At 52.1% G+C, this 56019-nt stretch carries 60 protein-coding genes, 3 tRNA genes and 1 pseudogene (2 of these 64 running past the window's edge); 34 read left to right on the top strand and 30 right to left on the bottom strand.

Annotated features, from left to right (window positions below; all coding sequences use genetic code 11):
* The 5 genes from BM025_RS07365 to BM025_RS07345 all read left to right on the top strand — a co-directional run.
* Positions 1–2411: the 3' portion of a pyruvate carboxylase gene (locus BM025_RS07365; protein ID WP_085849048.1), read on the top strand. Its footprint begins 1030 nt before the window's first position; the window shows 2411 of its 3441 coding nt (coding positions 1031–3441); its start codon lies off the left edge, out of view; the stop codon is at positions 2409–2411.
* Positions 2412–2502: 91 nt separating this feature from the next.
* Complete coding sequence (locus BM025_RS07360) at positions 2503–2895, top strand: VOC family protein (RefSeq protein ID WP_085849049.1); 393 nt, start codon at positions 2503–2505, stop codon at positions 2893–2895.
* Positions 2896–2974: 79 nt separating this feature from the next.
* Positions 2975–3367 carry an MAPEG family protein gene (locus tag BM025_RS07355; protein WP_085849050.1) on the top strand — a complete coding sequence of 131 codons (393 nt, stop codon included), beginning with the start codon at positions 2975–2977 and terminating at the stop codon, positions 3365–3367.
* Positions 3368–3475: 108 nt separating this feature from the next.
* Positions 3476–3550: transfer RNA gene (locus BM025_RS07350), tRNA-Gly, on the top strand.
* 102 nt (positions 3551–3652) lie between these two features.
* Positions 3653–3727: transfer RNA gene (locus BM025_RS07345), tRNA-Gly, on the top strand.
* A gap of 106 nt (positions 3728–3833) precedes the next feature.
* Here BM025_RS07345 and BM025_RS07340 read toward each other — a convergent pair.
* Positions 3834–4340: a hypothetical protein gene (locus BM025_RS07340; protein WP_085849051.1), complete on the bottom strand. Its 507-nt coding sequence runs from the start codon at positions 4338–4340 to the stop codon at positions 3834–3836.
* Between the two features lie 255 nt (positions 4341–4595).
* Here BM025_RS07340 and hisB point away from each other — a divergent pair, with 255 nt between their 5' ends.
* The 3 genes from hisB (at position 4596) to BM025_RS07325 (ending at position 6843) form a co-directional block, all read left to right on the top strand.
* Entirely contained in the window at positions 4596–5183 is a 588-nt protein-coding gene (hisB, locus tag BM025_RS07335; protein WP_085849052.1) for an imidazoleglycerol-phosphate dehydratase HisB, read from the top strand.
* A gap of 104 nt (positions 5184–5287) precedes the next feature.
* The gene (hisH, locus tag BM025_RS07330) at positions 5288–5926 is read left to right on the top strand and encodes an imidazole glycerol phosphate synthase subunit HisH (protein WP_085849053.1); all 639 of its coding nucleotides are present in this window, start codon (positions 5288–5290) and stop codon (positions 5924–5926) included.
* 5 nt (positions 5927–5931) lie between these two features.
* On the top strand, positions 5932–6843 hold the full coding sequence (locus BM025_RS07325; protein WP_085849054.1) for a glutaminase: 912 nt from the start codon (positions 5932–5934) through the stop codon (positions 6841–6843).
* 1 nt (position 6844) lies between these two features.
* On the opposite strand, the gene BM025_RS07320 is transcribed toward BM025_RS07325, so the two are convergent.
* A complete protein-coding gene (locus BM025_RS07320) occupies positions 6845–7243 on the bottom strand; it encodes a DUF2147 domain-containing protein (RefSeq protein ID WP_085849055.1) in 399 nt (132 codons plus the stop codon).
* A gap of 154 nt (positions 7244–7397) precedes the next feature.
* Between BM025_RS07320 and hisA the strand changes: the two genes are divergently transcribed.
* From hisA to BM025_RS07300, 4 genes are all read left to right on the top strand, one after another.
* Positions 7398–8120, top strand: a complete 723-nt coding sequence (gene hisA, locus BM025_RS07315; RefSeq protein WP_085849056.1) for a 1-(5-phosphoribosyl)-5-[(5-phosphoribosylamino)methylideneamino]imidazole-4-carboxamide isomerase — start codon at positions 7398–7400, stop codon at positions 8118–8120.
* A gap of 103 nt (positions 8121–8223) precedes the next feature.
* Complete coding sequence (locus tag BM025_RS07310) at positions 8224–8712, top strand: DUF2867 domain-containing protein (RefSeq protein ID WP_085849057.1); 489 nt, start codon at positions 8224–8226, stop codon at positions 8710–8712.
* A 36-nt stretch (positions 8713–8748) separates the two neighbouring features.
* A complete protein-coding gene (gene hisF, locus BM025_RS07305; RefSeq protein WP_085849058.1) occupies positions 8749–9546 on the top strand; it encodes an imidazole glycerol phosphate synthase subunit HisF in 798 nt (265 codons plus the stop codon).
* Between the two features lie 24 nt (positions 9547–9570).
* On the top strand, positions 9571–9885 hold the full coding sequence (locus tag BM025_RS07300) for a phosphoribosyl-ATP diphosphatase (RefSeq protein WP_085849059.1): 315 nt from the start codon (positions 9571–9573) through the stop codon (positions 9883–9885).
* 8 nt (positions 9886–9893) lie between these two features.
* Here the strand turns inward: BM025_RS07300 and BM025_RS07295 are convergent, their stop codons facing one another.
* The 3 genes from BM025_RS07295 to rlmB all read right to left on the bottom strand — a co-directional run bounded on the left by BM025_RS07295 (position 9894) and on the right by rlmB (position 11941).
* Positions 9894–10343 carry a CoA-binding protein gene (locus BM025_RS07295; protein ID WP_085849209.1) on the bottom strand — a complete coding sequence of 150 codons (450 nt, stop codon included), beginning with the start codon at positions 10341–10343 and terminating at the stop codon, positions 9894–9896.
* Positions 10344–10610: 267 nt separating this feature from the next.
* Positions 10611–11081, bottom strand: a complete 471-nt coding sequence (locus BM025_RS07290) for a YHS domain-containing (seleno)protein (RefSeq protein WP_085849060.1) — start codon at positions 11079–11081, stop codon at positions 10611–10613.
* Between the two features lie 80 nt (positions 11082–11161).
* A complete protein-coding gene (gene rlmB, locus BM025_RS07285) occupies positions 11162–11941 on the bottom strand; it encodes a 23S rRNA (guanosine(2251)-2'-O)-methyltransferase RlmB (protein WP_085849210.1) in 780 nt (259 codons plus the stop codon).
* A 133-nt stretch (positions 11942–12074) separates the two neighbouring features.
* Here rlmB and BM025_RS19150 point away from each other — a divergent pair.
* Positions 12075–12158, top strand: a tRNA-Tyr gene (locus BM025_RS19150).
* Positions 12159–13278: 1120 nt separating this feature from the next.
* Here BM025_RS19150 and BM025_RS19745 read toward each other — a convergent pair.
* The 4 genes and pseudogenes from BM025_RS19745 to BM025_RS19740 form a co-directional block, all read right to left on the bottom strand.
* Positions 13279–13485, bottom strand: a complete 207-nt coding sequence (locus tag BM025_RS19745; RefSeq protein ID WP_085849061.1) for a DUF6525 family protein — start codon at positions 13483–13485, stop codon at positions 13279–13281.
* 89 nt (positions 13486–13574) lie between these two features.
* Positions 13575–14795: a GTP-binding protein gene (locus BM025_RS07275; RefSeq protein WP_085849062.1), complete on the bottom strand. Its 1221-nt coding sequence runs from the start codon at positions 14793–14795 to the stop codon at positions 13575–13577.
* Between the two features lie 108 nt (positions 14796–14903).
* Positions 14904–15545, bottom strand: coding sequence for a metal-binding protein ZinT (locus BM025_RS07270; RefSeq protein WP_085849063.1), 642 nt, complete (start codon positions 15543–15545; stop codon positions 14904–14906).
* 366 nt (positions 15546–15911) lie between these two features.
* Positions 15912–16204: pseudogene (locus BM025_RS19740) on the bottom strand (transposase); the annotation flags it as partial.
* Between the two features lie 267 nt (positions 16205–16471).
* On the opposite strand from BM025_RS19740, the gene BM025_RS07260 reads away from it, so the two are divergent.
* Positions 16472–17284, top strand: a complete 813-nt coding sequence (locus BM025_RS07260; protein ID WP_085849064.1) for an SDR family NAD(P)-dependent oxidoreductase — start codon at positions 16472–16474, stop codon at positions 17282–17284.
* 348 nt (positions 17285–17632) lie between these two features.
* Here BM025_RS07260 and BM025_RS07255 read toward each other — a convergent pair whose 3' ends face one another.
* On the bottom strand, positions 17633–18595 hold the full coding sequence (locus BM025_RS07255; RefSeq protein ID WP_085849065.1) for an AraC family transcriptional regulator: 963 nt from the start codon (positions 18593–18595) through the stop codon (positions 17633–17635).
* A gap of 162 nt (positions 18596–18757) precedes the next feature.
* On the opposite strand from BM025_RS07255, the gene BM025_RS07250 reads away from it, so the two are divergent.
* A complete protein-coding gene (locus BM025_RS07250) occupies positions 18758–19144 on the top strand; it encodes a DUF4345 domain-containing protein (protein ID WP_170842144.1) in 387 nt (128 codons plus the stop codon).
* A gap of 107 nt (positions 19145–19251) precedes the next feature.
* Here the strand turns inward: BM025_RS07250 and BM025_RS07245 are convergent, their stop codons facing one another.
* Genes BM025_RS07245 through BM025_RS07215 form a run of 7 tightly spaced genes read right to left on the bottom strand, consistent with a single transcriptional unit; the run spans position 19252 to position 27518 of the window.
* Positions 19252–20349: a glycoside hydrolase family 88/105 protein gene (locus BM025_RS07245; RefSeq protein ID WP_085849067.1), complete on the bottom strand. Its 1098-nt coding sequence runs from the start codon at positions 20347–20349 to the stop codon at positions 19252–19254.
* Positions 20343–21857: a polygalacturonase PglA gene (gene pglA, locus BM025_RS07240; RefSeq protein ID WP_085849068.1), complete on the bottom strand. Its 1515-nt coding sequence runs from the start codon at positions 21855–21857 to the stop codon at positions 20343–20345. Before pglA ends, BM025_RS07245 begins: the two co-directional genes overlap by 7 nt.
* Positions 21858–21916: 59 nt before the next feature.
* Positions 21917–23176 (bottom strand): ABC transporter substrate-binding protein, encoded by a 1260-nt coding sequence (locus tag BM025_RS07235; RefSeq protein WP_085849069.1) that lies wholly within the window; start codon positions 23174–23176, stop codon positions 21917–21919.
* Positions 23177–23208: 32 nt separating this feature from the next.
* Positions 23209–24327, bottom strand: a complete 1119-nt coding sequence (locus BM025_RS07230; RefSeq protein WP_085849070.1) for an ABC transporter ATP-binding protein — start codon at positions 24325–24327, stop codon at positions 23209–23211.
* Positions 24327–25232, bottom strand: coding sequence for a carbohydrate ABC transporter permease (locus BM025_RS07225; protein WP_085849071.1), 906 nt, complete (start codon positions 25230–25232; stop codon positions 24327–24329). Before BM025_RS07225 ends, BM025_RS07230 begins: the two co-directional genes overlap by 1 nt.
* Positions 25233–25236: 4 nt before the next feature.
* A complete protein-coding gene (locus BM025_RS07220) occupies positions 25237–26121 on the bottom strand; it encodes a carbohydrate ABC transporter permease (RefSeq protein ID WP_085849072.1) in 885 nt (294 codons plus the stop codon).
* The gene (locus BM025_RS07215; protein WP_085849073.1) at positions 26121–27518 is read right to left on the bottom strand and encodes a family 4 glycosyl hydrolase; all 1398 of its coding nucleotides are present in this window, start codon (positions 27516–27518) and stop codon (positions 26121–26123) included. The genes BM025_RS07220 and BM025_RS07215 overlap by 1 nt, the downstream gene beginning before the upstream one ends.
* A gap of 140 nt (positions 27519–27658) precedes the next feature.
* On the opposite strand from BM025_RS07215, the gene BM025_RS19660 reads away from it, so the two are divergent.
* Positions 27659–28543 carry a helix-turn-helix domain-containing protein gene (locus BM025_RS19660; RefSeq protein ID WP_090875297.1) on the top strand — a complete coding sequence of 295 codons (885 nt, stop codon included), beginning with the start codon at positions 27659–27661 and terminating at the stop codon, positions 28541–28543.
* Positions 28544–28572: 29 nt separating this feature from the next.
* Here the strand turns inward: BM025_RS19660 and BM025_RS19485 are convergent, their stop codons facing one another.
* Positions 28573–28806: a UxaA family hydrolase gene (locus tag BM025_RS19485; RefSeq protein WP_306455986.1), complete on the bottom strand. Its 234-nt coding sequence runs from the start codon at positions 28804–28806 to the stop codon at positions 28573–28575.
* Here BM025_RS19485 and BM025_RS19655 point away from each other — a divergent pair.
* Together BM025_RS19655 and rpsU are read left to right on the top strand one after the other, a co-directional pair.
* Positions 28742–28909, top strand: a complete 168-nt coding sequence (locus BM025_RS19655) for a hypothetical protein (protein WP_306455988.1) — start codon at positions 28742–28744, stop codon at positions 28907–28909. The genes BM025_RS19485 and BM025_RS19655 overlap by 65 nt on opposite strands.
* A gap of 193 nt (positions 28910–29102) precedes the next feature.
* Entirely contained in the window at positions 29103–29303 is a 201-nt protein-coding gene (gene rpsU / locus BM025_RS07200; protein WP_085849074.1) for a 30S ribosomal protein S21, read from the top strand.
* Between the two features lie 596 nt (positions 29304–29899).
* On the opposite strand, the gene BM025_RS07195 is transcribed toward rpsU, so the two are convergent.
* Positions 29900–30124 carry a hypothetical protein gene (locus tag BM025_RS07195; RefSeq protein WP_085849075.1) on the bottom strand — a complete coding sequence of 75 codons (225 nt, stop codon included), beginning with the start codon at positions 30122–30124 and terminating at the stop codon, positions 29900–29902.
* Here BM025_RS07195 and BM025_RS19145 point away from each other — a divergent pair.
* From BM025_RS19145 to BM025_RS19475, 4 genes are all read left to right on the top strand, one after another.
* Positions 30123–30284, top strand: a complete 162-nt coding sequence (locus tag BM025_RS19145; protein WP_170842143.1) for a hypothetical protein — start codon at positions 30123–30125, stop codon at positions 30282–30284. The two genes, BM025_RS07195 and BM025_RS19145, sit on opposite strands and share 2 nt — an antisense overlap.
* A gap of 75 nt (positions 30285–30359) precedes the next feature.
* Positions 30360–30482: a hypothetical protein gene (locus tag BM025_RS19610; protein WP_280139340.1), complete on the top strand. Its 123-nt coding sequence runs from the start codon at positions 30360–30362 to the stop codon at positions 30480–30482.
* Positions 30483–30667: 185 nt separating this feature from the next.
* Positions 30668–31258, top strand: a complete 591-nt coding sequence (locus tag BM025_RS19480; RefSeq protein ID WP_244515536.1) for a hypothetical protein — start codon at positions 30668–30670, stop codon at positions 31256–31258.
* A 47-nt stretch (positions 31259–31305) separates the two neighbouring features.
* The gene (locus BM025_RS19475; RefSeq protein WP_244515531.1) at positions 31306–31776 is read left to right on the top strand and encodes a tyrosine-type recombinase/integrase; all 471 of its coding nucleotides are present in this window, start codon (positions 31306–31308) and stop codon (positions 31774–31776) included.
* 269 nt (positions 31777–32045) lie between these two features.
* On the opposite strand, the gene BM025_RS19140 is transcribed toward BM025_RS19475, so the two are convergent.
* A complete protein-coding gene (locus BM025_RS19140; protein WP_170842142.1) occupies positions 32046–32201 on the bottom strand; it encodes a hypothetical protein in 156 nt (51 codons plus the stop codon).
* Between the two features lie 140 nt (positions 32202–32341).
* Between BM025_RS19140 and BM025_RS07185 the strand changes: the two genes are divergently transcribed.
* The 3 genes from BM025_RS07185 (at position 32342) to BM025_RS07175 (ending at position 38779) form a co-directional block, all read left to right on the top strand.
* Positions 32342–33346: a hypothetical protein gene (locus BM025_RS07185; RefSeq protein WP_085849076.1), complete on the top strand. Its 1005-nt coding sequence runs from the start codon at positions 32342–32344 to the stop codon at positions 33344–33346.
* 202 nt (positions 33347–33548) lie between these two features.
* Positions 33549–36755 carry a hypothetical protein gene (locus BM025_RS07180; RefSeq protein ID WP_139204553.1) on the top strand — a complete coding sequence of 1069 codons (3207 nt, stop codon included), beginning with the start codon at positions 33549–33551 and terminating at the stop codon, positions 36753–36755.
* Between the two features lie 131 nt (positions 36756–36886).
* Positions 36887–38779, top strand: coding sequence for a monovalent cation:proton antiporter-2 (CPA2) family protein (locus BM025_RS07175; RefSeq protein WP_085849078.1), 1893 nt, complete (start codon positions 36887–36889; stop codon positions 38777–38779).
* A gap of 53 nt (positions 38780–38832) precedes the next feature.
* Here the strand turns inward: BM025_RS07175 and cobT are convergent, their stop codons facing one another.
* Complete coding sequence (gene cobT, locus BM025_RS07170; protein ID WP_085849079.1) at positions 38833–39837, bottom strand: nicotinate-nucleotide--dimethylbenzimidazole phosphoribosyltransferase; 1005 nt, start codon at positions 39835–39837, stop codon at positions 38833–38835.
* A 94-nt stretch (positions 39838–39931) separates the two neighbouring features.
* Between cobT and cobS the strand changes: the two genes are divergently transcribed.
* Positions 39932–40684 carry an adenosylcobinamide-GDP ribazoletransferase gene (gene cobS, locus BM025_RS07165; protein WP_085849080.1) on the top strand — a complete coding sequence of 251 codons (753 nt, stop codon included), beginning with the start codon at positions 39932–39934 and terminating at the stop codon, positions 40682–40684.
* A 76-nt stretch (positions 40685–40760) separates the two neighbouring features.
* Here cobS and BM025_RS07160 read toward each other — a convergent pair whose 3' ends face one another.
* From BM025_RS07160 to BM025_RS07140, 5 genes are all read right to left on the bottom strand, one after another.
* The gene (locus BM025_RS07160) at positions 40761–41279 is read right to left on the bottom strand and encodes a CarD family transcriptional regulator (RefSeq protein ID WP_085849081.1); all 519 of its coding nucleotides are present in this window, start codon (positions 41277–41279) and stop codon (positions 40761–40763) included.
* Positions 41280–41698: 419 nt separating this feature from the next.
* Positions 41699–42037, bottom strand: a complete 339-nt coding sequence (fdxA, locus tag BM025_RS07155; protein ID WP_085849082.1) for a ferredoxin FdxA — start codon at positions 42035–42037, stop codon at positions 41699–41701.
* 68 nt (positions 42038–42105) lie between these two features.
* Positions 42106–42486: an RNA-binding S4 domain-containing protein gene (locus BM025_RS07150; protein WP_085849083.1), complete on the bottom strand. Its 381-nt coding sequence runs from the start codon at positions 42484–42486 to the stop codon at positions 42106–42108.
* A gap of 1 nt (position 42487) precedes the next feature.
* Entirely contained in the window at positions 42488–45334 is a 2847-nt protein-coding gene (locus tag BM025_RS07145) for a helicase-related protein (protein WP_085849084.1), read from the bottom strand.
* 31 nt (positions 45335–45365) lie between these two features.
* Positions 45366–45923 carry a tetratricopeptide repeat protein gene (locus BM025_RS07140; RefSeq protein WP_085849085.1) on the bottom strand — a complete coding sequence of 186 codons (558 nt, stop codon included), beginning with the start codon at positions 45921–45923 and terminating at the stop codon, positions 45366–45368.
* Positions 45924–46020: 97 nt separating this feature from the next.
* On the opposite strand from BM025_RS07140, the gene BM025_RS07135 reads away from it, so the two are divergent.
* The 3 genes from BM025_RS07135 to BM025_RS07125 all read left to right on the top strand — a co-directional run bounded on the left by BM025_RS07135 (position 46021) and on the right by BM025_RS07125 (position 49327).
* Positions 46021–46311 carry an SCP2 sterol-binding domain-containing protein gene (locus tag BM025_RS07135; RefSeq protein WP_085849086.1) on the top strand — a complete coding sequence of 97 codons (291 nt, stop codon included), beginning with the start codon at positions 46021–46023 and terminating at the stop codon, positions 46309–46311.
* 84 nt (positions 46312–46395) lie between these two features.
* Positions 46396–47349 carry an alpha/beta fold hydrolase gene (locus BM025_RS07130; protein ID WP_085849087.1) on the top strand — a complete coding sequence of 318 codons (954 nt, stop codon included), beginning with the start codon at positions 46396–46398 and terminating at the stop codon, positions 47347–47349.
* A 115-nt stretch (positions 47350–47464) separates the two neighbouring features.
* Entirely contained in the window at positions 47465–49327 is a 1863-nt protein-coding gene (locus tag BM025_RS07125) for a M3 family oligoendopeptidase (protein WP_085849088.1), read from the top strand.
* 61 nt (positions 49328–49388) lie between these two features.
* Here the strand turns inward: BM025_RS07125 and BM025_RS07120 are convergent, their stop codons facing one another.
* From BM025_RS07120 to BM025_RS07105, 4 genes are all read right to left on the bottom strand, one after another.
* Positions 49389–49706, bottom strand: coding sequence for a DUF4389 domain-containing protein (locus tag BM025_RS07120; protein ID WP_085849089.1), 318 nt, complete (start codon positions 49704–49706; stop codon positions 49389–49391).
* 23 nt (positions 49707–49729) lie between these two features.
* Positions 49730–50713, bottom strand: a complete 984-nt coding sequence (locus BM025_RS07115; protein WP_085849090.1) for a Gfo/Idh/MocA family protein — start codon at positions 50711–50713, stop codon at positions 49730–49732.
* Positions 50714–50889: 176 nt separating this feature from the next.
* Positions 50890–51786, bottom strand: coding sequence for an RNA polymerase sigma factor RpoH (rpoH, locus tag BM025_RS07110; protein WP_085849091.1), 897 nt, complete (start codon positions 51784–51786; stop codon positions 50890–50892).
* Positions 51787–52018: 232 nt separating this feature from the next.
* Entirely contained in the window at positions 52019–53056 is a 1038-nt protein-coding gene (locus tag BM025_RS07105; RefSeq protein WP_085849092.1) for an RluA family pseudouridine synthase, read from the bottom strand.
* Between BM025_RS07105 and BM025_RS07100 the strand changes: the two genes are divergently transcribed.
* From BM025_RS07100 to BM025_RS07080, 5 genes are all read left to right on the top strand, one after another.
* Positions 53055–53393: a DUF6476 family protein gene (locus BM025_RS07100; protein ID WP_085849093.1), complete on the top strand. Its 339-nt coding sequence runs from the start codon at positions 53055–53057 to the stop codon at positions 53391–53393. The genes BM025_RS07105 and BM025_RS07100 overlap by 2 nt on opposite strands.
* A gap of 357 nt (positions 53394–53750) precedes the next feature.
* Complete coding sequence (locus tag BM025_RS07095; RefSeq protein WP_085849212.1) at positions 53751–54449, top strand: class I SAM-dependent methyltransferase; 699 nt, start codon at positions 53751–53753, stop codon at positions 54447–54449.
* 7 nt (positions 54450–54456) lie between these two features.
* A complete protein-coding gene (locus tag BM025_RS07090) occupies positions 54457–54846 on the top strand; it encodes a GtrA family protein (protein WP_170842141.1) in 390 nt (129 codons plus the stop codon).
* On the top strand, positions 54827–55840 hold the full coding sequence (locus tag BM025_RS07085; protein ID WP_085849095.1) for a glycosyltransferase family 2 protein: 1014 nt from the start codon (positions 54827–54829) through the stop codon (positions 55838–55840). The genes BM025_RS07090 and BM025_RS07085 overlap by 20 nt, the downstream gene beginning before the upstream one ends.
* Positions 55837–56019 carry the beginning of a hypothetical protein gene (locus tag BM025_RS07080; RefSeq protein ID WP_211753573.1) on the top strand. It continues 1374 nt past the right edge of the window, so only the first 183 of its 1557 coding nucleotides appear in the window; its start codon is at positions 55837–55839; its stop codon lies beyond the right edge, outside the window. Before BM025_RS07085 ends, BM025_RS07080 begins: the two co-directional genes overlap by 4 nt.

Raw genomic sequence — 56019 nt, 5'->3', positions numbered from 1 at the left:
TCCAGTGTCGCGTCACCACCGAGGACCCCACCAACAACTTCATCCCTGATTATGGTCGCATCACCACCTACCGGTCTGCAACAGGCATGGGCATTCGTTTGGACGGCGGCACGGCCTATTCCGGCGCTGTCATCACGCGCTATTACGACAGCTTGTTGACCAAAGTGACCGCATGGGCACGCACTCCAGAAGCGGCGATTGCCCGCATGGACCGCGCGCTGCGCGAGTTCCGTATTCGAGGCGTGTCCACCAATATTGCTTTCGTCGAAAACCTGCTCAAACATCCGACATTTGTGTCCAACGAGTATTCCACCAAATTCATCGACGACACGCCCGAGCTGTTTGATTTCAAACCACGCCGCGACCGTGCGACGAAAATCTTGACCTATCTCGCGGATATCTCAGTAAACGGGCACCCAGAAACTGCGGGGCGTCCAAAACCTGCAGCAGATGCGCGCACACCGATTGCGCCACAGCCGCGCACCAATACGCCCAAGGCAGGCACACGTCAGATTTTGGAAGAAAAAGGCCCGCAAGGTGTGGCCGATTGGATGCTGGCACAAAAGCAACTTTTAATCACAGACACCACAATGCGCGATGGTCACCAATCGTTGCTGGCCACACGCATGCGCTCGATCGATATGATCAACGCGGCACCCGCTTATTCTGCCAATCTCCCACAACTGTTTTCAGTCGAATGTTGGGGCGGGGCGACATTTGATGTCGCGTATCGTTTCTTGCAAGAATGCCCATGGCAGCGCCTGCGTGATATCCGCGCGCACATGCCAAATATCATGACGCAAATGCTGCTTCGCGCGTCAAACGGCGTTGGTTACACCAACTATCCTGACAATGTTGTGCAATCTTTCGTCAAACAAGCCGCAGAGACTGGCGTTGATGTGTTCCGCGTATTTGACAGCCTGAACTGGGTTGAAAACATGCGCGTCGCGATGGATGCGGTGATCGACAGTGGGAAAGTTTGCGAAGGCACGATTTGCTACACAGGCGATCTTTTGGATCCAACACGCCCTAAATATGATCTCAAATACTACGTCCAAATGGGCAAGGATTTGAAAGCCGCAGGGGCGCATATTTTGGGTCTCAAAGACATGGCAGGTTTACTCAAACCCGCGCAAGCGACCATGTTGATCAAGGCACTCAAAGAAGAAGTTGGCCTACCAATCCATTTCCACACGCACGACACATCAGGCATTGCGGCCGCGACCATTTTGGCCGCAGCAGATGCAGGCGTTGACGCGGTTGACGTCGCGATGGACGCGCTATCTGGCGGCACATCCCAGCCATGCTTGGGCTCAATCGTTGAGGCCACGCGCTTTTCCGAGCGCAACACGGGGCTGGATATCGGTGCAATCCGCGAGATGTCGATCTACTGGGAAGCAGTGCGTCACCAATATGCTGCCTTTGAAAGCGGCCTAGAAGCACCCGCCTCAGAAGTGTATCTGCACGAAATGCCCGGCGGTCAGTTCACCAATCTCAAAGCCCAAGCCCGCTCGCTTGGCCTAGAGGAACGCTGGCATGAGGTGGCACAAGCCTATGCAGATGTGAACATGATGTTCGGCGATATCGTCAAAGTGACACCGTCGTCCAAGGTTGTCGGCGACATGGCTTTGATGATGGTATCCCAAGGCATCACACGGGCGCAGGTCGAAGACCCTGCAACAGAAGTGTCTTTCCCTGATTCCGTGATCGATATGATGCGCGGCAACTTGGGTCAGCCCCCTGCTGGGTTCCCTCAGACCATTTTGAACAAGGTGCTCGGCGACGAGAAACCCAATTTGGAACGCCCGGGCAAACACCTAAAACCTGTTGATCTAGAAGCCACGCGTGCCGAGGCTGCTGAAAAACTAGGTATCGAGATCGATGACGAAGATCTCAACGGCTACCTGATGTATCCCAAAGTGTTCTCAGACTACATGGGTCGCCACGAAACCTACGGCCCAGTGCGCGCTCTGCCGACACGGAATTTCTTTTACGGAATGGAACCGAATGAGCAAATTTCAGTGTCCATCGACGCAGGTGTGACACTTGAAGTACGCTGTTCTGCACTGTCCGAGCCAAATGAAGAAGGCGAGGTCAAAGTGTTCTTTGAACTCAACGGCCAACCGCGCACAGTACGCGTCAAAGATCGCTCTGCAGCCGCCACAGTCATTGCCCGCCCCAAAGCGGAACTGGGCAACGCGGCACATGTGGGGGCACCAATGCCTGGCGTTGTGGCGACAGTTGCCATCATCGCCGGTCAGTCTGTGCTTAAAGGCGATGTGCTTTTGACCATTGAGGCGATGAAAATGGAAACCTCGATCACCGCGGATCACGATGGCATTGTGAAAGCTGTGCACATCACTCCTGGCGCGCAGATCGACGCCAAAGATCTGCTGGTGGAATTCGAATAATCCGTCACGTCACATCTTGACCAAATCAGCCCCGCGCAGTCCTTTACTTGCGCGGGGCTTTTCTTTGCAGCCCTATTCTTAAGGAAACATAATGTCTCTTTCTCACCTGTCTTTGTTGGCCATTCTTGTCCCTGATTATGACGCAGGGATCGCCTTTTTTTGCGACATGCTTGGATTTGATCTGTTAGAAAACACCGATATGGGCGCAGGCAAACGTTGGGTGCGCGTTGCACCCAAAGGGGCGCAGACCGAATTTTTACTAGCCCGCGCTGTTGGCGATCAAGCACAAGCCATCGGTGCACAGGGCGGCGGGCGCGTGTGGTTATTTTTGCGTTCCGATGATTTCGATGCCGATTACACCGCGTTGAAAGCCAAGGGCGTTCACTTTGAAGAATCGCCACGTGACGAGCCTTATTGCAAGGTCGTCGTGTTTCGCGACCCCTTTGGAAATCGCTGGGATTTGTTGGGGCCTGCCAAGCTTTAGCTGCAGTCAAATTTAAAATGAACCAAAAGACAGCAAGCCACGTACCCCTTGGTCCCCCTGTGAATAGAAAGAGCTATCTATGTTGCCACTGACGTCAATCTTCGCCAGCCTCGCCGCGCTGATCTATATTTACCTGACAATCCGCGTGATCGCGATTCGTCGCAGCAAACAAATTTCATTGGGCACTGGCGGCATCCCACAGCTTGAAACGCGGATGCGCCAACACGGCAACTTTAACGAATACGCGCCAATCACTTTGCTGCTTTTGGCCATGGCCGAACTGCAAGGGGCCGCAAGCGTGTTGATTTGTGGCCTTGGCATCGCATTCTTGATCAGTCGGGTGGCACACGCCTTTGGCCTTGGATTGATGCGCCAGCCCATCGGATTAAAATTGCGCACTTTAGGTGTGTTGTTATGCTTTGCAGTGCTGATTGTCTTGGTCATCACATTGCTATCATTGGCCTTATTTTAAAGGTGCAAAGGCTGGGGCGCTTGGGTGGTGCGAAAAAAAATAAACCCAAGCGCAATTTTACCCTTGCAGCCCCAATGCCCACGTCCTATATCCGCCCTCACCAACGAAGCGGGTGTAGCTCAGGGGTAGAGCATAACCTTGCCAAGGTTAGGGTCGAGCGTTCGAATCGCTTCACCCGCTCCAATTGGTTCTTCTCACACCCATGAGAAGATTTGGGTTACCCACCCAGACGCTGAGAGCAGCGAAAAGCACAAACGATAGGGCCAATGTTCCGGTCCGAAGGAAGCGGGTGTAGCTCAGGGGTAGAGCATAACCTTGCCAAGGTTAGGGTCGAGCGTTCGAATCGCTTCACCCGCTCCAAACACAAAGAACACGGAAAACAGGTCGCCTTTGGGCGGCCTTTTTTCATGCCTAAATGACATTTAAATCCCCAAAAGATGCAGACCAAAATACGACGACTCAAGCGCTAAACATGCGGCTCTAACATAAGGGACGCATTGCGTGACCGGTTGTAATGCGCTTCAAGGGCGGCCAACTGTGAGCCCCCTTCAAACCGTGCTCTGGCACGACGTTCTGTTTCATCTGTCGCCTGTTGCTGGACGACAGGCAGAGAGGAAGCTTTGGTCAATTCTTCACAGATGGTCACCAGATCGGCAACGGGGGTTTCTTTCCCCAAGATACAACGCAAATTGGTAAGGCGCGCGTACATGTCTGTTTGGACGTCGGGGGCACTGTCTGACATCAAAACCGATACCATATGAGGCTGATGAAACTGTGCGACCAGCGCGGTCGACAGACAGCTTTCTCCACCCACCAGAAAATCAAACAAAAGCAAATCAAAACGGTCTTCACGCACCTGTTGCTCTGCACTTTCACAGCAGCGCGCACGGCGCACATGATGGCCACGCGACCCAAAAGCCACTTGCCAGCTTGCTGTGATTTGTATGTCTGTGTGCAATATGAGCAGTCTCATGGCGTCACCGTTTACAATTCATCGACTCTATTTAATTTACAATTAATTAAGTTTTTCTTAATTTTGAAAAATTAGATGCAAATCGTACGGTCTTTTATGCGCATCGTTCACAAGTATGTAAGGCGTTTTCAAACGCCCCGCGTCGAAGCGCTTTTACCACCATTTCCCCGATGCTATGCCCGCACAGATCAACAGCGCTTGGCCTAAGCGCAATTGACGCCTATAAACGCCACAACACCATAGATTGAGGCCAACATGCGCACAGCAAGCATCACCCGCGACACCGCGGAAACCAAAATCAACGTCGAGATCAATCTCGATGGCACAGGCATCTACGACAACCAAACTGGCGTTGGTTTTTTTGACCACATGCTGGATCAGTTGTCGCGCCACTCTTTGATCGACATGACTGTTCGCGCAGATGGCGATTTGCACATCGATGACCATCACACTGTCGAAGACGTGGGCATCGCGATTGGGCAGGCTTTGACTGCAGCTGTCGGCGATAAAAAAGGCATGAACCGCTACGGGCACTTTGCTTTGGCGATGGACGACACCCAAGTGGCCACCGCGCTTGATCTGTCTGCGCGGCCATTTTTCGTTTGGACTGTTGATTTTCCTTCCGCAAAAATCGGCACGTTTGACACCGAACTTGTGCGCGAGTTTTTCCAAGCTCTGTCCACGCATGGCGGCATCACGCTGCACATCGACAAAGTGCACGGTATCAACAGCCACCACATTGCCGAGGCCGCGTTTAAATCTGTAGCCAAAGCTTTGCGTATGGCTGTGGAAATTGACCCGCGCATGGTTGGGGTTTTGCCATCGACCAAAGGCAAGCTTTAAATCACATCAGATGCGCAAGCGGCAGGCCGCCCTGCCCTTGCGCCATTTTCCTTAGCGCGCCCTTATTCTTAGCGTCCTTTTACCTATTTTGACTTGAGAACAGCATGCTCACAGCACTTGTAGACTACGACAGCGGCAATCTTCATTCCGCGCAAAAAGCGTTTGAACGCATGGCACGCGAAGCGGGCGCGGGTGAGGTGATCGTCACCTCTGATCCCGATGTGGTGGCAAAAGCCGACCGCATCGTGTTGCCCGGCGATGGTGCCTTTCCAGCCTGCAAAGCGCATCTGTTTGACCACACCGGCCTGTTCGAGGCGATTGAACAACAAGTCACTCACAATGCGCGACCCTTCATGGGCATTTGCATCGGTATGCAGATGATGGCCACCACAGGGCACGAATACACTGACACCTCTGGTTTTGATTGGATCGGCGGTGATGTGGTGCATATCGACCCAGCGGACAAAACTCTTAAAGTACCACATATGGGCTGGAATGATTTGATCATCGACAACCCGCACCCTGTTTTGGATGGCATTCAAACTGGCGATCACGCCTATTTCGTGCATTCCTATCATGTGCGCGTGGCCAACCCTGCGCACCGTTTGGCACATGTGGATTATGCTGGCGATATCACGGCGATCATCGGGCGTGACACAATGATCGGCTGTCAGTTTCACCCTGAAAAAAGCCAAGCCGCGGGTCTGCGCATCATTGCCAATTTCTTGGCGTGGAAACCCTGACCCCCATGCAGGATATTCTAGACCACATCACAGCAACGATTGGTCAAAACCCAGATAGGGGCAAAACCGCTCGCTATATTCCTGATTTGGCCAATGTAGATCTAGATCAATTCGGTATCGCGGTCTGTCTGGCGGATGGGCGTGAATTTCAATCTGGCGATGCCGCAACGCCGTTTTCGATTCAGTCGATTTCCAAAGTCTTTGCTGTTGCTTTGGCTTTAGGAAAAGTGGGCGACAGCCTGTGGCAACGTGTGGGTCGCGAACCCTCTGGCTTGGCCTTTGACAGCATCATGTTGCTCGAACGCGAACAAGGCCGCCCCCGCAATCCGTTTATCAACGCAGGTGCGATTGTCACCACTGACACCTATCTCGAAGGTTCCACCCCAAAAGAGGCGCTTGGCGGATTGCTGCGGTTTGTGCGCGATGCGGCGGGCGATGGAAACATTCATATAAACAGCGCGGTGGCCCGTGGCGAAATGCAGACAGCAGATCGCAACTTTGCGCTGGCCCATTACATGCGCTCGCACGGCAATCTCACCCAAGACCCACAACACACGATGGGCACCTATTGCCATCAATGCGCCATCGATATGAATTGCATACAACTGGCCCGCGCAGGGCGATTTTTGCTGGGTGGAATTGAGGGGCTTGGACCGCGTCTTGTTCACAAAACCCGTGCACGCCGCATTCAGGCGCTCATGATGACCTGTGGCCATTACGATGGGTCTGGTGACTTTGCATTCCGCGTTGGTCTGCCTGGAAAATCTGGTGTCGGTGGCGGCATTTTGGTCATTGCACCAGGCAAAGCCTCCATCGCAGTGTGGTCCCCGGGGCTGAACGCTTACGGCAATTCAAAACTGGGCACTGAAGCAATGGAAGCTCTGGCTGATGCGACCGATTGGTCCGTTTTCAGCTAGGTTATTTCACCCGTGCCCATGTTTGTTTTTTACAGATAGGCCCAACACAACCTGACACTTTCAAAACATCCCCAGACAGGGCCATTTTGGAATTGAATGTCTTTTCTGTGGACGGTTGATAAATCTTACCGCCTTTGTATTTTCCGCTGCCGGATGAGACCATGTCCCACACCAGCTTCAAACCAATATTTGGCGATTTATATTCGCCACTATCCTTAAAGGTACGTGTGATATGACCACAAATTTGATCTGCACAAGGTGCCACTTTGACATGGGCATAGGCGCCATCATCAACCTGAGTTTGCCAAATACCCATCACTGGATCTGAAGCAAACGCAGGTGTGGCCACCCCGCCGATCAACCCAAAAGCAAGCCCTGCGGCCAATGTAAGTGTTTTCATGAATGGTTCCTCCCTATTCTCGGGACAATCCTGTGCGCGCATCCCCTCTTGAGGCAAGTCTGACGTTGGGGCAAAAGCCATTTACAGCACGCCTTTGCATTTTCCGCCCGTTCATGCAAAAGGAAGCCAACGTTTTCCAACAAGGGCTGACACCATGATCCTCTACCCCGCAATCGACCTTAAAGACGGTAATGCCGTGCGCCTGTACAAAGGCGAAATGGATCAAGCCACCGTGTTCAACGACAATCCAGCCGCCCAAGCGCTAGAATTTGTGAACGCCGGCTGTGAATGGTTGCATTTGGTTGATCTGAACGGGGCCTTTGCGGGCGAGCCTGTCAATGCCGCCCCTGTCGAAGAGATTTTGAAGCAATGCAAAGTGCCTGCTCAACTTGGTGGTGGCATCCGTGACATGGCGACGATTGAACGCTGGCTAGACAAAGGTTTGCAACGCGTGATCCTTGGTACTGTGGCTGTGGAAAACCCTGACCTTGTGCGCGAAGCCGCGCGGGCTTTCCCCGGTCATGTGGCTGTCGGCATTGATGCGCGCAACGGCATGGTCGCGACCAAAGGCTGGGCGAATGAGACCACGATTAACGTGACTGATTTGGCAAAATCATTCGAGGACGCAGGTGTCGCCGCAATCATCTACACCGACATCAACCGTGACGGCGCGATGCAGGGCCCAAATGTCGAAGCGACAGCGGCTCTCGGCAACGCCGTTTCAATCCCCGTGATCGCCTCTGGCGGCGTGTCATCGCTCGACGATCTACGCGCGCTCAAAAATTGCGGTGCGCCGCTCAATGGTGCCATTTCAGGCCGCGCTCTCTACGATGGCGCGATTGATTTGGGCGAGGCCTTGAAGGTTCTCAAGGGCTAATCTCAACCTTACGCGACAAAATGACATGCGACACCGTTCCCAATAGGGGACGGTGTTTTTTCATATAATCTGACCGCAGACGCACACATATATGAGTTTCATTATGCCCAAAGTTATCAAAACTTCGCTGCCAAAATCATCACACCTTTGGTCTATGGTTCAAAAGGGCGATTTCATTGACGGCTATGCGACCAAATCCGATCTGTCACCAGCCGAGGCCGCCAAAATTGGACTATCGATGCCCAACTGGGCCAATGCGCTTTTGGCACTGCGCAACACAATCGTAAGCCCATTGGGGTTAAAAACGGACATGAATGCGACTGAGTCTGATGCCATTTTTCCGGTCACCTATCAAAGTCATGATGAAATCATCCTTGGCACAGACGACAGTCACCTCAACTTTCGCATCGCGATGAAACGCGAGAGTGATATGATCCATATGGCCACTTGGGTGCATCGCAACAATGCCTTGGGTCGCGCCTATTTGACCGTCATTATGCCCTTTCACATCCTGATCGTACGCGACTGTATGAAACGGATTGCGACCCACAAACCAGATGCGCCAATTGCATCGCCCGCCGTAGCCAAGTAAAGACAGGGCAACGCCGCATAAATTCGGATTTGCCCCATGCTGAAAACCCGCATCATCCCCTGTCTTGACGTCGCCGAAGGGCGCACTGTCAAAGGTGTCAATTTCGTTGATCTGATCGACGCAGGCGATCCTGTGGAACAGGCGCGCGCTTATGATCTCGCGGGCGCAGATGAGCTGTGTTTTCTCGACATCAAAGCCACTCATGAAAATCGCGGCACCATGTTTGATCTGGCAACGCGCACGGCAGAGCAATGCTTTATGCCGCTCACAATCGGTGGCGGTGTGCGCACACCAAACGATGTGCGGGATTTATTGCTGGCGGGTGCTGATAAAGTGTCGTTCAACTCTGCTGCTGTCGCGGACCCTGATGTGATTGCGCGCTCAGCGGATCGATTTGGATCGCAGTGTATTGTCTGTGCGATTGATGCAAAGACGGTTGAGTGGGACGAAAATGGAGACCCCGCGAAGTGGTCTATTTTCACCCATGGCGGGCGCAAAGCCGCGCTTGATAAAAATGGTAATCCCATTGATGCGGTAGAATTCGCAAAACTCATCGCGGCCAAAGGCGCTGGTGAAATTCTGCTGACCTCGATGGATCGCGACGGCACCCGCGCTGGGTTCAATCTAAAAATGACCCGCGCTATTGCTGACGCTGTGAACGTGCCGGTTATTGCCTCTGGCGGTGTTGGAAATCTCGATCACTTGGTCGAAGGCGTCACCGAGGGCCATGCCTCAGCCGTGCTTGCTGCCAGCATTTTCCACTTTGGCGATTACACCATTGGGGAAGCCAAGGAATACATGGCCTCCAAAGGCATTCCAATGCGGCTCAATTGAGCGGCTCAGTTTAGGATTGATGAAATGACACACGCCATAGACCGCCTTGCCGCGACAATCGAAGAGCGCAAATCAGCCGATGCTGACAGTTCTTGGACCGCCAAACTTTTGGCCAAAGGTGCAGACAAATGCGCCGAAAAATTTGGCGAAGAAAGCGTTGAGGCCATCATCGCCTGTGCCAAAAACGACCGCGAGAATTTAAAATACGAGGCAGCAGACGTGATTTATCACCTTGGCGTTATGCTGGCGGCCCGCGACATTACACTTGGCGAAGTTATGGACGAATTGGATCGTCGTGCGGGCGTTTCTGGCATCGATGAAAAAGCGTCACGCAACTAAAGCGGATATTAAACCGAGCTGACTTTCCCGATTCCAAGCCGCGGAATTTCAATCGCAGGGCAGCGGTCCATCACGACCTCAGCGCCCTGCGCACGTCCCAAGGCTGCGGCTTTGTCATTGACGATTTCAAGCTGCATCCAGATGGTTTTAAGCCCCCGCAGGTGCTCTAACGCTTGTTCCACCACGGGCAGAACATCTTCTGATTTTCGGAAAATATCTACCATATCAACAGGTTCATCAATATCGCTTAGGCTGGCCACACAGGTTTGACCAAACAGTTCCTTGCCCGCCTGCCCCGGATTGACGGGAATGACTTTGTACCCTTGCGCCGTCAAAAAATTGCCAACGCGGTGCGACGCACGCTCTGGGCGTGACGATGCACCAACCAGTGCAATCACACGTGTCGAGGTCAAAATTCGTACGATATCGGGGTCACTCAGACGGTCAATTTTGCTCATAGATTTAAGATAGTATCGTTTTTTGAAAAAACATCCACGCCGCATCAGATCAGCCAAATTGCGCTGACCCAACAATCCAGTTTGCGGCATAAAAAAGCCCGAGCCGGGGAAGGGCTCGGGCGAAGTGTGGAACGAGGGACAATAAAAGATCTGCGCGTGTTCCAGTGCGCGTCTCCTGATAGAGATAGGGTTGAAAGCGGAGTTTAAAAGAGAGATCAGATAAATGTGAACAGAGCGTGATGACGTGTACACATTTAGATGGCTCTTTTAGTGTGTGCTTAGGCTTGGCCAGTTTGCTTCTGCCAACGCAATGTTCGCTTCCATATCTTCAAGCCAAATTGTGCGCACGTTGAGCGAGAAGTTCAGATACAATTTGCCGTCATGGATGGTCCAAGCTTCGGGGTCGCCCGGTGCCAATGCCCCTTTGGACGCCGCATATGCGCAATATCCACCAAACTGCGGCGCATACGCTTTCGGGTCAGCCATAAAGGCTGCTTTGTTTTCAGACGAGGCAAAATGCCATGTCTCGCCGCCCCACTCAAATGCATACGCTGGGTCGCCCTGAACAGGTGCGCTTTGCGTAAAGTATGCAACGGGGTCTGTGCCGCCAATGGCCAAACCATCTTTGGTGTGAATGGTCATTTTGACCATATCTTGCGCGATGCCAGCAAGTGGAGACAAGACAAGTCCCGTTAGAGGAGCAAGACCGAATGCGAGAATTGAGCGACGTGAAATCATGAAGTATCCTTTCGTTTCATCGAAAAGATGTCTGCAGAAGGGCCAACTGACCAGCCCCTCCACGCAAGCGTGACCATTCGTTACCGCTTGGACGCTGAATACAACGCCACAGCAGCCGCGTTTGACACATTCAACGAGCCAAAGTCACGTTTGTAGGGGATCTTGACCAAAACATCACAGGTCTCTTTGGTTTTTTGACGCAGGCCCGGTCCTTCGGCTCCCATGATCAAAGCCACAGGTCTGTCAGACAAATCAGCCAGCGCGGCGTCCAGTTCAACCTCAGCCTCGCCATCAAGTCCCAAACAAATGAAACCCATTTCTTGCAGCTTTGTCATCGTGTCAGACAGGTTGCGCACCCGTAAATAGGGCTGACGTTCCAATGCGCCGGACGCTGTTTTCGCCAAAGCGCCCGTTTCAGGGGCCGCGTGACGCGCTGTCGCGATCACAGCTTCGGCTCCGAACACTTCAGCAGAGCGCAAAATCGCGCCCACATTGTGCGGATCAGTCACTTGATCGAGCAACACAACAGTTGGTGCACCCTCACCCGCGGCCAAACAGACCTCTTCGATCGAGCCCCATGACAAAGGTTTGACTTCTAAAGCGGCACCTTGGTGAACGGATTGCGCATCAATCGGCACATCAAATTTACGCGGCTCCACGATTTCGGGGTCCATGCCCGAAAGTTCGATATCGCTGGCCAACTTGTCGAAAGCGTTTTTGGTCACAACAAGCTTGATCTTTTCACGATCAGGGTTGCGCAAAGCATCGCGCACCGCATGCAAACCAAACAGCCAAACCGTCGTCGCGGCAGCTTTACGTTTGTCTTGTTCTTTTTCGACGACCCATTTGGGTTTTTTCATGACCAGATATCCCATTTTAACGTGCGCCCCTTCCTTGCCTTGCTGTTTGTTCAGATACAAGCAATTTTCCTGTTGACGCCCCCGCAGTCCACTTGTATCCACCCCGCACACAACGATGCAAATGCATCCGAGTGGGCGACGGGCTGCAAGGTGCGGCAGCGGATTGTAACTCCGCCGGGGAGACCCACGCCTGGTTCGATTCCAGGGTCGCCCACCATTTAACTAAATATTCATTGAAATTCAATGAATTGGTGTCCCGCAGCGTCGAAAACCGCTCTTAATGATATCAATAGGTTAGCACCAAGGTGTCCCGCATATTTCATATTCTGAGACGTTATAGAATAGCCTTATATGAAGGTCATTTAGGTTCAATTACGCAAAAAGCTAAAACCGCCCTCACAGACACCTCAGCAACCTATCAAATATCAAAAATTGTGCCCTTGTGAAAACAAATTTGAAAGTTAGCGCATATTAGGCTGTTGCTCTATAGGACCAGCCTAATTTTCTGGTCCGGTCAAGATTTAGCGCCACCTCAAGTGCCAGTTTAAGACACCTAGCGCTCGAAAGCGACAAGGCTTTTCCAACGTCCAGTTTTCGCGTCGATCAACAATAAGCACGAGAATCCCGTCTTCATGCTCGTTGCCGAGCGAAGCTGCGAAAGGCCAGTATCCCGTCTGAAGATTTTTTTGCTGTTTTGGATGCCTTCGTTGTGACTGACAGCATGAGCGTCGGCGGGCCGCGCGCAACAGCAGACACCCCTTTTGTCCGCGCGGCTTCCTCAGATGGCTGACGGAGCCGTTGACGCCGTGCATGTTTTAGAGCGCGGTCATCTTATAGGGATCGTCACACGCACCGATTCTTATTAGCGCTTTGGCGCGGAAAAGTCTGGATAAATGACTTATAGAATGTTGAGGCATTCTAGGGTTGTTCAATCAGAACTTAGCAAAACCATTTGCTCGCCTCATGTTAAAAAAACTCCTTTTTAGCATATGCGAGAACACCTAGCTTGGTATTCTATAACTCCGTTCAAAACCTCATCAGTCGTTTAAGGTGTTTAGTTTTATGGTGTTAGCAGGCATTCATGGTCAATGCAGGATCCTGCACTTTGAACTCGAAGCAGATCCTAGCTGCACCTCTCACAGGATCGTCAAGTTTAAGGTCCGCTTCTGCTTTGGTCGAATTGAGACTTCTCACCCACCGCGAAAAGGTCTGCAATCCATGGGTCGCCTACAAGCGCTGCCAAAACTAGACTTTGGTGCAGTTCGCAGTGAGCGGCGAAAATGAGATGGCTCACGTGTGTTTTGCTTTGCACCCAACGTCCGTGTTGTAGAGTTCCTTTACTCAAATCCCCAAATTTTTTTGGCTTCCTTTTTGAGTTTTTTTGCCTCTAACTCGCTCATGTATAGGTAGACGGCCTCCCTGTCATTTTCGTACGTTTTCATAGCGGATCGCCATACTCGAAATACCGAACGTGGCGACCATGGCAGTGCGGCTTGTGAAAGCCATCCCCGCAAATCCGATGGCAGCCGGTCATAGTCTGCCATCGGATTTCCAGATCGCTTTCTGCGACGCAAGCTCGTACGTGTATTGCTTTTATATCGCGCAAAGGGATCTTTCTTGTGAGCTATGTGATTTACGTCGCGTCGGGGGCACGACGCCATTTGGGAAATGGATCTGCTAAATGGGTCCACGCCTCGGGGGTGAAGCTGTGTGCATCCTCGACAAGGGCGGCATCCAGTGCGGCAATGATCCCGTCTTTTTCCAGCCCTGCACCGATAAAGACCAACTCTTGACGGCGATCCCCAAATGGTTCTTGCCAGTGTCGCTCAAGATAAGCAGTTGCCTGCGGGGTATCGGGGCGCCGATCTAGGGGTACGGTGGCCCACCAAATGCCCAAGGGTTTGATGCTTGTCATCGCGCCAGCCAGTGAGAACTCAGCAAGCCAATCGGGTTGCGTGGCAACCCAAAAATGCCCTTTGGCACGAAGGACGCCGGGGAGAGGCCCGTTGAGCGCTGCGTGCAGTTTTTGCGGATCAAACGGCTTGCGTGCGCGATAAACGAAAGATGAAATTCCATATTCTTCTGTTTCGGGAATATGATCGGCAAAGCCATAGAGTTCTTTGGCCCACAATGGATTTTTTTGTGCCTTTTCAAAATCAAACAGACCGGTGTTGAAAATTCGGTCATGGGGCACTTTGCCGTAATCTGCCTCGATAATCTGTGCATCAGGGTTCAGCGCCACAACGATCTTACGCGCGGCATCAAGTTGTTCGTGACTGGCATCCGTTGCCTTATTGAGCACGACCACATCGGCAAATTCGATCTGTTCCACCAGCAAATTGACCAAACTGCGATCATCGTTTTCGCTCATGACTTCGCCGCGATCTTTCAAAAAATCATGGCTGGCGTAGTCTTTGAGTAAATTTACAGTGTCCACAACCGTGACCATCGTATCAAGGCGGGCCACATCTGACAGGCTCACGTCGTTCTCATCGCGAAAGTCAAACGTGGCGGCAACAGGCAGTGGCTCTGATATGCCTGTCGATTCAATCAGCAAATAATCGAACCGGCCTTCGGCTGCGAGCCGTGTCACCTCTTGCAGCAAGTCATCGCGTAAAGTGCAGCAGATACATCCGTTGGTCATCTCTACGAGCTTTTCTTCTGTATGGCTCAAACCTGCGCCGCCCTCTCGAATGATGTCTGCATCGATATTCACTTCGGACATGTCGTTCACAATGACCGCAACGCGGCGGCCATCTCTGTTGCGCAGAACTTCGTTGAGAAGAGTGGTTTTACCCGCACCGAGAAAGCCGGAAAGGACAGTAACTGGGAGACGTGTATCTTGGAGTGTCATGGTCTGTGGCCTAGCTTTTGAATGTTCGTTTGGATCAAAACAACGCGCCAGAGAAGGCCCCGTGCGTTGTTCGCTCGAAGAACGAGGTCTCCGAGTTTTGTGCGTGACTTAATGCGCCATCATCTCGTGTGCGATGTCTCCACCACTCATTTGAGCTGGGAAATAAGTTGGCCAGTTGGTCACTTCCTTCAGCAAAGCATCACGGTCGTTGCCCCAGTAAAGGTGGTAGTGGTCTGCCTTTGTTGGAACAATCTTGTGGTCGCTAAATTGAATGGATGTCGGCGCTTCAGCGTCGCCACCTGATTTTTTGAACAGAAAGCGCACACCTTGATTGCCAGATTCATATGTCAGGATTTCGTAACCGTCGCCTTCGTACTCACCTTGGATAGGCGTACCATTGCGAAAGAACGTCACAGTCGTGTCATCGATCAAAATACGCTCTACGTCGGTTTTATAGCCAGTTTGGTAATACGCTTGGTATTCTTCGGCGGTCTTTTCGCCACTTTCAGTCTTGTGCACCATGACTGCATCTAAAGTGCCATCTTGTAGGTAAGGATAGATCGACTGCCAATCCGCCGCCCAATCGGACAAGGCGCGCGCTTGAACTTCGGATGCATCGATAAGAGCAACCTTTTCAGCTTGATGAGTATGGGTGTGTGCTGTTTTTGTCTGAGCCGTCGCCGGTATTGAGAAAGCGACCAGTGCGCCAATTGCGAGGATGCCTGCGTGTTTGAGTGCTGTGTGTTGCATAAGATGTCTCCAGTTCTTACCAGTATTGATATATTATAACATAACAACAAATGGGCTACATGGATCAAATACATTTTGCAAGGTTTGTTAATAGTGGGTGGTGAGACTTAGCTTGGTTGTGAGTGGTCTGGGCAGCAAATGTCCTGTGTGGATGGCTCTTGCATAGCAAGGCATATTTGATCCGATTTGTGCATTAGTCAGAAGCAGTCATGTGTTCCCATTGCCGGCTGGGTATTGCGAACCAAGTACCTTACAGCTCAGTGGGCAATTGCGCCCGGGACTTTCGACGGGGTGTCTTGGTTTTGGCGGCAGACTTATGCACCATCATCTCGCGGGTCTTGGCTCAACTCGTTGCGGCTAATCCTTTCAGGCTGTGTGAGGCGTATATCGTTCGTTGCAGGTCAGAACTGCCCAGACGATCCGAGCGGTCTTGTTGGCCATAGCGACAGTCGCCAAGCGCGCGGGTTTTCGCTCTAGCCGCGATATCAGCCACTTACTTGCCCGCTCCGGATGCGACTTGGTCTGTTGGACAAGCGACGTCATACCAACAACGAGCAATGATCGTGGGTATTGATCTCTCATTTTGTGATGCGCTCAAGCTTCTCTTTGCCACCGTTGGATTTGTTCGCAGGCGTCAGACCCAACCAAGCAGCACACTCACTCGGAAGCAGCTTCTCTAATAATCTAAGACAGGAATTCCCTAAAGCAGTCGCTCGTCGTCGGCGCAGCATCGGTCATGTTGGGCTCAAACCTGACTTTGGCTGCATCTTATTCCAAAGACCGCCTTGCGGAAATCCCACTCCGTCGCTGCACGGGTATTATGTCTGACAATTCTCTCTTCTATTGGTCGCGGAAGACACGCGGTATTTGTTCCAACGAAACTTATACGGTAGCGTAGATGAGTTGGAATTTTTCAGGAAACCAGAATGAGCAACATAACTCCAAAAATCGACTTTCAGAAAGAGCTTTCGGGCCTGTTTGACTTAAAAGGCAAAGTCGCGTTTGTGCCTGGGGGGTATGGCGGTATCGGCGAAGCTATCGCGTGGGGGCTTGCGCTCTCTGGAGCCAAAATTATGATCGCTGGCCGTGACCTTGAAAAGTCTGAAAAGTTGGCGGCTCAACTTTCGAACGCGGGGCACGATGCCAGGGGGATTGCTGTTGATGCAACATCCGTTGCAGATATTGAACGGGCGGTTCAGGACACGATGGACGCCTTTGGCCAGATCGACATCTTGATGAATTGCGTAGGCACCCAAAAGGAACAGCTCCTGCTTGATGTAACAGAAGAAGCCTTTGATGAAGTTTATCAGGTGAATTTGAAGTCAGCGATGTTTCTGGCGCAAAGCGTCGCCAAACGGCAAATTGCGGGCGACAATGGTGGCAAACAAGTTCACCTGCTATCAGTTCGTTCTCAATTTGGACTGCGTGATCGGGGCTATTCTGCTTATTGCAGTACCAAAGGCGGGATGGTTATGTTGATCAAACAGCATGCCATGGAGCTGGCACCAAAAGGCATAACAGTTAACGGCATTGCACCGACCTTTGTCTATACCGAGATGATCAAACACGTCATGGAAAACGATGAGTTTCGCCAAGGTCTGTTGGACCGTATTCCACTTGGCAGGATCGCCGATCCCAAAGATGTCGTCGGGCCTGCGCTATTTTTCTGTGCGCCTGCATCGGGTTTTGTTACCGGGCAAACGATGTACGTCGATGGTGGCATAACGTCCAGTCAGTAAGTTCCCTGAGCGCTTTGCAGATGAGGTGATGCGTGCGAACCCGACATTCGTGAACCGTGCAGCGTTTGTCATCATGGGCTCGAAACGGACATTCTCTACATTCGCACATCAAACAAAGCTTGGTTGTAACCCCGAGTGTCTGCTTTCTACAAGTTGCACGATTGAATTTGAGGGCGCGGCGAAGGTCCGGTTTTCGCCCAAAGTGTTGAGCAACACGAACGGCCATTTGCGGCCTTTGGAGAAGATCGTTGATGCTGCTGGAGTTTCCCGAAAGCGGTCACTGGGGACGTAGTGCAGCATTTTGATTAGTCGGATGGCCAAAGTGCGAGACGAAGCCAAAATTATAATCTATCTCGCTCGCATAGCACTTCGCTTCAGGCCGGGGGCAATTCCATGGACCCGTTTGAAGGCACGCCCGAAGGCGGGTTCTGAGCTATAGCCAACGCGTTCGGCAATCATTGCGACCGTGAGATCAGTTTCTTCAAGCAGAGACGTCGCGGCGGACATGCGCCAATTGGTCAGATAAGTCATAGCACTTTGCCCGACCAGCTTTGTGAAACGAGCCGAAAACACCGAACGCGACAGAGCCGCTTCTTTGGCAATAGAGGCCACCGACCACGGCATCTCGGGGTTGCGGTGTATTGCGGCGAGCGCGCGCCCAATCTGTGGATCACGCAGCGCGGCAAGCCAGCCTTGGCGAGCTTCAGGAGCTGAGTCAAGCCAAGCGCGGATCGCCTGAATAATGAGAATGTCGGCCAGCCGAGTTAGCACCGTTTCGCCGCCAGGTCGTAAGTTCGCAGCTTCGCGCGTCACGTAGCGCAGCGTGCTTTCCATCCAACCATCGGTCTCTTGATCCCAGCCTTGGTAAAATATTGTTTCGGGCAAATGTGTAAGAAACTGTCGGGCAATCTGGCTGTCAAACTGGACCACGCAATAGGTGGCACGGGTTTGATCGCCCGTACCGCCGTGCTGCAAAATCTCGTAGCGTTCAGTGATAGGTGTGACAGGCAGTGAGTTGAGCGGAACGACCTTGGTTCCCGGGGCATCGCGCATCTTGTGCGGCACACCGTGCGGGATGAGTGTGAGGCTACCCGGCTCGAGCCATCGCGCGACCGTGTTTCCGACCTCGAACCATACACGCCCCGAGGTCACCACCAAGAAGCCCATCAAACCGTCAAGATGAGGGATTTCAATTCCCCAAGGTGCACGAAGCTCCGCCCGGCAATAGAGCGTGCCCTGCATCCGCAAGGCGTGAAGCGTGTCACTTAAAGGATCAAGCCCTAAGGGCAGTGTGGTTGTAGGATCAGTCATACCCGCACAGTAGCATCATAAATCCAATTCGCCAGTAATACAGGACGAATGGATATGAAAACAGGATGAAACGTAATTCAAAATATGTGCTTCAGGGGTAAGTTGCACCTATCAGCACACACAGGCACCCAAATTGGAAAACGAACAATGACCCTAACGAATATGACCAAGACCACCCTAGCTTTGGCCGGTTTCATCGCTTTGATGATCGGCGCGGCCGTTCTTTTTGCACCGGTTCCGTTTTATGCCCTAAGCGGCGTCACTTTGCCTGATGACGTCAACCTTGTTAGCGATATTCGCGCTTTTGGGGGCGGACTTTTGGGGGCTGGCCTCTTCGTTACCCTCAGCCTGTTTCGCCGATCCTTAAGGTTGCCGTCCCTGATTGCCGCAGCAACCGTATACGCAGGCTTCGGACTTGCCCGCTTGTGGGGGATCACCGTGGATGGGCTACCTGAAGCAACGTATCTGTGGGTTCTGGCCATCGAATTGATCGTAGCAGCGATGTGCGCCATTCTTGTATTCAAATCATCGGGTTCGGCGGGACCATAACCATGCCTTCAAAGACTGGCGGCACGAAATCTTTCACGCGGCTGTGCAGTGCAGCTTCGGCGATTCAGGCTTGAATTATGCGACCCACCGATAAAAGCGGTCTGGCGTCACTGCCCTGCAATTGCCACTGCTGCCATGTTTTCCTTGGCCATGCGTGCCGCCGCAGCCATCATCAATGGACCAACACCCTTTGGATCATCGGACACAATATCTTCCGAGATATAGTATTCCGCCGTCCCATCCCTAAACCTGCCTTTATACATGCCAAGCCCAGCCACATGGCACATCTGTGCCATCTCGCGACCACCGTTGTTGGTTTCGACAACCGAGCGGTCAATCAAATCAGACAATAGACCCTCCGAAGAGCCACCCCAAAAGCCCAGCGCTTCGCCTTGAATAAGAGAGTAGCAGAACATCGCCGAGGCGGAACTTTCCGTCCAATTCCCGTTCAAGCCCGGTTGATCCATGACCTGTAGCCACATCCCATCCGGCTGACGCCACCGTAGGATTTCATCAAACAGCGCATCTGCGCGGTCTTTGAGTTGCGCGAAACGGTCAGGGCCTACTAGCTCTGCGATATCGACAAGCGCCATGGCCAACCAGCCCACTGCACGCGACCAATGCGCCTGTGTGTGACCGGTTTCATCATGTGACCAACTCTGTTTGCGCGCCTCATCATAAGCGTGGGCATATAGTTTTGTTGCGGGATCAAATGTTTTGTCCAACGCCACAGAGACTTGCATCAATGCATCCTCAACTAAGGCGTCGTTTCCGGTAAGCAAACCATATTCGATCTGGAACGGAGGGCCCATGTAGAGTCCATCCAACCAAATCTGCCAAGGATAACGGTTCTTGTGCCAATAGACGTTGGATTTTGTGCGTGGCTGCGTTTCTAACTGGCGGATCAGTAGAGCCGCTGTGTCCATATAGGCCGGATCCCCAGTCACACGGTACAAGAACAAAAGCGCGCGGCCGGCCATGATATCGTCGATGTTGTAATCATTCGCATCATAATCCAGTAGTGCGGGACCCTCCAAAATCTGCGGCGCGATCAACCGTTGAACATGCTCCAACCAACGGTTTTCTCCGGTGCTATAGTAAAGACGTTCACACCCGCGATAAATCAACCCATCTTCATAACACCATGCCCCGCCTTTATAGGGTTTGTGGTTCGTCACATAGCTATCGAAGTAGTCCATCAACATAATTGTGTTTCTTTCTTTTCGGCTAAAACAGTGATGACTCCGTTGACCTCTGCAAAATCAGCGATGACACCCGCATGCCGGACAGGATTCATACCGCAGGTCATAAGGGGGACGTCAGCAATCGCGCCCGCGTCATAAGACACCACGAAGTTCTGTATGCTGACATCTGTGATTGGCGCTTCTGGCAAACCCAGCAAGGCGACTGCGGCCAGTGCCACGCCGTCTGCGGTTACGTTGATTATCTCGATGTCGGTGATCTGTGGCGTGGTGATATCAACCGGTGCCAGCGCTCGCGACTGCACCCAATCATCCTTGCCATCGGGATCGCAAAAATAGAACGCATTAGCCGCGAAAGGAGTAGCAACGCCGTGCATTGCAACTTCGCGAACACGCAAGCCGCCAATAACCCCGCCACGCCCACGTCGGGTTTTCAGGCGCACGCCACGGTCTGTCTTGTTAAACTCGCAGTTCTCTACTGTGACGTCGCGAATATCGCCCGACATTTCCGAGCCAAGCACAACAGCGCCGTGTCCGCGTTCCATTAAGCAATGAGAAATTGCGATGTCGCGGCAAGCCTTTAGATGCGCATCCTGTCCAGCGGACCGTTTGCCCGCCTTGATGGCGATGCAGTCATCCCCGACAGAAAAGGCAACACCGACAATTTTCACCCCTTCGCAGCTTTCGGGGTTCAGCCCGTCGGTGTTCGGGCTGTCCGAAGGGTTTTCTATTTTGATCGAGGCTGCCGTGAAATCGCGACAGCAATAAGGGTGCACAGTCCAAGACGGTGAATTGCGTACCGTGACTCCGCTCAACGTTACACCGTCGGAATGGACGATTTGCACTGTTCTTGGCCTGCGGGCACCATCACGGGTTTCTTTCGGCCAGCTCCACCAATCGCCACGATCTCCGCCGCCATCAATGATCCCCCGCCCCGTTATCGCAAGTTCGTGGCAATCAATTGCGGTAACCAGCGACGCATAGCACCGTTCTGGCAGGCCTTCCCAAGTGGCGATCACTCGGCCTGTGTCATCGTGTTCGAGCAATTGCGGCCAACCTTCACGATTTGCAATCGCTGCAAGTTCTGCGCCTTCATCCAGCAGAAGTGTCATTTCGGAGTTTAGAAAAACCGGCCCCGTCAAAAAACGGCCTGCGGGCAGGCGCAGGGTGCCTCCTTTGGGCACGGCGGAAATAGCTTTCGCTAAGGCTACCGCGTTGTTGGAGCTATCAGGCGAGACCCCATAATCACAAGCATCCACCAAACCGGCGCAGTCAGCCGTAAGAATATCAATCTGGCCGATCGGTGTGCTCAGAACATAGGATTGCGACGGTTCAAGTCCATCCAAGAACAACGACACGGTTTGTGTTGTTCCGCTTGCTACTTGATCTCCGCCACGCAAACGCAACGTCCAATCAATCGCGGTTGTCAGCGTGAAATAGGCACCCATTGGCGCGATCAAAACCGCGGCCGTTTGGGACGTCACACATAAAAGGCGAAGTGAGGAGGGCATAAGTATTTCCAAAACTAAGGTAATGGGGCCACAGTAAACGTGCGGCCCCAACTCTTCAGTTACTTGATGTCTTCTAGCGCTTCTTGGATCGCGAAGATCATCTCTTCTGCTGCAGTTTCAGCGTCGATTTCTCCGTAAGCAAACATTTCAAGGTTATCCACCATAGCAGATCGCACAGACGGGAATTCCATCATTGGATGGATCGCTGGACCTTCGGCGTTGATGACCTTGGCCTGAGCTTCGATCTGGACGTCTTGGATCGCGTCGGCGGACAGCAATTGCTCACGCGCGGTTGCTGACGCTGGAATGCCACGAGCTGTGCCCATTGCGGCAACGCCCTCGGGTTCATTCAGCAAGCAGTTTAAGACTTCCGCTGCCGCTTCTTGCTTCTCGGAGTTTGCGGAAATTGAGAACACCATGGACGCCTTACGGTAAATACCCGTGGTCCGCTGACCGTCTTGAGTCAAGAGGTCGACATACTCAACTTCCTGACCATCTGCGAGCGGGTCAGAAATTTTGAAGTATGTGGAATCCCACTGGTAGGTTCCCGCGATCTGGCCGTTGGACCATTCAGGATTCTCGTGCAGTGGCACGTTGCCATCGGCTGCGCGATCTCTCCAGCTTTCGATGACGTTGTTGTCGACCAAAGTCTGGTAGAAGTTGATCGCGTTGACCAAATCATCTTGGGTCCAAGCGATCTCATTGGTGTCTGGATCAATCAGCGCTTTGCCGGTCGCCTGTGTACCGTAGAGGGTCATCAACAGAGCCGCATCAAGACCGCCGGCCTCAAACGGGTAATACCCTTCACCCAGTTTTTCCGCAAAGACCGGTCCGGCCGCGATAAGGTCATCCCATGTTTGTGGCAGATCAAGACCCGCCGCCGCATAGGTTGTCGTGTTGAATACAAACAGACGGCCCGTAGTGGAAATCGGCAAGCCGTTCAGCGCGCCATTCATGGACCCTGCTTCGACTTGCGCTGCATCCCAGTTGGACAGGTCGATTGTGTCTGCATGGTTGTTGAGATCCGCAAGTCCGGTGCCGTCAGCGGAGTAGAACGATAGCCACGGCCAATTGACCTGCATCAGGTCAGCCTCGGTACCACCGGCAATCTGCGTCGTCAGCTTCTCAAAATGGCCGCCCCAACCCGTGAATTCAGGGCTGATTGTGTGACCATACTTGGCGCCGCAAACCTCCAAGGCTGCCTGTGTTGCCGCGTGACGGCTATCGCCACCCCACCAGCTCATTCGTAAGTCTTCTGCCACGGCTGCTGTGGCCATCGCCGTCGTGCATAGTGCAAGGCTTAGGGTAGTAAGTTTCATTGTATTCCTCCCTTTTGAAACTTGGACTTGGGTCACGCGAGCGAGATATTGGCGCCCGTGTGGATGTCAAAAACATGCATCTTCGAAGTGCGCGGACGAAGGCCAACGCGATCCCCACGTTGCAAGTTCTTGTCGAATTGATCTGATGGAACGACGCAGACGAATGTTTCGCCGCCAACGTCCGCATGCAGGTTGACCTCATGCCCCATGAATTCGAGGTTCACGATTTTTCCGGTCAATGCATCATCGGCATCCGCCGCAACGATCTCGAGGTGCTGCGGGCGGATGCCCATAGTCACGCGCCCCCCGCTGCTTTCCAACCGCGCCTCAAGGTCTTTGCCAACGCTAATCGACTGACCATCCAAGGTCAGCGATTGCCCGCCCTTACCGCCCGCCAAAGCCGCTGGAACCAAATTCATCTCTGGCATGCCGATAAAGCCCGCGACGAATGCGTTGGCGGGGCGATCATATAGTGTGGTCGGATCGGCCACCTGCATGATATGCCCGTCTTTCATCACGCAAATCCGGTCGCCCATGGTCATGGCCTCAACCTGATCGTGGGTCACATAGACCACCGTCGCCGGGCGCGCTTCGTCGCGAAGGCGCTTATGCAGGTCAGTGATCCGAACGCGCATAGAGGCCCGCAATTTCGCGTCCAGATTGGACAGAGGTTCGTCAAACAGGAACACTTCTGGCTGCTTGATCAACGCACGACCCAAAGCCACGCGCTGCGCCTGCCCCCCTGAAAGCTGTTTGGGCAGACGATCCAGAAGCTCTTCGATTTCCAAAACGCCGGACACGTCCTGTGTGGCGCTTTCAATCTGCTCTTTTGGTTGCCGTTTCAGACGCAGTCCAAACGATAGATTGCGACGCACCTGCATGTGCGGATAAAGCGCGTAGTTCTGGAACACCATGGCAATGCCACGCTTTCCCGGCACCAGATCATTGACGACCCTATCTCCGATAAGGACTTCGCCGCCGGTGATTGTCTCAAGGCCCGCAATCATGCGCAGCGTCGTGGATTTGGCACAGCCTGAAGGCCCGACCAGCACCATGAATTCACCTTCTTTCACATGCAGGTCAATGCCATGCACCGCCTTGAAACCATTGCCATATGACTTTTCGACAGATCTGAGTTGTAGTTCAGCCATTAACCTTTCACGCCTCCGGTAGATATGCCTTCGATGAAGGACTTTTGAGCGATGAAGAACACGACAAGTGATGGCGTTAGCGCCAAGACGGTCATCGCAAGGATGGAATTCCAGTTGAAGGCTTCGGTGGCATCAATCGACAACTTCAGTGCAAGGCTGACAGGGTATTTTTCAACCGTGGAAATATAGATCAGCGGCCCGAGGAAATCGTTCATCGTCCACATGAATTGGAACAGGCAAACAGAGACCAGCGCCGGCATCAAAATCGGCACAACGATAAAGATCAGCGTCTGGGCTGTGTTTGCCCCATCCACCCGAGCGGCTTCTTCCATTTCCCTTGGGATCGCCCGAAGAAACTGGATCATCATGAAGACAAAAAACGCATCCCCCGCGAGCCAGGCCGGTGCGATGAGTGGCAGGTAGGTATCAAGCCACCCCAGTTCGCGGAACAAAAGATACTGCGGAATCCGTGTTACAACGTCCGGGAGAAGCAGCGTCGCAATCAGAATCGCAAACAGGATTTTCTTTCCGGGAAACTCGAACCGCGCAAAACCGTAGGCGACCAACGTGCACGAAATGGCTGTGCCGATGACCTTGGGAATGACGATCTGCATCGAGTTGAAAAAGAACGTCGCAAAAGTGTAGGGCGTCGATGTTTTCCACCCATCAATATACCCCTGAACGGTTGCGTCTTTTGGCCAGAACCAAGCGCTTGAGAACATCTCGGCGTTTGATTTGAAAGACGCGCCGACCAGCCAGAGCAATGGATAAATCATGACAAATCCGACAACGGTCAGCAGCGTATACCGCAACACCGCGTTCCAACGGGATCGGCGTTGCAGTTTGATCTGAAGCGCTGTTGGCGGTTCGGTGCTTTCGGACAAGGGTTGAATAAGATCACTCATCGGTTCAATCCCTCTTGTCGCCAGCATAGTAGACCCACTTTTTCGATGACCAGAAGGCGATCAAAGTGAGCACCATGATGATGGTGAACAACACCCACGCGATGGCAGAGGCATACCCCATGTCAAAATTCTTGAAGGCTTCGTCATAAATGTAGAGTGGCAAAAGATAGGTATTCTTCAGCGGTCCACCCTCGGTGATGATGTAGGGGCCGTTGAACTCCTGAAATGCCTGAACCGTTTGCATGATCAGGTTAAAGAAGATCACAGGCGTGATCAGCGGCAGGGTGATATAGCGGAAAATATGCCAGTTTCGCGCGCCATCAATCGACGCCGCCTCATAGAGCGATTTGTCCATGGATTGCAGCGCCGCAAGAAAGATCACCATTGCAGAACCGAACTGCCAACACCGCAAGATCGTGATGGTCACAAGCGCATTGTCAGGGTCACCAAACCAGTTGACTGGCTCTCCGCCAAAAGCGGTGATGATCATGTTAATCAGCCCAGCTTGCGCAAATATATAGCGCCACAAAACCGCGATCGCGATCGATCCGCCAAGGATTGACGGCACATAATATGCGGTTCGAAACAAGTTGATCCCACGCAGCTTGTCATTCAGCACCACCGCAATAAACAACGCAAAGGTCAGTTTGATCGGCACGGTCATAAAGACATATGTCAGGGTCACAGACAGTGATTTGTTGAACGTACGATCCCGCGTAAACAGCTTTTCGTAGTTGTCCGTTCCCACCCATTCCGGTGAGCTCAGCAAATTGTAGTCCGTAAAGCTGAGATAGAATGATGCGACAAACGGGAAAGCTGTAAACAACAGCAATCCAACTGCGTATGGTGCCACATACCAAAGACCAAGAAATTTACTATCACCGCCCATTAGACTGTCCCTCTCAAAGTTTCTGGGATCAGACTAGCGGTCGCGGCGACCATTCGGTCGAAAATTTCTCGTGCGTCTCCATCTTTTATCGCAGCCAGCAGCGGGTCTGCGCGGAAAAGCGGGAAAATCGCATCTCGATCTCCATGCAGCACAGCCTTTACCATTTGTGATTGCCTGTTGGCGTGTCCGTTGACGATCACCTCCAACCCATCGGGCAGTTGTCCGGCAGGTTGCGGCACAATTCCGGCTTGATTGAACGTGGCATTGGTTTCCACAATCGCCCCAAGCGGCACGCCATCCAACTGACCGCGGTTGGGCAGATTAGCATTGCTCGTGAACTCACCACCGCCCATCAAGGCAACGATTTGATCAATCATCGCCTCATCTGACCGCCTAGCGGTCACAGGGAAATCACCCGTGCGCGTCTTCTCGGCTCGGGCTTGTTTTTCAGCACGATCACGCTGGCGAAATTCCACAGGGGTCAAAGCAAAACCCCATGCCGCCGGATCACTAAGATATTCGGCTACGGGAAAGAACTCAGCCAAATGCCGATCCCCTGCGGCAGCTGGAATTCCAAAACGCGACAAAAGATCAAAGGCCACAAGGTTTCGCGTGCCAAAGTACTGCCGATGTTCGTCACTTTCGTTGGCTTCGGATTGCCCCCAACCTTTGGTGCGATGCGCCGCGGCAAAGGTCTGGTAGGCCGGCATCATATTCCGCCCGTCTAGGGTGATCCGATCAACAAAAGTGAAGTGATTGATCCCCAACACATTCACGCTGACATCTCTGAACGAATGGGTGTTGTCGTCACCGCACTCTTGGTTGGCAATCCAAGCAACCTGTTTGCGCATTTTCGTAACCTCGTGGCATTCGCCCCACGCCTTGATCTCAGGGAAAACCGAAAACAGGGCGCCGGTCAGTGCGCTCATCGGGTTTGTCAGGTTGCAGACGTATGCGTCTGGTGCGACTTCTTTTATGGCTTTCGCAAACTCGGCCATCATGGGAATAGATCGCAACGCGCGAATGAAACCACCTGGCCCGACGGTATCCCCGACGGCCTGCGGGACTCCGAAAGAAGCGGGAATATTGACATCATAGGCCATATCTTCGAAGCTGCCAGGAAGAATAGAAATCAAAACGATATCAGCATCTTGCAGTGCATCCCCTAAGGTTTCACTTACCTCGAATGTTGCGGGTACACCGCGGGACACATCCGCGTAGCGTGAACCGATATCCGCATTGCGTCGCGCTGCGCTACGGTCAATGTCGAAAAGCCGGACAGTCGCGGCCAACCGGGTATCAAACGCAAGGTCCGCCATCAGTTTCATCGCCCAATTCAAGGACCCACCACCAAGGTAGGCAATCGTCACAGGCCGCGTGTCATCGAAATCGTGCATGAATTTGCCGAAAACCGGGGCTGCGCCCCGTTTTCACCCCTCCCAAGATGTGCAGGATCGGCTTATTTTTGACCGATTTCCCTTATACTTTCAAAATACACCATCTCGACCCCGTTAGTGGATGGTGCTAATCATACAAAATGATAGACAAAAACGTACATTCGTCACTCCGCCATATTCCGATGCGGTCCATGACCCTGCGCTTAGCCCGCCCGACGATCAAAATGGACCATGGGCGGTCGTGGAAAATCGACAAGGTGAACCCAGTAAACGATTTGATTGTGTGCCTATCTGGCCAGGGCAATTACCGGATGGGCGAAGATGATGAACGGATCACCCTTGCGCCAGGGCAAGCTTTACTTGTTCCTGCATACACACGATTTCGCGGTACCCATAGCGGCGGACCAGACCGATACACTGGTATAGCGCAACACTTTGCATTGGAGCTTTTCGGGCGCGGTGACATGGTCAAACAGTTGCAATTGCGCCGATCTGTGACCCTGCCCGATTGGACTTTTAACGGCCCAGTCGTGCAACACTATCGAACCCATTCACCGTCTGGCACAACCACATTGTCTCAACACCATAAATTCATGTTGATCCTTTTGGCTTACTTGGAGACTGCCTTTGTATCATGGCAAAGCCCGCAAGACGTTCCAGACAGCCAAGACCAACTATCAGTCCAAATCATGTTAGCAGCCTCGCGGCTCGCGGCTGATCCGGTGGGTGATGGAATCGAAGAAGTTTTTGCGAAATTGCCCTACAACGAAGACTACTTTCGCCGCGCTTTCAAAGACCGCATTGGTTTGACGCCGACAAAATTCCGAGAATTGAAACGTATGGAATTTGCGGCCAGTCGGCTGGGTATGGGCTTGACCGTCAAAGCCGTTGCTGCGGAACTTGGCTACTCGGATCCCTATTATTTCAGCCGCATGTTCAAACGGTTCATAGGCACTAGCCCCTCGACCTATCGCGAAAAGCCGGATGTTGAACCGGCCCCAAAGGAACCTGGTATAGCGACATGACCGCGCCAAGCTGCCATGGCACGAATTCTCTATCTCCAAGATTCATCGCGTCGCTTTTGGTCCGCTGACCAGAGGCCATCGCGATAATTTATTCCAGAATTTCTGCGCCTTTTTTGCGCAAGTGAAACCCCTCCTGAAATGATACCCCCGCAATTGATGTCCATGTCTTCAGCCATGTTTTCATATAGGGCGTCGTTGGTGGCAATTTTGATTGTCGGCGCTGGTTTGGACCCTAAAGCCGATCCGCGACCAGTGGTGAACACAATCAACTGTGCGCCACCCGCGATCTGGACCTGTCGCGTTTTAGTGCCGCCCCAAGTGCTCGTTAATGCCGACCTTTTGAACCCAAACGTCGCTAGTTGGTAAGTGGCAGCTTCGTGCACGTTGCTGCCGTCCAAACAGTCAAAATGCTGCTATCCCCGCCAACCGAACCTTTGAGGAACCATCGGCTTTACGTTTGTAGTGAACGACAGCAAAATTGAAAAGATTTTGTTTGATATTGCCAATATTTACTGGCAAATAGCATGAAATTTTTTCCGTCAAATAGTGGAACTCAAAAATGCAAGTAAGTGTTCGTGAAAATAACGTTGATCAGGCGCTTCGTGCGCTCAAGAAAAAACTACAGCGTGAAGGCGTATTTCGCGAAATGAGGCTCAAAGAGCATTTTGAAAAACCGTCCGTTCGCAAAGCGCGCGAGAAAAAAGAAGCCATTAGCCGTCAGCGCAAACTGGCACGTAAAAAAGCCGAACGTGAAGGCTGAGGCCAAACTGGAGTACATCAATCAGGAGGTCCAGTTTGAATGTGAGTGCAGGATCGGTCTCCGATCTATAACAATAGCAGTTTGCAACAAACTTTCCCAAACGCCACCTCCGCCAGCTCTCGCGCAACCACCAGCATCTCCCGCGCGAGGGCGCACACCAAGCCGCCGGATCTAAAAGGGCATTTTAAACTCGGCACTAAGATGGCTTTGTGCGCACGCGGTACCAAAGCGGCGGCGACGTTCTGATTGCGCCAGCACCACATTCATAACACACTGTATTTGTTTCACTTCCTCACACCCGATCCAAAACACCAACGCCCACCCCTATGACGCGGATCACAAACCCGCGCACCAAACAGACCACACCCCACAATCTCGGCTGAATTTTTCTGCGCTCACAGAAAAAAATCTCCGCGTAAGGGAAGCACGGATCTAGGGCCAAAAGCCTTCCGGACTTTTGACCCTAGACCCCCAGGTTTGTGGAAATGCAGCTCTATTTGCTTGCGGTGGTCGATGCGCCGTAGCCCTGCATCCGATCCAGAGCGTCGCGCAGGGCTGCTCTCAGCGCGGCGCTGTTGCGCGAGCTGACCGTCCAATCATATTTGCGCAGCACTCCACTCATCGATAGGCCCAGCAAGCACACGGCCCGCACCGCCTCCAAGTCCGAGATCATCTTGCACACGCGCCCTGCCCCGAGTTTTGACGGGCGGACCTTGCGCATCGGCATCGCCACGCCCGACTTTGCGCTCAAGCGCCTCGAACTCTTGGCGGGCTGCAAGTCGCAGAACAACGGCATCCACCCCGCTCGAAAAAGACGACATGGGCGAGCTTATTGAGACGCAGGCCAAGAACATCATGGATCCGACACCCGCGATCCTTGCCGACGTACAGGATGACAACAACGACGATTGGGAAAATCGCCTGATTGAAACCGCCTGCAAGATTGAAGGGCGATACGGCCAGCTCACGCAGCTGCTGTAATCGTCCAAACAGTTCCTCGTTAATGAAACCAGCGATCTGAAACTGACCACCAACCGCGACACCGGCGAAGCGGAAATGAAGTTCATCCTGTCGATCTACAACCCCGAGAAAGCGTTCGAGGTATCCTTCGATGAGTCCCTCGACCTCGCCGTCGCGCACACCGACCTGCCGCTTTTTAAAGGCACGCCAGAAGCGTGATCTCTTTTTCTGGACCTTAAAAACAGGGGCCAGAGATGGACGTCACAGAACGCAGCTGTGGATGCAGCAGGCCTCATGCCAAGCGCCGTCGTAGTAAACAAAGATGGCAGTGTGCGTATTGAGACCACATTTGAAAAATCAATGGACACCATAGAATCATCTGCACAAGTCTTAAAACCCAAAGAATGGGCACAACGGTGAATGTAGTACGCGTAGATTTTCCAAGACTATTAATAGAAAAGAATCGCAACGGAACAAAGCGATATCGTGTTCGTGTCGAAGGCAAAAAACGCAAACGCATGACTGTGCCAGTTGGCCCCGAACACTCCGATTTCCCACATCACTACTATGCTGCGCGTGTTGGCGAAACATGGTCACCATCAACCTTGAAAGTCGCAGAACGATCACTCGATTGGCTCGTTGGGCGTTACCTCGATTTTCTGTCACGGATGGTCGAAGCTGGCCAAATGTTCCCCGCCACATTAAAACAGCGCCGCAGCGTATTGACACGTCTTTGCAACCTTCAGGACCATGATGGCACTCGTTACGGCGACTGCAACATGAATGCACCAACTTCTGCTTTCATTGAAATCCGCGATGCATGGGCAAGCCCCCCCCTCCCCCCGGAGCAGCCGACAATCTCATCAAATCAGTTCGAGCAGTCTATTCTTGGGCTATTGAACGAGCTGAAATCGACCACAATCCTGCGGCGAGCATCGGGCCAATCAACCGAAACCCAAAGGGCGGAGCAACGCCATGGACATCCGCAGACCTGAAAGCGTTTAAAACCGCACACCCCCAAGGCACAACGGCTCATCTATGGTTGACACTACAGGCCTTTACTGCCTGCCGTATTGGCGATGCAATTTGGCTCGGACGCGATCAAGAAACAGCACATAACGGGCAAATATGGCTAGAGTGGCAACCTCGTAAAAAGGGTTCTGCCCCCGTGTCGCTTCCAATGCTGCCACAACTTTTGGAAGCAACACGCGCTATCAAAATAATAGGACCGAGTTATGTCTTAAACGAGAAAGGTAAGCCATTCTCATCAACAGAAGCGCTACGTATAAGAGTCCAAAGATGGTGCAAAACTGCTGGACTTTCAGGCAGATCATCCCATGGCGTTCGTAAAGCTGTAGCGGAATTGATGACTGAATCTGGGTGCAGTCAGCACCAGATCATGGCCGTAATGGCCCACACCGAAGCAAGCACATCTGAAATCTACACAAAAGGAGTTCAGCGTCGTCTTTTGGCAGCTGATGGCATCAAAGCATTAGCATCTCTGGATTGGTAAGATGTCCCGCAGTCAAAATATGCGGGACACTTTGATCAACAAAACATGAGTTAATCCACTATATAGGTAGTGCAGGGTCGCCCACCATTTTCCTATGATTTTATTGAATATTTTTTCCTACAAGCGATCTCTGCCTAAGTATTGCCTAAGAGACTAGGCAATACTACTTTAACGGCGGTCAAAATGAGAGCAATCGTTCCTCTGTAAATGATGACCTGTAGCTTGCGCAATGCGCTACCAGAATTACGTATTTTATTAGGTTCGAGGTGTTAGCTGTGTGCGAAAATAAGAAGTTTAATCGCTTCGGTCTTTCGCGACAAATTCCAAGTTCCGATAACCATGCCTGATTTGTCTTCAAAGCTTTTGTTGAGAACACGAAGAACGTCTTGCATGGTAATTTCGGCGACGGTTGATGCCCAAATCAAAACGACGCTTCATATATCAGCAAGAAACGTTTTATAGGGTTAAAGTGTGGTCTGCTTGGCATTTACTCTCTTTTGATTTTACCTTTTTCAACCTATACTAGGGCACAATGTTTCCAGTTCCGTGAAAAGATACCAGTCGTATGTCAGGTGAGTCCAAACAGCCAAAATCGTTCAATATCGTGGTCGTCGGCCAAGATGGGCGCCTTATGTATGAGGCCCTATTGTTTGCTGCCTCTCTGCGGGAAAATGATCCGAACTTTAAAGGGCGCCTATTCATTGCCGAACCGCAACCCGGCCCGATGTGGTCAAATGACCCGCGTATGAAACAGGCAGACTTGCTCAGCGCCTTTGCGCGCCTTGGGGCAGAAGTGTTGCCCTTTGAAAGTGTGCATTTCGGCCAATCCTATCCATATGGCAATAAAATCGAAGCCCTCAAGGCACTGCCCGAAGGTGAACCTTTCGTGTTTTTCGACACGGACACATTGATCACAGGACCGGTTTCTGAAATTCCGTTCGATTTTGAACGCCCCTGCGCATCAAGCAAGGTCGAAGGCACATGGCCCGAAATTGAACTTTACGGTCCCGGATATGGCGAAATTTGGAAATCACTCTACGACAAATTTGGGCTAGAGTTTGAAAGCACGCTCGATCTTGAGCAACCAGACGAATATTGGAAACGCTACCTGTACTTCAACGCAGGATTCTTTTTTTACAAATGCCCAAAACTTTTTGGTGACCGTTTTACGCAATATGCCACCGAAATTTTGGCAGACCCGCCCCGTGAAGCCATGCTGCAAAACTTTGACCCTTGGCTCGACCAAGTCGCTTTGCCTTTGGTGATACATTCGTTTGGCGGTGCGCGGCACACGATCCCCCAAGACAGTTTGGATGACAAGATTTCATGCCACTACCGCACTTTTCCACTGCTGTTTGCCCGTGAAAGCGATGACGTCGTGGCCAAGTTGCGCAGTGCTTGTGCGCCCAATTGGATCAAAAAAGTATTGAAAGAATTTGATCCGATCAAACGCAATGTTTATCAGAACAGAGGTGACAAAGTGCGCGCCTTATTTGATCGCGAAAACTTACCACGCCGCGAACAAATGATCCGCAACCGCATCAAAAAAGCCAACATGTGGATGCGCTGATCTGCGTCAAACCGCCAAGTGTTAAAGATCGCTTTTCCTTTGTGCTGGAGCTGCCTTAAGGTAGTATTACAAAACTCAGGAAACGGGCCGCCCTAGCGCGGCAAAGTCAGGTCACGTCAAGCGTATGAAGCCGAATTTTGCCCTCTATTTTAATGACACCGGAATCGCGCTTTTGCACCGCATCTCAAGCGGATGGCACAAAATGGGCGACGTTTCGTTAGACGACCCCAAGATGGACAGTGCTTTGGCGCGTCTGCGCAGCACGGCCACCGCGATTGCCTCATCCGGCCTATCGACTAAACTGGTCATTCCAAACAGCCAGATTTTGTATCGTACCATCCCTGATCCCGGCAACAGCACGTCAAAACGCACCAAAGCCATCGAAGAAGCGCTCATCGGGGCCACCCCTTATCCGCTCGAAGAGCTGGTCTATGACTGGCACGCCTCAGACGAGGGGCTGCAATTGGCGGTGGTGGCGCGTGAAACGCTGGAAGAAGCCGAAGGATTCGCCAAACAGCACCGGTTCAATCCCCTGTCCTTTGTTGCTCTGCCTGATGCTGGCACCTTTGATGCAGAGCCTTTCTTTGGCCGCACCAAATCTGCGGATACACTGATCGGAAAAAGCACAAAAATAGTGCCTGACACACAGGTCATACAAATTCTGCCAGCGCTCAATATGCCGCCAGACGCCACAACTCTTCTACCTGACCCCGTGTCTTTGCCTGAGCCGGTGTCGCGACCTGACCCTGTGCCTCTGCCTAAACAGGTGCCTTTGCCTGATCCAGTACCCCTTCCTGACCCAGTGTCTTTGCCTGATCCTGTGTCTTTACCGGATCCTGTGCCAGCCGCACTCGTTTTTGATCAAATCCCACCAGAAGAGCCGCAAAAAGCCCCAATCGTATCGATTCTATCGAATGAACCTGACGCCACAGACCTTGCGCAAGCAAACGATCAGGACCAGCCATCACACAAACCTGCTGACACAGATTTGGCAGCAACCGCGGATAAAGAAGATGACACACAAGTGCCAAAATCTTTTTTAGATACAGAGCCCAAAGTCGCTCCTTTTGTTCCGACCAAAGGCGCGACTGCCGAAATCGACATAAAGGACCAGATAGATTTACCGCAAGACTCCGCAGCACCAACTGAATTGCAAGACGATACACCAACCGAGACTGAGCAAATGCCCACGCTGAAAGACAGTGTAAATGCGTCAAAGGGCGACGTCTCAGAACCGGAACAGGCACACGCGCCCAAAGCATCAGAGCCGCCTTCGACATTTCAATCCATACGCGCACAGCTTGATGCCAATCAATCTGATGGTGAGCCACGTCAAACACCCTCAGATCAAGCCGCCGATCGTCTCTCTGCAGTGCCATCACGCGTTTTATCTACGGTCGCCCCCAATACACCATCGACTGCCCCGAAATTGCGGGTCACGGCAAAAGACATTCCAATTGAGCCGAACAGCCCACCTGTCAAAGTAAATGGCCCTATCGTTCCAACGCCGCCCTCATCTGGGGAAAACACGGTGACGCCGAACACAGATGTTTCGGGAAAATCTGTGAAAAAAGCCGTGGTGAAGTCACCAAAATCGGCTCCTTTGCCCGAACCGCCAGCCATGCCTGCCCCACCAGCAGCGCCACGTCGTTTTGATTCCCTGCACAGCACGTTAACGCCGCTCAAGCAGCGCTTTAAACGTGGCACACCCAAAACGGCGGACGCGACACCGCACGTGGCAGACCGCACTGATCCGCAGCCCCTCAACACTACAAAGTTGAAAAAACCGTCGACAAACGACACTCCGACAGGCGCGCCCGCGACCAAAGCACCGACATTGCGCCAAAAGCTTTCCACTGGCGGCATTGCGGCGACAGCACTGCTTGCATCAAGTCGCGCACGCAAGATCGAAGAATCTGCCAATGCAGCAACACCCGCCAAGATTGCGTTGGATGACACTGCCGCGCCCTATGTTGATCTGACGTATGAGGATGACACAGGCCCAACACCGCTGTCTGAGGATGCTGCAGGACTGAGTGCGACACCTAAAACATCCGCAGTAGAAAAGCTCAGTACTTTTGGCGCACATAAGAAACCGATCAAAAACAGACGTTTGCCGCTTGGTTTCATTTTGACAGCTTTGTTGATCGCCTTTTTGGCTCTGATCGCACTTTGGGGGTCATGGACGGCCCCTGAAGAAACCACGCAAGACACGGCACAGCTGAACACGCCAACAGCAGAACAGCCCGCGCGCATAGAGCAACCTGCAGAGATACAGCCCGGTGATCTCAGCACAACTGCTGATAATATCCAAGAGGCCACGTCAACAAGCCCAGACACTTTGAATAGTAATGAGGACGAGGTTGATCTGGCATTCGAGCCGCAGTTGCCCTCAAACGATACACCTGTTGATATGGCGCAGGTGACACGCGATTACGAGGCTACAGGCATCTGGTCTCTTCCGCCAGAAAGCGGGACAGGCGGCACCGAAGACAACGCGTCTGATCTGTATATTACGTCAATCGATCCGCAGATTTTGTCGCAAGACCCCGTGGCTTTGCCCATTGTGTTGCCCCATCAAATCGATGCCTTGCCACGCACCAATACGGGCCCTGCACCTGCAGGTACCACATATGATTTTGACGCGCGCGGCCTTGTGCGTGCGACACCTGACGGTGCGGCCACGCCATCGGGGACCATTGTTTTTGCGGGACGGCCTGTGGGTGCGCCAGCTCTGCGCGATGGTGAACGCCCGTCTGAATCAAGCGCTGATACAAACGCCGCATCTGATGCGGTCCGCCTATTGTTGCAAGAATTTACGCCTCGCCTGCGCCCCGAAGGCTTGATTGAACGCAGTGAGCAAGCAAATTTGGGCGGCATAACGCGCGCGCAGCTTGGTGCTTTTATCCCGCGCCAACGTCCGCAATCAGCCCAACAAACCGCACAATCGGATGCCGAAGAAGACGGTGCCGAAGCCCCTGCAGCCACAGCGCCCGTGGTCACTGCATCACTTATTCCAAAAGCGCGCCCGCAAGATATCTCTAAACTTGCAGCTGCCGCCCAAGCTGCGGCACAAGCCGCCGCAACAGCAGGTCAGACAAGCGACAATGCTGCAGCAGCGCGTGTGACGGCAGCCGTGCCAGCCCCAAGACTGCCCACAGGTCCAACCGCCACCACGGTTGCCCGCGCGGCCACGGTGAAGAATGCAATAAATTTACGCAAAGTGAATTTGATGGGGGTCTACGGGGCCAATTCCGATCGCAGAGCGCTTGTCAGATTGCCTTCTGGCCGCCTATCCAAAGTTAAGATCGGCGACCGTTTGGACGGGGGGCGTGTGCAATTCATATCCAGCAACGCGTTGACATACACCAAAGGCAATCGGTCCATCACGTTGAACGTTGGCAGCTAATCCTGCAATCCTTTATGCACAGGCCTACTGTTCCTTTATCTGCATGTTACCAAAGCGACTTAGCTAGCTGCCCAAAGAGTATCCATTAGGGTAACGGCACCGCACCTGAAACCAAAGGTTTAAAAAAACAAATGCTTAGCGCCCTAACGCCATTTTTCATTTATCTTTGCGCAATTGTCATCGCCGTGCCTCTTGCGCGTCATCTCGGGCTCGGATCGGTTTTGGGGTATTTGCTTGCAGGGATCGTGATTGGGCCCGTTTTGGGGTTTGTTGCGCACAGCGAAAGCGAAGACTTGATGCATTTCGCTGAATTTGGTGTGGTGATGATGCTGTTCCTGATCGGGCTGGAATTGGACCCACGCGCCCTTTGGAACATGCGGCATAAGTTGATTGGTATGGGCGGGCTGCAAATCGTATTGACCGTCGGCGCGGTGACCAGCGCGGGCGTCTATATGGGGCTTGTCTGGCAAACGGCACTGGCATTGGGGATGATATTATCTTTGTCATCAACAGCTGTTGTTTTGCAAACCTTGTCTGAGAAAAAGCTCATGCAAACAACCGGAGGGCGGGCGTCTTTTTCTGTTCTCTTAACCCAAGACATTGCGGTCATTCCAATGATTGCCATCCTACCGCTTTTGGCCGTGGGCTCAGGCCTATCAATCAATCCAGATGGGTCAATCGAGCGCGGCGCTATGGTCGCAGAACAAAACCTAACTTGGGTCCAAAGCCTGCCATCATGGGGGGTCACTTTGGTCACCCTTGGGGCTGTAGGGTTGATCATTTTTGCGGGCATTTTCCTAACCCGTCCATTCTTTCGCTTTATTCACACAGCAAATTTACGCGAACTTTATACGGCTGTCTCTTTGTTCATCGTTGTCGGCATCGCGCTTTTGATGGATTTGGTCGGCCTGTCCCCCGCTTTGGGCACGTTTCTTGCGGGCGTAGTTTTGGCAAACTCAGAGTTCAGGCACGAGCTTGAAAGTTCAATCGAGCCCTTCAAAGGTTTGCTTTTGGGACTGTTTTTTATTGCTGTCGGCGCGGGCATTAACTTTTCAATTTTGTTCCGTGATCCCTTTGAAATCATTGGTCTGACACTTGGGTTGATGGTGATGAAAGGCGCTATTTTGCTGCTCATCGGACGGCTGTTTTCATTGCATACGCGTGGGCAATGGCTGTTCGCGCTCTCGCTTGCGCAAGCCGGGGAATTTGGCATGGTGTTGACCAGCTTTGCTTTGCAACAGGGCGTTTTAGAAGCATGGCTGGGCGAGCGTGTTTTGTTAATCATCGCGCTATCGCTGCTCTTTACACCGCTGTTTTTCATCTTCCAAGATTACCTACGCAACCGCATTTCCAGAAAAATGGATGACGGACAGACCTCCGATGAAATTGATGATCAGCAAAAGATTATCATCGCTGGCATTGGGCGATTTGGCCAAGTGGTGAACCGTTTGGTGCGTGCCTCTGGCTTTGAAACTGTTGTCATCGACCATGATCTCAAAACCATTCAAGTGATGCGTAAATTTGGTATCAAAGGCTTTCTGGGCGACCCGACACGGCCTGATCTTTTGCATGCTGCAGGGCTTGAAAGCGCGAAAATCGTCGTCGTGACGTTGGATGATCCAAAGGCCGCGACCAAATTGGTACTTCATGCCCGCAAGGCAAATCCTGATGTGTTTATCATTGCCCGCGCGCGCGATCGCACCCATGTGTATGAGCTGTACCAAGCCGGTGCAGACAAGATTGTGCGTGAAATGTTTGACAGTTCGTTGCGTGCAGGACGCTATGTTTTGGAGCAAATGGGCCTGTCAGAATATGATGCGGCAATGAGTGAAAAGGCTTATTTCCAGCATGACAGACGCGCCTTGCGTGAATTGGCAGATCTGTGGGAACCTGGAAAACCTGTGGCCGATAATCCGGCCTATGTTGAGCGTTCCAAAACACTCGACCGCGATTTGGAAGCCGCTTTGGTGGCTCAGCTTGATCAAGCGCGCAGCACGCAATCCACACCTGAAGAAGAAACATAAAACAGCCCTGCACCGTCAGGCTTGCTGGGCTGTTTTCATCTGATCAGAGAACGTTAAACTTCGGAAACGCCAGCCTCAGCAAAACTAGCCATATCAGAATGACAGGCCACAGCCGCTTTGATCAAAGGAATGGCCAAGGCGGCGCCTGATCCTTCTCCTAAGCGTAAACCAAAATCTAAAAGCGCGTCTTTTCCAAGGCTAGTCAGCAAACGTGCATGACCCGATTCCGCAGAGGCATGCCCAGCAAGACAGTGATCCAATGCGCCTGTCTGAGCTTTTTCAAGCGTCGCCGCAGCGGCGCAACAAATGAACCCATCTAAAACCACAGGAATACGCAAAACCCGTGCGCGCGCAATTGCCCCCGCCATAGCCGCCAGTTCGCGCCCGCCCAAAGCCGCCAAAACATGCAGAGCGTTACGGTCTGCATATTTGGCCACACCTTTGGCGACCACATCTTGTTTGATCTGAAATGCGGCGTCATCGACACCGGTGCCACGCCCCGTCCAATCCGCAGCAGTGCCGCCAAACAACGCGTTGCAAATGGCCGCCGCTGGTGTGGTGTTGCCGATGCCCATTTCACCAACGACCAGCAAATCTGATGCTTCAGACACCGCATTCCAACCGACCAAAAGTGCCGCGACACAATCTTGTTCGGACATCGCGGGCTGGTCGGTGAAGTCATGCGTGGGCCGGTCCAATTCAAGCGCATACACGGACAGGCTTGCCCCTGCATTTCGCGACAATTGATTGATCGCAGCGCCACCTTGTTCAAAGTTCGCGACCATTTGCACGGTCACTTCCGGTGGAAACGCCGATACACCTTGTGCGGTCACACCGTGGTTTCCAGCAAAGACAATCACTTGCGGCGCTTCAATTTTCGGGCGCGCATTTTGACGCCATGACGCATACCACACAGCGATGTCCTCAAGACGACCCAAAGACCCCGCAGGTTTGGTCAAAAGCGCATTTCGTGCCTGTGCATCGGCCAGACTTTGTGCGTTAGCCTGTGGCGCGCGCGCTAAAATGGCCTGAAAAGTGTCAAGCGTGGTGAAACTCATGGGTCAGCTCCGTCATTGTCTTTAGGGTTGGCATTCACTATCTGCTTGGCGACACACAATACAGATCAAACTTGCCACACGGAGCGCTTTCATCATGACACGCCCAACCTTCCGTCCACAGACCGGCGATATCAAAACAGCCTTTGCCCTTTTAACCCGCCTGCCCGTCAACGCACAGTTTGATCGCAGCGCTCAGGCTATTTGGGCCGCTCCTATCGTGGGGGCCGTTGTGGGCATCGTAGCACTGACCACTGCGCTGGTGTGTGGCTGGTTCGGTTTGGGCCAAGGCATAAGTGTCGGGCTTGCCATGGCGAGCAGTGTCATCATAACAGGGGCAATGCACGAAGATGGCATCGCCGACAGTGCAGATGGTTTGTGGGGCGGCTGGACCAAAGAGCGCCGTCTAGAGATCATGCGAGACAGTCACATCGGCACTTACGGTGTCTTGGCGCTGATCATCGTCATGTTGTTGCGGTTCAGTGCGCTCGAGACTTTGCTCAATAACCTGCACTTGGGGAGCTTCATCGCTGCGGCGATCTTATCGCGGGCGGCTATTCCATATGTGATGACATTGCTGCCCCACGCGCGCGCCGATGGTTTGTCGGTGCAAACAGGCCGGCCCAGCCGCCAAACTGCCAGTTTTGGGGCGCTTATCGCGATTGTGCCGTGTTTATTTTTGGTCGGGTTCACGGCTACCGTGATCACAAGCTGCGTATTGATACTTGTTGTCGCGGGGGTGATCAAAATCGCTAAGACCAAGGTTGGCGGGCAGACAGGTGATATTTTGGGGGCAACACAGGTGCTCAGCGAGCTTGCAGCCTTGGCGTGCTTTATTGCAGTCTTGTGATAACGAAACGCGTTTAAGCCATAAAAAAACGCCGCAGGAATGATCCTACGGCGTTTTTAAATTCAGTTTAATTCGCTTACGCTGCGGCTGGTGCGCGTGATGTTAGAACATCGCCAACTGTTTTCGCAGCTTCCGTTTCATCCGTACCCGCAACAGCGGCCACTTCACGGGTCATACGTTCAAGCGCAGCCTCATAGAGCTGGCGCTCAGAATACGACTGTTCGCGTTGATCATCTGTGCGGTGCAAGTCGCGCACAACTTCAGCAATCGCGATCAAATCGCCAGAGTTGATTTTTTGTTCGTATTCCTGTGCACGGCGCGACCACATCGCCCGTTTGACTTTGGCTTTGCCTTTCAGCGTTTTCATGGCGTGGGCCACAACGTCAGGCGACGACAAAGAGCGCATGCCCACTTCGTCAGCTTTGAGTGTTGGAACACGCAATGTCATTTTGTCTTTTTCAAACGCGATGACGAAAAGTTCGAGAGTGAAACCAGCAATTTCTTGTTCTTCGATCGAAACGATCTTGCCAACGCCATGCGACGGGTAAACAACGAAATCATTGGGGCTGTAGTCGGGTTTCTTAGTCTTGCTCATATGCAGTCTGGTTCCTCAAAGAACAGGTATAAACGCCGATCAAAGACCATCACGATCGCGCTGTGTTTGCGGTGAAACGGTGCAAACACGAATGACCTTGGGGTCAGTTTTGACGCGAAAAACTCAAGCCCCAGTCAAACGATGCTGGTGGGGGTTGAGACCGATATGTCTTGATGTTGTTACTCAATCATACCAAAAAAACACGCCTTTTGAAAGCGGCTCGATACGGATCATAGCATTTTCCGCCTGTTTTCAAAGCGATATAGTGAAAAAATGCATCGAATTGTGAAGATTTTATAACGAAAAAGCCCAAATTCGCTCACAAGGCACGGGCTTTCAAAACATGATTCGCAGTTCAAGTGCCACACATCCCAATACACCAGATGCGCAGGGAAATATGCCTCAAAGCTTGGGGCTTATTAGCCGCCTTCACCGGGAGCTTCAGAAAAGTCATTCTCAAGCTTGCCTTCTTGACCGTCTTTTTCTTCATAGCCGGGCATAGGGTCTTTTTTGGACAAGATCACAGGCCAAGCTTCGGAATACTTACGGTTGAATTCAACCCATTTTTCCATAGCAGGTTCTGTGTCAGGACGGATCGCATCCGCAGGACATTCTGGTTCACACACGCCACAGTCGATGCATTCATCGGGATGAATGACCAACATGTTTTCACCCTCGTAGAAACAATCCACGGGGCAGACTTCGACACAGTCTGTGTATTTACAAGAAATACAGTTTTCGATCACGACGTAGGTCATTGCGGCATATCCAGAATATCAAGAAGGACAGAAATCAAGTTTGGCTTTAGCTAACGCCCCTTGCAGGATCATTCAAGCGTGTGAAAGCCGGAAAGGAGGCTCTTGCGACGATCTTTCTTTGTCGGACGACCTTTTCCCTCATATTTAGGCGATGGCGGAACGAATTCCTTTACCTCTGGCTCGGGTGTGAGATCCTCATACAGCAATTGTGCCTCAGGCGCTGGACCGCGTCGTTGACCGCAGGCTTTCAAACGCACGGTTCGCACCACTTTGGCTTGGGTGAAAACAAGCAAATCCCCCTCGCCCACGGCGACAGACGGTTTTGATACTCTATTGGAATTCAACCTAATATTACCGCCGCTGACCACTTTCGTGGCAAGCGAACGGGTTTTGAAAAAGCGGGCATACCATAGCCACTTATCGAGGCGTATCGTGTCCCGCTTTTCCAATTTACTTTTTGTCTTTCAATCCCATCAACGCAGCTGCGAAGGGGTTGTCAGGATCAATAGGTTTTTCTTTGCGCGCAGGACGCGCAGAGAACGCCTGAGGCTTGTTGCCACCTTTGCCACCATCGCGGTTTGGCTTGCCACCGTCTCGACGGGGTTTGCCTTTGCCTTGCGGACGACCTTTACCTTGAGGCGCATCCCCGTCTTGACGACGCGGGTTGCGATTGCCGCCACGGTTTGCACCGCGATTGCCGCCCCATTTGAAGGTGTAGAACACTTCCATTTCGGCAGGTGCTGCATCTACTGGAGTTTCAGCTTCAACTACTTCTGCAGAGGTTTCTACAGGTGTGTCCTCAGCAGGTGCTACTTCAGCGTCAGCAACTGGCGCATCATCCGTCGTCGCAGGCGTTGTTTCCGCGGCAACGTCAACGACAACTGCAGCAGGCTTTTCAGGTGCCGCTTTGACTTTAACACGTTCGCCTTTTTCAGCAGCGTAGCCAAGGCCCGCCATCAAATCAGAGAACTGTTCAAGCGTCATACCCGTGATAGACAACATGTCAGGGTTTGCTTCAAACCCAGCACGGCTGTCTTTCGTGCGCAGCAAATCAGCCAAGCGTTCCAACATATCGATGCGAATCGCGCGGGTGCCAGCCAAACGGTAGCCAGACATCGCGTAGTAGCCTTCGGGCGCATGCAGCATGGCTGGGATCGTCACCAAACCAGGGGGCGGGCTATCAGGAGCCACATCGTGTTTTGCCGACAAAGACCACAACAACAAACGCAAACGCGTTGGTGCAGGCTTCAAAATGGCAGGCATAAAGATGGTGAATTGACCAAAACGAATCCCGTGTTTGCGCAACGCGCCACGGGCCTCTTGATCCAAATCTTTCACTTCAGCAGCCACAGCGCCACGTTCGATCACCCCAAGGTTTTCCACCAAACGGAAAGCAAACCCACGGGCCAACCCTGTTAGCGCTTCGTCTTTTGACATCGCCAAAAGCGGCTCAAACAAGGTTGTGATTTTGCGATCAATGAAATGCTGCAAGCGGCGCGTGACCTTGTCGATCACCTCTTGGCCTGCGACGTCATCAACGAATGCCACCACACGGGGCTTCAAAGCATCATCGCCAGCCACAAGTTTTCCGACAGCTTGATCGCCCCACATGAGGCCACCCTGTTCGGTGAAATCCATTTCGGTGTCCGGTGCATTATAGAACCGGTCAGCACGCAAATGGAACTCAGGCGCCAGCACAGCCACGGCAGCTTGTGCCAATGTCTTTGCTTCATCTGGTGTCGCAGTCGCATCTTGACTGAAACGGAATCCCTCTAGACGGCCGATGAGTTCACCCTCAACCATCACTTCACCTTTATCGTTCACGTCGGCCACTAGGCCCTCCTTCTGCTTCAACCGCCGGAGGAGAACACTCGTCCGCCGGTCAACAAATCTTTGCGTCAGCGCATTGTGTAGCGCATCAGACAATCGGTCTTCTACTGCGCGGGTCTCGGCGCGCCAATGTGTTTCATCGTCGACCCAACCCGTGCGTTGTGCAACATACGTCCAAGTGCGCACATAGGCGAGTCTTTTAGACAATGTATCAATATTGCCTTCAATCCTGTCAATTCGTTTGATCTGTCCAGCCAGCCAATCGTCAGGAACCCGCCCAACCCCATGAAGAAATTCAAATATCCGCTCAAGCAAGCTGGTGTGTTCGCCATGCGAAATTCCGCGGAAATCGGGAATGCGACAGACATCCCACAAAAGCTTCACATCTTTACTGCCGCGAATACGTGGGCGCACCGTTTGCAGCGTGCCCAACGTTTTAAGTGCGGCAAGATCATCTGCCTCGCGCGCTTTGATCAGACTTGGGTCATTGGGGGCCTGTTCCAGCGTCCCAATCAACGTATCCACTGTGCCAAATTCTAACCGCGAATTGCGCCAATTGAGTTTCTTTTGCGGGGTAAAGCGATGCTGCTCTATCGCTTCGACCACCATTTCATCCAGCGGCGACGCTTCGCCTGTGACCCCAAACGTTCCATCAGTTTGATAGCGCCCAGCGCGGCCTGCGATTTGCGCCAACTCATTGGGCATCAATGGGCGCATACGACGGCCATCGAATTTGGTGGTGGCCGAGAATGCCACATGCGTCACATCCAAATTTAGCCCCATCCCGATGGCATCTGTCGCCACCAAGTAATTCACTTCACCGTTTTGGTACATTTCGACCTGCGCATTGCGCGTACGCGGGCTCAGCGCGCCCATGACCACAGCGGCCCCGCCTTTTTGACGGCGCAACAGTTCAGCTATGGCATAGACATTTTCAACGGAAAACCCAACAATCGCCGCGCGTTCGGGCATGCGGCTTAGCTTTTTCGACCCCGAATACGTCAACTTAGACATCCGGTCGAGGCGCATGAATTGAGCTTTGGGCACAAGTTCGGCAATGGCCGATTTCATCGTGTCAGAGCCCAAAAACAACGTTTCATGAGTGCCGCGCGCATGCAAAAGATGGTCCGTAAATACATGCCCACGTGCAGGATCAGCGCACAGTTGAATTTCATCAATCGCAAGAAAATCTGGGCCAATGTCTGTTGGCATCGCCTCAACCGTACACACCCAATACTGTGTGCGTGGGGGAACAATGCGCTCTTCTCCGGTGACCAAAGCCACCACAGAGGGCCCACGAATAGCAACAATACGATCATAGACTTCGCGGGCCAAAAGCCGCAGCGGCAGACCGATCACACCAGTCCTATGGCTGAGCATCCGCTCAATCGCGTAATGCGTTTTGCCAGTGTTGGTTGGCCCTAACACGGCTGTAATACGGGGACCCAGCCCCATCGCGCTGCTCATGGCATCTGCCTTTTTAGTCTTTGGATGTCATTTAGAGTGCAGCACCAACAAGTACCAGTTCCAGTTGTTCAATTCTCTCGTCTAGCCCGACCATATAAGGGTGAAGCTTTTGAATTTCCCGCAAAACTTTTAGAGCGGCCTCATAGCGTTCTAGGTCAGCTAAAATCAGCGCCATGCCGGACATGACCCCAAAATGTCGCGATTCGAGCGTAAGCGTTTTGCCGATGTCCGCCATAGCCGCGCCATAAAGCCCACTATGAAAATACGCTGTGGCGCGCCCATTATAGCCTTCAGCAAACTCAGGCGCGTGATCGATCAACGCGGTGAAATGCTCTATCGCCAAGACAGAATCGCCTTGCTCAAGCGCCGCGCGGCCCAGTTCGAGCAATAAATCCATCGCATCAGACCCAGATCGTGACAATTCATCTTTGATATTTTGCTCAATCAGCGGGGCATCTTGCGCTTGAGCCATAGAAAGTTGGTCAAAAAGTGCATCCAGCTTGTCATTTTGCACAGCAAAAGCCCCTTGTGCCATCGTGAGACACAAGAACGTAACGATACATTTGAGAAACAGTCGCAATCCGTCCATACTATTTCTAACTGTAGCTTCTTGGCTCTGGTGGGCAATGCCCCATATGTAAATGTAATAAAATGAATCAAAGCCAAACGAACCCAAAGGAAGACCAATGAGCGATATCGTATCTGAAGCCGTCAAAGCGCTGAATGAAAAAATCGAAGGCGGATTTGCAGCAGGCAGCGCGAAATTCGTCATCACAGACCAAGGGTCTGTAATTGTTGACGCAGACGGCGCACGCGAAAGCGATGACGACGCGGATGTGACCCTCACAGCCGACCTAGAAACATTCCAAGGCATGATCGAAGGCGATGTCAACCCGACAGCTGCGTTCATGCAAGGCAAGCTGACAGTCGATGGTGACATGGGCATGGCTATGCAACTTGGTGCGGCACTCGCATAGGTTTAAGCTTTTTTAGCCTTGCCTCGCCATAGTGGCGGGGCACACCCTTTTACATACTCAAAATCCTTTCCAACGAGGACCGTCATGCAAACCGCACCTTTTTTCGCAGATGTCAGTGACGGCCCCGATGGTGGCAAAGCCTATTGGCTTAAAACCGCAGATGGAATTCGAATACGCGCAGGCGTTTGGCCCTATACGGGTGATGCCAATGATGGCCAAGCCAAAGGCACCGTATTTGTATTACCGGGCCGCACCGAATGCGTTGAAAAATATGGGCGCGCAGCAAAAGATTTGGCCGCGCGGGGCTATGCGTCGCTGGCGATTGATTGGCGTGGGCAAGGCATTGCAGATCGTCTTTTGCCGGATCGCACAGTCGGCCATGTCAATCAATTTGAAGATTATCAAAAAGATTTGGCAGCAGTCCTAAACATGGCACGCGACCTTGAGCTGCCCAAACCTTGGTTTCTCATCGGCCATTCCATGGGTGGTGCAATAGGCCTACGTGCTTTACTTGAGGGCGCGCCTTTTGAAGCGGCCTCGTTTTGTGCGCCGATGTGGGGCATTGGCCTGACGCCAGTGCAAAAAGTCATGGTACGGTTTTTGGCACCTGTTTTGAGTGTTTTAAAACTGGACAGAAGCCATGCCCCCGGCACCTCAAGCGACACCTATATGATGGTACAAGACTTTGATGGAAACACGCTGACCCGCGATCCTGACATGTACGATTACATGCGCAAACAGGTGGCCGCACATCCTGATTTGGGACTTGGCGGCCCATCGACCCATTGGGTACGCGAATCCATTGGCGAAAATATCTATTTGGACACGCAAGAGTCACCCGATGTGCCTGTGCTGTGCTTTCTTGGTGGCGATGAATCGATCGTCAACACAGCTGCCGTACGCGCGCGCATGGACCGCTGGCCCAGTGGCATATTGGTTGAAATCCCAAATGCCCAGCACGAGATTCCCATGGAAGTGCCGCAAAGCCGCGCGTTGTTTTTCAATCGCTCTTGTGCGCTGTTCGACGCCAATCTTTAAATCCCACCTTTGTCCCATCACTTTGTGATGAAGGGTATGCTTTCTATCGGCCCAATGGGTTGCAAATCCCTATGCCCCGTTCCTAAGTAATACACCACACGAACAGGAGAATTTCATGCGTTTCAGCTATACATCTGCCTTTGGTCCCCAAGCATTTGACACCCGCGCCTATGACAGCCGCGTTTTTGACACGCAAGCAGGGTCAGCGGCGGGCGATTTTGGCGATTTGCCCGAGTGGGATCTGAGCGATCTCTACCCTGCGGTCGATGCCCCAGAAGTGAAACGCGATCTGGATTGGCTGGAAGAGGCCTGTGCCTCATTCGCCAATGATTTCGAAGGTAAATTGGCCGATCTGGATGGCGCTGCAATGTACGACTGTATCTTGCGCAACGAGCGGATCAGCCAAGTTGCAGGGCGTCTTGGGTCATATGCGGGGCTTTTGTACTACCAAAACACAGTCGATGGCACGCGCGCGAAATTCTTTTCCGACATCCAAGATAAAATCACAAACTTCACCGCGCCTTTGGTGTTTTTCTCACTCGAAGTGAACCGCATTGCCGATAACACGGTTGAATCGATGCTCGAACACGCGGACCTTGCGCGGTATCGACCCATCTTTGAGCGTATGCGCAAAATGCGCCCCTACCAGTTGTCCGATGAACTTGAACGCTACGAACACGACATGTCCGTGGTCGGCGCTTCGGCGTGGAATAAACTGTTCGACGAAACTGTCGCGGACCTGAAATTCAACGTCGATGGAACGGAACTGGGGCTTGAAGCGGCGGCCACATTGATGAGCGACCAAGATCGCAGCAAACGTGAAGCTGCGGCACGCGAAGTGGCCAATGTGCTGGGCAAGAATATCAAAACCTTTACCCGCGTCCACAACACGCTGGCGAAAATGGGCGATGTCGAAGACAAATGGCGCGGTATGCCGACGCCACAAACAGGGCGGCATCTGTCCAATGATGTGGAACCCGAAGTGGTTGAGGCCCTGCGTGATGCGGTTGTCGCGGCCTACCCCAAACTGTCGCACCGCTACTATGAGCTCAAACGCGGTTGGCTGGGGCTTGATAAATTACAGGTCTGGGACCGTAATGCACCGCTGCCGATGGAAGATGACAAAGCCGTTCAATGGGATGACGCCCGCAAGATGGTGATGGACGCCTATGCAGGCTTTCACCCGAAAATGGCAGAGCTTGCCGAACCGTTTTTCACCAAAGGCTGGATTGATGCAGGCGTCAAAGACGGCAAAGCTCCTGGTGCTTTCGCCCATCCAACCGTGACAGACGCGCACCCCTATGTGATGCTGAATTACCTTGGAAAACAACGTGATGTCATGACATTGGCCCACGAACTTGGTCATGGTGTGCACCAAGTTTTGGCCGCCGAGCAAGGCGAACTTTTGTCTAGCACCCCGCTGACTCTGGCCGAAACGGCATCTGTCTTTGGTGAAATGCTGACGTTCCAAAAGATGCTTGCCGGAGCAAAAACCCAAAACGAACGCAAGGTTCTTTTGGCGGGTAAAGTCGAGGATTCAATCAACACGCTGGTGCGCCAAATCGCGTTCTACGACTTTGAATGCAAACTGCATGACGCGCGCAAAGGCGGCGAACTGACATCTGAAACCATCAATGATCTGTGGATGTCCGTTCAAGGTGAAAGCCTTGGGCCTGCATTCGAGTTCATGGATGGGTATGAAACGTTCTGGTCCTACATCCCGCATTTCGTCCACTCGCCCTTTTATGTCTACGCCTATGCGTTTGGCGATGGATTGGTGAACGCGCTCTATGCGGCCTATGTGGAAAACCCCGAAGGCTTCCAAGACAAATACTTCGACATGCTTAAAGCGGGCGGATCGAAACATCACACCGAACTTTTGGCCCCCTTTGGCCTTGATGCCTCAGATCCCAAATTCTGGGACAAAGGCCTGTCGATGATCTCAAGCATGATCGATGAACTTGAGGCGATGGATTAAACAAAAAGCCCCCGAAATTACATCGGGGGCTTTTTCAAAAGACGATCAGCAACTTGTCAGTTCAATCCAATTCCGTCCACGGCCAAGGTTTGACCTCGGACGCTGCCGTTTGATAGCGGATCGCTTTGGCCATCCAGATACCCAAATCCGTACCCAGTTCTGCGATGCGCGTGTTGGGTTTGCCTTTGCCAAGCACCACAAACACCAGCTGTAAAAACGTCAGCAAAACCAAAAGCGTTTTTGACAGACTGATCATGATCGCGATCAAAATCATAAAGAACACACGGTGAAGAATGTTTTCTTCCAGTGTTTCAGGCACCTTAGGCGTCATATTTTCCAGATCAGGCATCACGTCATCAAACTCATGTGGGTCGGCCATTGTTTTATCCTTTGAGCATCGCTCTATCGTTTGTCTGCCGCAAAGATACGGTCGATCATATCTTGGGTGCCACGCGCATTCTCTAGCGTCCAAGGATAATCTTTATGTGCACCCTGCCCTGCACGCACGGTGGTACAGAAATTTTGAACTTGGTTTACATAGTGGTTCGCGCCGCTGAAATGTTCAACCACCTCATTGTTCGACATATCTGCCACGTGCAGCCGTGTGGGGCCAAACAAATTCGCATTGAAAGGCGTTTCCACGGTCAATACACCCGTGGTTCCGTGAAACCGAATGCTCTGCGCAGGGCACATCCGCATCGATGTCAGCGCATGATAGGAAAACGTGTCAAACTGTGCGTTGATTTCAGCGGTGACATCCACCTCATTCTCGTAGCGAATGTTGGTATGGGTGATCTCACGCGGCTCTTGCCCCGTGGCCCAACGCGCAGCACCATAGGTGTACACGCCGATATCGCGAATAGACCCGCCACCGGTTTCAGGCCGATTGCGAATGTTGTCCATATCGCTGTTGCTATAGGAAAACACCGTTTCAACATGAATCACATCGCCAATTGCACCGTCGGACAAAAGCTGTTTGGCGCGGGCCCATTGTGGGTGATGCACGATCATATAAGCTTCGGCGCACAAAAGCCCTGTCTCGTCGCGTAGAGCAATCAAATCATCGACTTGGCTTGCGGTCATTGCGATCGGTTTTTCGGTCAAAACATGTTTGCCCGCACGCATCGCTTTAAGCGTCCATTCAACGTGAATATGATTGGGCAGCGGCGCGTAGATCGCATCAATGTCATCACGCGCCAACAATGCGTCATAGTCGGTCTCGACCTCAAGTTCAGGGCAAAATGCCTGAAATCCTACGGCCTTAGCCGGATCAGACGTGGCCAAAGCCACGAGTTGAGCCCCTTCGGCGGCGTGAATGGCACGCGCCATATGCTGTTTTGCAAAATTAGCAGCGCCCAAAACGCCCCAGCGGATAGGTTTGCTCATGGTGGTCTCCTCCGTATACCCAAACCCAAGCATGACAGAGGGACGCGTGAAGAAAAAGGGGGTAATTCTGCACAAGCACCATGCAGGTGGTATATTTCAATCCCTTAGAGACAAGCGCAAAAGGAGCAGCCATGGCCACTCCTTTTGAACTTATCGACTAAATGTTTGTATCGTCGTTACACGTCTTCGAACACGCCACTTTCCACGGCCAGCTCTTTCATCCGCGCCTGCAGTTTTTCAAAAGCACGCACTTCAATTTGGCGGATGCGTTCACGCGATACGCTGTATTGTTCGGACAACGCCTCTAACGTGATAGGTTTGTCCTCAAGTCGACGCAGAGTTAGAATGTCTTTCTCACGGTCGTTGAGCACATCCATCGCTTGCACGAGCAAAGCATGGCGGCTTTCCATTTCATCTTTGGCTTCATAATCGCCAGCTTGGTCCGCGCTTTCGTCTTCAAGCCAATCTTGCCACTGTGCCGTTCCGCCATCTTCAGACCCAACAGTCGCATTCAAAGAAGCATCCCCGCCAGACATACGGCGGTTCATTGACACAACTTCAGCTTCGGTCACGCCCAGATCGGTGGCGATCCGTTTGACGTTTTCAGGACGCAAATCGCCCTCTTCCAAAGCGCCAATACGGTTTTTGGCTTTGCGCAAATTAAAGAACAGTTTCTTTTGCGCTGACGTTGTGCCGAGTTTTACCAGGCTCCAAGAGCGCAACACGTATTCTTGAATAGACGCACGAATCCACCACATCGCGTAAGTAGACAGACGGAAGCCTTTTTCAGGATCAAAACGTTTCACGGCCTGCATCAAGCCCACATTGGCCTCAGACACCACTTCGGCTTGCGGCAACCCGTAGCCGCGATAGCCCATGGCGATTTTTGCCGCCAATCGCAGATGCGATGTTACAAGTTTATGCGCCGCACCAGAGTCTTCATGGTCGACCCAGCGTTTGGCTAGCATGTACTCTTCTTCAGGCTCCAGCATGGGGAACTTACGGATTTCCTGCATGTAGCGGTTGAGACCCTGTTCCGGGCTCGGGGCTGGTAGGTTTGTATAATTGCTCATATTCGGGTCGCTCCCATGTCTGGACCTAATGTTATAGGTGTTAACATGCAAATAAGGTCACTGTTATGACGGTTCAAGGTTTGCAAAGCAAAAAGTTAACTTTGTTCGCTACCATCAATCTTTATACGAAAGATGAACCCGTTTCCGTCGGTGGTCTAGGGATTTATAGCAACTTCACGCTTATGTGCGCAATTGCTACAACTATACCCGCACCGCGCAGAGACTGTGCATTTTAGCGCAACGAGCTGATTAAATCAGACATATCCGGTGGCAAAGGTGCCTCGAAACGAATGTCGTCGCCCGTCACAGGATGTACAAATCCCAAGACAGCCGCATGCAACGCTTGGCGTGGAAAAGCTGCGATGGCCGCAAGCGTGGCTTCGGAAATACCTGCTTTATGTGACAATTTGCGTTTGCCACCATAGGTTTGATCGCCAATAAGGCCATGCCCTGCGTGTGTCATGTGCACACGAATTTGATGCGTGCGCCCCGTTTCAAGCCAACATTCCACCAAGGACAACTGCAAAGGCGTACCGAATGTTTCAACGACCCGCGCGCGGGTAATCGCGTGACGTCCTTCTGTGAAAGACACCGCTTGCTTTTGACGATCGTGTTTGTGACGCCCAAGCATGGTGGTGATACGCAAAATGTTTGAGCCTTCAAAGCTCACGCCTTTTACACCACGCAACCGCGGGTCCATCACGTCAGGCATGCTGTACACCAGTGCGGTGTATTTACGCTCGACTGTGTGTTTCTCGAATTGTTTCGCCAGACCTTGATGCGCCACATCACTTTTGGCGACCACAAGCAGACCAGAGGTGTCTTTATCAATACGGTGCACAATACCGGGGCGTTTTTCGCCGCCAATCCCAGACAGGCTGTCACCACAATGATGCATCAGCGCATTGACCAAAGTGCCACTAGGACTACCAGGAGCCGGATGAACCACCATGCCCACGGGTTTGTTGATCACAACCAGATCGTCGTCTTCATATATAATGTCGAGTGGAATATCTTCGGCCACTAAATGGCTTTCGGTGGGTTGCTCGACCGTAATGGTCACTTGCGCGCCCTCAGCGATCTTAGCCTTTTGATCTAACGCGGGCTTGCCATTGACGACAACAGCGCCTTCGGCAATCAATTTCGCCAAACGTGACCGCGACAGGTTCGCCTCTGCTGGCACATCACGCGCAATCGCTTTATCAAGTCGATTAGGCGGGTTTTCCGCGATGATAAATTCAACGGTGATAAGTGGAGCGCTAAGAGACATGACTGATCCGGTACAAGGCGACCCAAAGAGCTTGGACGCTGGAGTTGACCCAAAGGCGATGGCAGGGCTGACGCTGATGCGCAGGCTGGTCACATCGCTCTTGGTGGTGATGATTTTGGGGTTCCTACTCCTGATCGGGTTGCTTGTCACCCGTTTCCCCACGATGAATGCGCCAATCGGCTTTGATTTGCCGGAAAACATCGCTTTACCGGCGGGTACCACGGCGCAAAACTTTACCCGCGGCGTGGGCTGGGTTGCCATTGTGACCACTGACAACGAGATTTTGATCTTTGATTCCGCGACAGGCGCGCTGCGTCAGACGTTGGAGATTGAGTAATCAAAGCGTATTTAACACGGGAAAACCCGTAAACACTTGGCAAATTTTATTCGTAAGAGTTGTTTTTTGAGGGGGAATGATACCAACTCCTGAGCCACTAAAAACTGCAGTTTTCCTTTTAAAAAAGGCAGCATGGATCACACCCATTCCTAAATGCGCTCAAGCTAAATCAATGATTTACGCTAAGTGTGGACCAGAATTAGCGTACCCAAAACTGCACAGATTTGATTAATCGACCTCATATACTCTCCGCATTGCTATCGATCCCAAACCTCAGCCTGCTCGCCCACTTTTCATTGCAAAACCAATATTTTGATCTAATGTATGTTTTTAAAATACATTCGAGTGACTTTGAAGATGCCCCAAGAATTTGATGCATACGTTGACGACTACGCTGACCAGCACAACAAAAGCATCCGGATTTCGGGTGAAGCCCCTGATTTTTTTGCCAATTATAAAGTATTTGAACTCCAGAAAATGGCGCAAAAATGGGGGATGGGCGCACCCCAAATCCTTGATTTCGGAAGTGGCCTCGGCAACTCTGTCCCTGCGTTTCGTGAGCACTTTCCCGACATTAACGTAACTCAATCAGACCTATCTTTGGATAGCCTAGGGCGTGCAAAAGAATTGCATGGCGGGGATGAGCCGCAGATTAAAATTCTGGAAAACCGCATTCTTGCAGACGATAATAGTTTTGATATCGTTTTCACAGCATGCGTGTTTCACCATATTCCACATGACGAACATGATTTTTGGTTGAAGGAAATTTTGCGTGTTACAAAACCCAATGGGCGGTTGGTTATTTTTGAACACAACCCTTGGAATCCTTTAACACGTCATGCCGTGCGCAACTGCCCGTTTGATGTGAATGCCCATTTGATATCTTCACCTCTAATGTCTAAGCGACTTCGGGCGGCAGGTTGGACGGATATCAAAACAACATATCATGTGTTTTTCCCGGCCATATTGGCGTCATGGCGCGTCCTTGATCCGGCTCTTGGTTGGATGCCGCTGGGGGCGCAGTATTCGTGCTCCGGTCGCGCACCCGCTGTTTGAATATAGTATGCCCCAACAAGACAACGATATTGGCGGACAAATTTCTCGTTTCGCAATTATAGGCGTGTTGAACACATGTTTTGGACTTGCTGTTATTCTCTTCTTTTACAGAGTCCTTGGTTCTAGCTTAATCGTCTCGAACGCGGCGGGATATGGCATGGGACTTGTGCTATCTTTCGCTTTGAACGGGTTTTGGACTTTTGATGCATCCACTTATAAATTAACTATGGTTATTAAGTACTTATTACTCGTCGGTGCCGCTTTTATAATTAATATGCTAGTGATTATGTCCCTTATGTCATTGGGACTTCCGTATTGGATCGCTCAAATCGTGGGTGTTATCACATATAGCTCCATTGTTTTTCTAGGGATGAAATATGCCGTATTCACCAAATAAACGCGAGGTCGACGCTGTAAAATTGCGCCCCCCGCCGAAACTGTCGATTGTGGTACCTTGCTTTAACGAAGAAGAGAGTTTGCCCCTGCTGCTCGAGGGGATCACTAAACTGAACGATATCCTCGTTAAGGCGGAACAAATCAGTGAGCCTCTGACATTGGTATTGGTTGATGACGGGTCGTCAGACAACACTTGGTCATTGATTTCCAATATAAAATCTTCGTTTAATATTCAGGGTGTTAAACTGTCTCGTAACAGCGGCCACCAAAGCGCATTGCTTGCAGGGCTCATGCAGGCCCAAGGCGATATCATGATCAGTATGGATGCTGATCTACAAGATGACCCGATAGCTGCCGTACAAATGGTTGAACGCTTTCGACAAGGCGACGAAATTGTCTTTGGAGTGCGTGCATCTCGTACAACGGATAGCTTTTTCAAACGCACCAGTGCGCACTGTTACTATAGGTTGCTCTCTGTTTTCGGGGTCGAATTAATTCCAAATCACGCTGATTATCGGCTCATGAGTGCAAAAGCACGTGATGCATTAGCTATGTTTGGTGAAAGCAATGTTTATTTGCGCGGACTTATTCACAGACTTGGCTTCAAATCATCAATCGTAACCTATAATCGTGCTGCGCGGGTTGCTGGTGAAAGCAAATACAACATGCGCCGTATGGTCGGTCTTGCAATTGATGGCGTCACCTCGTTTTCGGTGCGCCCATTGCGTTTGATCACGCTCTTTGGTTTTTGTGTGGCAAGCATTTCGTTTTTTGCAATTGTATACGCATGGGTTGGGTGGATGGCTGGGGCAGTTGTGCCTGGCTGGACGTCTCTTATCCTGCCAATTTACTTTCTTGGCGGCGCGCACTTGGTCGCACTGGGAGTGATCGGTGAGTATATCGGTAAAATATACACAGAAACCAAAGCCCGGCCACAGTTCATCATTGATACGAAAATTCACACCAATGCCAAACTGGACGATCACGCAGAATGAGAAAATTAAAACACGATCGCTCGGCCAACGTCATGGCATTTATCGCATTTTTCTGTACTTCACTGCTAACTATTATTCCAATATTACGGCACACTTATCTGCCGTTGGTCGACCTGCCAAATCATATTGCGCGTCATTATTTGGCGACAGTTCAAGATGGGCCGCTTGATAGATACTAC

This window comes from Pacificibacter marinus, assembly GCF_900109555.1.
Lineage (GTDB): Bacteria > Pseudomonadota > Alphaproteobacteria > Rhodobacterales > Rhodobacteraceae > Celeribacter > Celeribacter marinus_C.
Note: the sequence above shows the minus strand (reverse complement) of the source record. Positions and strands in the feature narration are given on the sequence as shown.

What these genes read in the sequence shown, in the direction of transcription:
- BM025_RS07360 (WP_085849049.1), top strand. Translation starts at nt 2,503, where the DNA reads ATGTCTCTTTCTCACCTGTCTTTGTTGGCCATTCTTGTCCCTGATTAT.
- BM025_RS07355 (WP_085849050.1), top strand. Translation starts at nt 2,975, where the DNA reads ATGTTGCCACTGACGTCAATCTTCGCCAGCCTCGCCGCGCTGATCTAT.
- BM025_RS07340 (WP_085849051.1), bottom strand. Translation starts at nt 4,340, where the DNA reads ATGAGACTGCTCATATTGCACACAGACATACAAATCACAGCAAGCTGG.
- hisB (WP_085849052.1), top strand. Translation starts at nt 4,596, where the DNA reads ATGCGCACAGCAAGCATCACCCGCGACACCGCGGAAACCAAAATCAAC.
- hisH (WP_085849053.1), top strand. Translation starts at nt 5,288, where the DNA reads ATGCTCACAGCACTTGTAGACTACGACAGCGGCAATCTTCATTCCGCG.
- BM025_RS07325 (WP_085849054.1), top strand. Translation starts at nt 5,932, where the DNA reads ATGCAGGATATTCTAGACCACATCACAGCAACGATTGGTCAAAACCCA.
- BM025_RS07320 (WP_085849055.1), bottom strand. Translation starts at nt 7,243, where the DNA reads ATGAAAACACTTACATTGGCCGCAGGGCTTGCTTTTGGGTTGATCGGC.
- hisA (WP_085849056.1), top strand. Translation starts at nt 7,398, where the DNA reads ATGATCCTCTACCCCGCAATCGACCTTAAAGACGGTAATGCCGTGCGC.
- BM025_RS07310 (WP_085849057.1), top strand. Translation starts at nt 8,224, where the DNA reads ATGCCCAAAGTTATCAAAACTTCGCTGCCAAAATCATCACACCTTTGG.
- hisF (WP_085849058.1), top strand. Translation starts at nt 8,749, where the DNA reads ATGCTGAAAACCCGCATCATCCCCTGTCTTGACGTCGCCGAAGGGCGC.
- BM025_RS07300 (WP_085849059.1), top strand. Translation starts at nt 9,571, where the DNA reads ATGACACACGCCATAGACCGCCTTGCCGCGACAATCGAAGAGCGCAAA.
- BM025_RS07295 (WP_085849209.1), bottom strand. Translation starts at nt 10,343, where the DNA reads ATGAGCAAAATTGACCGTCTGAGTGACCCCGATATCGTACGAATTTTG.
- BM025_RS07290 (WP_085849060.1), bottom strand. Translation starts at nt 11,081, where the DNA reads ATGATTTCACGTCGCTCAATTCTCGCATTCGGTCTTGCTCCTCTAACG.
- rlmB (WP_085849210.1), bottom strand. Translation starts at nt 11,941, where the DNA reads ATGAAAAAACCCAAATGGGTCGTCGAAAAAGAACAAGACAAACGTAAA.
- BM025_RS19745 (WP_085849061.1), bottom strand. Translation starts at nt 13,485, where the DNA reads ATGGCAGACTATGACCGGCTGCCATCGGATTTGCGGGGATGGCTTTCA.
- BM025_RS07275 (WP_085849062.1), bottom strand. Translation starts at nt 14,795, where the DNA reads ATGACACTCCAAGATACACGTCTCCCAGTTACTGTCCTTTCCGGCTTT.
- BM025_RS07270 (WP_085849063.1), bottom strand. Translation starts at nt 15,545, where the DNA reads ATGCAACACACAGCACTCAAACACGCAGGCATCCTCGCAATTGGCGCA.
- BM025_RS07260 (WP_085849064.1), top strand. Translation starts at nt 16,472, where the DNA reads ATGAGCAACATAACTCCAAAAATCGACTTTCAGAAAGAGCTTTCGGGC.
- BM025_RS07255 (WP_085849065.1), bottom strand. Translation starts at nt 18,595, where the DNA reads ATGACTGATCCTACAACCACACTGCCCTTAGGGCTTGATCCTTTAAGT.
- BM025_RS07250 (WP_170842144.1), top strand. Translation starts at nt 18,758, where the DNA reads ATGACCAAGACCACCCTAGCTTTGGCCGGTTTCATCGCTTTGATGATC.
- BM025_RS07245 (WP_085849067.1), bottom strand. Translation starts at nt 20,349, where the DNA reads ATGTTGATGGACTACTTCGATAGCTATGTGACGAACCACAAACCCTAT.
- pglA (WP_085849068.1), bottom strand. Translation starts at nt 21,857, where the DNA reads ATGCCCTCCTCACTTCGCCTTTTATGTGTGACGTCCCAAACGGCCGCG.
- BM025_RS07235 (WP_085849069.1), bottom strand. Translation starts at nt 23,176, where the DNA reads ATGAAACTTACTACCCTAAGCCTTGCACTATGCACGACGGCGATGGCC.
- BM025_RS07230 (WP_085849070.1), bottom strand. Translation starts at nt 24,327, where the DNA reads ATGGCTGAACTACAACTCAGATCTGTCGAAAAGTCATATGGCAATGGT.
- BM025_RS07225 (WP_085849071.1), bottom strand. Translation starts at nt 25,232, where the DNA reads ATGAGTGATCTTATTCAACCCTTGTCCGAAAGCACCGAACCGCCAACA.
- BM025_RS07220 (WP_085849072.1), bottom strand. Translation starts at nt 26,121, where the DNA reads ATGGGCGGTGATAGTAAATTTCTTGGTCTTTGGTATGTGGCACCATAC.
- BM025_RS07215 (WP_085849073.1), bottom strand. Translation starts at nt 27,518, where the DNA reads ATGCACGATTTCGATGACACGCGGCCTGTGACGATTGCCTACCTTGGT.
- BM025_RS19660 (WP_090875297.1), top strand. Translation starts at nt 27,659, where the DNA reads ATGATAGACAAAAACGTACATTCGTCACTCCGCCATATTCCGATGCGG.
- rpsU (WP_085849074.1), top strand. Translation starts at nt 29,103, where the DNA reads ATGCAAGTAAGTGTTCGTGAAAATAACGTTGATCAGGCGCTTCGTGCG.
- BM025_RS19145 (WP_170842143.1), top strand. Translation starts at nt 30,123, where the DNA reads ATGGGCGAGCTTATTGAGACGCAGGCCAAGAACATCATGGATCCGACA.
- BM025_RS07195 (WP_085849075.1), bottom strand. Translation starts at nt 30,124, where the DNA reads ATGTCGTCTTTTTCGAGCGGGGTGGATGCCGTTGTTCTGCGACTTGCA.
- BM025_RS19610 (WP_280139340.1), top strand. Translation starts at nt 30,360, where the DNA reads ATGAAGTTCATCCTGTCGATCTACAACCCCGAGAAAGCGTTCGAGGTA.
- BM025_RS19480 (WP_244515536.1), top strand. Translation starts at nt 30,668, where the DNA reads ATGGGCACAACGGTGAATGTAGTACGCGTAGATTTTCCAAGACTATTA.
- BM025_RS07185 (WP_085849076.1), top strand. Translation starts at nt 32,342, where the DNA reads ATGTCAGGTGAGTCCAAACAGCCAAAATCGTTCAATATCGTGGTCGTC.
- BM025_RS07180 (WP_139204553.1), top strand. Translation starts at nt 33,549, where the DNA reads ATGGGCGACGTTTCGTTAGACGACCCCAAGATGGACAGTGCTTTGGCG.
- BM025_RS07175 (WP_085849078.1), top strand. Translation starts at nt 36,887, where the DNA reads ATGCTTAGCGCCCTAACGCCATTTTTCATTTATCTTTGCGCAATTGTC.
- cobT (WP_085849079.1), bottom strand. Translation starts at nt 39,837, where the DNA reads ATGAGTTTCACCACGCTTGACACTTTTCAGGCCATTTTAGCGCGCGCG.
- cobS (WP_085849080.1), top strand. Translation starts at nt 39,932, where the DNA reads ATGACACGCCCAACCTTCCGTCCACAGACCGGCGATATCAAAACAGCC.
- BM025_RS07160 (WP_085849081.1), bottom strand. Translation starts at nt 41,279, where the DNA reads ATGAGCAAGACTAAGAAACCCGACTACAGCCCCAATGATTTCGTTGTT.
- fdxA (WP_085849082.1), bottom strand. Translation starts at nt 42,037, where the DNA reads ATGACCTACGTCGTGATCGAAAACTGTATTTCTTGTAAATACACAGAC.
- BM025_RS07145 (WP_085849084.1), bottom strand. Translation starts at nt 45,334, where the DNA reads ATGAGCAGCGCGATGGGGCTGGGTCCCCGTATTACAGCCGTGTTAGGG.
- BM025_RS07140 (WP_085849085.1), bottom strand. Translation starts at nt 45,923, where the DNA reads ATGGACGGATTGCGACTGTTTCTCAAATGTATCGTTACGTTCTTGTGT.
- BM025_RS07135 (WP_085849086.1), top strand. Translation starts at nt 46,021, where the DNA reads ATGAGCGATATCGTATCTGAAGCCGTCAAAGCGCTGAATGAAAAAATC.
- BM025_RS07130 (WP_085849087.1), top strand. Translation starts at nt 46,396, where the DNA reads ATGCAAACCGCACCTTTTTTCGCAGATGTCAGTGACGGCCCCGATGGT.
- BM025_RS07125 (WP_085849088.1), top strand. Translation starts at nt 47,465, where the DNA reads ATGCGTTTCAGCTATACATCTGCCTTTGGTCCCCAAGCATTTGACACC.
- BM025_RS07120 (WP_085849089.1), bottom strand. Translation starts at nt 49,706, where the DNA reads ATGGCCGACCCACATGAGTTTGATGACGTGATGCCTGATCTGGAAAAT.
- BM025_RS07115 (WP_085849090.1), bottom strand. Translation starts at nt 50,713, where the DNA reads ATGAGCAAACCTATCCGCTGGGGCGTTTTGGGCGCTGCTAATTTTGCA.
- rpoH (WP_085849091.1), bottom strand. Translation starts at nt 51,786, where the DNA reads ATGAGCAATTATACAAACCTACCAGCCCCGAGCCCGGAACAGGGTCTC.
- BM025_RS07100 (WP_085849093.1), top strand. Translation starts at nt 53,055, where the DNA reads ATGACTGATCCGGTACAAGGCGACCCAAAGAGCTTGGACGCTGGAGTT.
- BM025_RS07105 (WP_085849092.1), bottom strand. Translation starts at nt 53,056, where the DNA reads ATGTCTCTTAGCGCTCCACTTATCACCGTTGAATTTATCATCGCGGAA.
- BM025_RS07095 (WP_085849212.1), top strand. Translation starts at nt 53,751, where the DNA reads ATGCCCCAAGAATTTGATGCATACGTTGACGACTACGCTGACCAGCAC.
- BM025_RS07090 (WP_170842141.1), top strand. Translation starts at nt 54,457, where the DNA reads ATGCCCCAACAAGACAACGATATTGGCGGACAAATTTCTCGTTTCGCA.
- BM025_RS07085 (WP_085849095.1), top strand. Translation starts at nt 54,827, where the DNA reads ATGCCGTATTCACCAAATAAACGCGAGGTCGACGCTGTAAAATTGCGC.